This window comes from Micromonospora wenchangensis, from assembly GCF_002210435.1.
GTDB classification, from domain to species: domain Bacteria; phylum Actinomycetota; class Actinomycetes; order Mycobacteriales; family Micromonosporaceae; genus Micromonospora; species Micromonospora wenchangensis.
Genome location: NZ_MZMV01000058.1, coordinates 1 through 42584, shown reverse-complemented (window position 1 = coordinate 42584; position 42584 = coordinate 1). Strand labels below are relative to the sequence as shown.

38 protein-coding genes, 1 tRNA gene and 2 pseudogenes are annotated in these 42584 nt (G+C 73.8%); 18 read left to right on the top strand and 23 right to left on the bottom strand.

All coding sequences use genetic code 11. From position 1 onward, the window contains the following. Positions 1-109: 109 nt before the first annotated feature. Together B5D80_RS26130 and ctaJ are read right to left on the bottom strand one after the other, a co-directional pair. Positions 110-523: a DUF5130 family protein gene (locus B5D80_RS26130; protein WP_088646598.1), complete on the bottom strand. Its 414-nt coding sequence runs from the start codon at positions 521-523 to the stop codon at positions 110-112. Then, positions 510-812, bottom strand: coding sequence for an aa3-type cytochrome oxidase subunit CtaJ (ctaJ, locus tag B5D80_RS26125; RefSeq protein ID WP_431886645.1), 303 nt, complete (start codon positions 810-812; stop codon positions 510-512). Before ctaJ ends, B5D80_RS26130 begins: the two co-directional genes overlap by 14 nt. Positions 813-1200: 388 nt before the next feature. Between ctaJ and B5D80_RS26120 the strand changes: the two genes are divergently transcribed. Further along, complete coding sequence (locus B5D80_RS26120; protein WP_211291654.1) at positions 1201-2139, top strand: poly(ethylene terephthalate) hydrolase family protein; 939 nt, start codon at positions 1201-1203, stop codon at positions 2137-2139. A 64-nt stretch (positions 2140-2203) separates the two neighbouring features. Here the strand turns inward: B5D80_RS26120 and B5D80_RS26115 are convergent, their stop codons facing one another. From B5D80_RS26115 to B5D80_RS26105, 3 genes are read right to left on the bottom strand one after another with little or no spacing between them, the layout of a single operon-like run. After that, positions 2204-2632 carry a PIN domain-containing protein gene (locus B5D80_RS26115; RefSeq protein WP_088646596.1) on the bottom strand — a complete coding sequence of 143 codons (429 nt, stop codon included), beginning with the start codon at positions 2630-2632 and terminating at the stop codon, positions 2204-2206. Next, on the bottom strand, positions 2629-2847 hold the full coding sequence (locus B5D80_RS26110) for a type II toxin-antitoxin system VapB family antitoxin (RefSeq protein ID WP_088646603.1): 219 nt from the start codon (positions 2845-2847) through the stop codon (positions 2629-2631). The genes B5D80_RS26115 and B5D80_RS26110 overlap by 4 nt, the downstream gene beginning before the upstream one ends. 57 nt (positions 2848-2904) lie before the next feature. Further along, the gene (locus B5D80_RS26105) at positions 2905-3807 is read right to left on the bottom strand and encodes a tryptophan 2,3-dioxygenase (protein ID WP_088646595.1); all 903 of its coding nucleotides are present in this window, start codon (positions 3805-3807) and stop codon (positions 2905-2907) included. 147 nt (positions 3808-3954) lie between these two features. Between B5D80_RS26105 and B5D80_RS26100 the strand changes: the two genes are divergently transcribed. The 3 genes from B5D80_RS26100 to B5D80_RS26090 all read left to right on the top strand — a co-directional run bounded on the left by B5D80_RS26100 (position 3955) and on the right by B5D80_RS26090 (position 5901). Next, a complete protein-coding gene (locus B5D80_RS26100; protein WP_088646594.1) occupies positions 3955-4416 on the top strand; it encodes an Lrp/AsnC family transcriptional regulator in 462 nt (153 codons plus the stop codon). 87 nt (positions 4417-4503) lie between these two features. After that, positions 4504-5028 carry a hypothetical protein gene (locus tag B5D80_RS26095; RefSeq protein WP_245854988.1) on the top strand — a complete coding sequence of 175 codons (525 nt, stop codon included), beginning with the start codon at positions 4504-4506 and terminating at the stop codon, positions 5026-5028. Positions 5029-5076: 48 nt separating this feature from the next. Further along, on the top strand, positions 5077-5901 hold the full coding sequence (locus B5D80_RS26090) for a class F sortase (protein WP_425437261.1): 825 nt from the start codon (positions 5077-5079) through the stop codon (positions 5899-5901). A gap of 60 nt (positions 5902-5961) precedes the next feature. Here B5D80_RS26090 and B5D80_RS26085 read toward each other — a convergent pair whose 3' ends face one another. Then, entirely contained in the window at positions 5962-6507 is a 546-nt protein-coding gene (locus B5D80_RS26085; RefSeq protein ID WP_088646592.1) for an HNH endonuclease, read from the bottom strand. Positions 6508-6813: 306 nt separating this feature from the next. On the opposite strand from B5D80_RS26085, the pseudogene B5D80_RS26080 reads away from it, so the two are divergent. From B5D80_RS26080 to B5D80_RS26070, 3 genes and pseudogenes are all read left to right on the top strand, one after another. After that, positions 6814-7857 (top strand): annotated as a pseudogene (locus tag B5D80_RS26080) (mechanosensitive ion channel family protein); the annotation flags it as partial. Between the two features lie 454 nt (positions 7858-8311). Continuing rightward, the gene (locus B5D80_RS26075) at positions 8312-9679 is read left to right on the top strand and encodes an MFS transporter (RefSeq protein WP_088646591.1); all 1368 of its coding nucleotides are present in this window, start codon (positions 8312-8314) and stop codon (positions 9677-9679) included. Positions 9680-9730: 51 nt separating this feature from the next. After that, a complete protein-coding gene (locus B5D80_RS26070) occupies positions 9731-10153 on the top strand; it encodes a globin (RefSeq protein WP_088646590.1) in 423 nt (140 codons plus the stop codon). A 27-nt stretch (positions 10154-10180) separates the two neighbouring features. Here the strand turns inward: B5D80_RS26070 and B5D80_RS26065 are convergent, their stop codons facing one another. The 4 genes from B5D80_RS26065 to ettA form a co-directional block, all read right to left on the bottom strand. Beyond that, the gene (locus tag B5D80_RS26065; protein ID WP_088646589.1) at positions 10181-10762 is read right to left on the bottom strand and encodes a type III secretion system chaperone family protein; all 582 of its coding nucleotides are present in this window, start codon (positions 10760-10762) and stop codon (positions 10181-10183) included. Between the two features lie 131 nt (positions 10763-10893). Next, the gene (locus tag B5D80_RS26060; protein WP_088646588.1) at positions 10894-11589 is read right to left on the bottom strand and encodes a DUF8185 domain-containing protein; all 696 of its coding nucleotides are present in this window, start codon (positions 11587-11589) and stop codon (positions 10894-10896) included. After that, positions 11586-12032, bottom strand: a complete 447-nt coding sequence (locus B5D80_RS26055) for an acyl-CoA thioesterase (protein ID WP_088646587.1) — start codon at positions 12030-12032, stop codon at positions 11586-11588. The genes B5D80_RS26060 and B5D80_RS26055 overlap by 4 nt, the downstream gene beginning before the upstream one ends. A gap of 2 nt (positions 12033-12034) precedes the next feature. After that, entirely contained in the window at positions 12035-13711 is a 1677-nt protein-coding gene (gene ettA, locus B5D80_RS26050; protein ID WP_088646586.1) for an energy-dependent translational throttle protein EttA, read from the bottom strand. A gap of 342 nt (positions 13712-14053) precedes the next feature. On the opposite strand from ettA, the gene B5D80_RS26045 reads away from it, so the two are divergent. Together B5D80_RS26045 and otsB are read left to right on the top strand one after the other, a co-directional pair. Continuing rightward, positions 14054-15454: an alpha,alpha-trehalose-phosphate synthase (UDP-forming) gene (locus B5D80_RS26045; protein ID WP_088646585.1), complete on the top strand. Its 1401-nt coding sequence runs from the start codon at positions 14054-14056 to the stop codon at positions 15452-15454. Between the two features lie 41 nt (positions 15455-15495). Next, positions 15496-18057, top strand: a complete 2562-nt coding sequence (gene otsB, locus B5D80_RS26040) for a trehalose-phosphatase (protein ID WP_088646601.1) — start codon at positions 15496-15498, stop codon at positions 18055-18057. A 116-nt stretch (positions 18058-18173) separates the two neighbouring features. Here otsB and cobA read toward each other — a convergent pair whose 3' ends face one another. Genes cobA through cobC form a run of 3 tightly spaced genes read right to left on the bottom strand, consistent with a single transcriptional unit; the run spans position 18174 to position 21720 of the window. Further along, the gene (gene cobA / locus B5D80_RS26035) at positions 18174-19463 is read right to left on the bottom strand and encodes a uroporphyrinogen-III C-methyltransferase (RefSeq protein ID WP_088646584.1); all 1290 of its coding nucleotides are present in this window, start codon (positions 19461-19463) and stop codon (positions 18174-18176) included. Then, complete coding sequence (gene cobT / locus B5D80_RS26030) at positions 19460-20584, bottom strand: nicotinate-nucleotide--dimethylbenzimidazole phosphoribosyltransferase (RefSeq protein WP_088646583.1); 1125 nt, start codon at positions 20582-20584, stop codon at positions 19460-19462. The genes cobA and cobT overlap by 4 nt, the downstream gene beginning before the upstream one ends. Then, positions 20584-21720: an Rv2231c family histidinol phosphate aminotransferase CobC gene (cobC, locus tag B5D80_RS26025; protein WP_088646582.1), complete on the bottom strand. Its 1137-nt coding sequence runs from the start codon at positions 21718-21720 to the stop codon at positions 20584-20586. Before cobC ends, cobT begins: the two co-directional genes overlap by 1 nt. 166 nt (positions 21721-21886) lie before the next feature. Here cobC and B5D80_RS26020 point away from each other — a divergent pair, with 166 nt between their 5' ends. Next, the gene (locus B5D80_RS26020) at positions 21887-24019 is read left to right on the top strand and encodes a transglycosylase domain-containing protein (RefSeq protein ID WP_088646581.1); all 2133 of its coding nucleotides are present in this window, start codon (positions 21887-21889) and stop codon (positions 24017-24019) included. A 40-nt stretch (positions 24020-24059) separates the two neighbouring features. Here B5D80_RS26020 and B5D80_RS26015 read toward each other — a convergent pair whose 3' ends face one another. Next, a complete protein-coding gene (locus B5D80_RS26015) occupies positions 24060-25436 on the bottom strand; it encodes a cobyrinic acid a,c-diamide synthase CobB (protein ID WP_088646600.1) in 1377 nt (458 codons plus the stop codon). A 183-nt stretch (positions 25437-25619) separates the two neighbouring features. Between B5D80_RS26015 and B5D80_RS26010 the strand changes: the two genes are divergently transcribed. Continuing rightward, positions 25620-26435, top strand: coding sequence for an SURF1 family cytochrome oxidase biogenesis protein (locus B5D80_RS26010; RefSeq protein ID WP_088646580.1), 816 nt, complete (start codon positions 25620-25622; stop codon positions 26433-26435). Between the two features lie 238 nt (positions 26436-26673). Continuing rightward, entirely contained in the window at positions 26674-27507 is an 834-nt protein-coding gene (locus B5D80_RS26005; protein WP_245854987.1) for a hypothetical protein, read from the top strand. Between the two features lie 22 nt (positions 27508-27529). On the opposite strand, the gene B5D80_RS26000 is transcribed toward B5D80_RS26005, so the two are convergent. The 4 genes and pseudogenes from B5D80_RS26000 to B5D80_RS25985 all read right to left on the bottom strand — a co-directional run. Further along, positions 27530-29119: an ATP-dependent DNA ligase gene (locus B5D80_RS26000; RefSeq protein ID WP_245854986.1), complete on the bottom strand. Its 1590-nt coding sequence runs from the start codon at positions 29117-29119 to the stop codon at positions 27530-27532. Positions 29120-29223: 104 nt separating this feature from the next. Then, positions 29224-29430 carry a hypothetical protein gene (locus B5D80_RS25995; RefSeq protein WP_088646578.1) on the bottom strand — a complete coding sequence of 69 codons (207 nt, stop codon included), beginning with the start codon at positions 29428-29430 and terminating at the stop codon, positions 29224-29226. Between the two features lie 113 nt (positions 29431-29543). Continuing rightward, complete coding sequence (locus B5D80_RS25990; RefSeq protein ID WP_169733113.1) at positions 29544-30896, bottom strand: dipeptidase; 1353 nt, start codon at positions 30894-30896, stop codon at positions 29544-29546. 129 nt (positions 30897-31025) lie between these two features. After that, positions 31026-31833, bottom strand: a pseudogene (locus B5D80_RS25985) (uridine kinase family protein); the annotation flags it as partial. On the opposite strand from B5D80_RS25985, the gene B5D80_RS25980 reads away from it, so the two are divergent. After that, complete coding sequence (locus tag B5D80_RS25980) at positions 31768-32169, top strand: rhodanese-like domain-containing protein (protein WP_088646576.1); 402 nt, start codon at positions 31768-31770, stop codon at positions 32167-32169. The pseudogene B5D80_RS25985 and the gene B5D80_RS25980 sit on opposite strands and share 66 nt — an antisense overlap. A 71-nt stretch (positions 32170-32240) precedes the next feature. Here the strand turns inward: B5D80_RS25980 and B5D80_RS25975 are convergent, their stop codons facing one another. The 3 genes from B5D80_RS25975 to ssb all read right to left on the bottom strand — a co-directional run bounded on the left by B5D80_RS25975 (position 32241) and on the right by ssb (position 35824). Continuing rightward, positions 32241-33785, bottom strand: a complete 1545-nt coding sequence (locus B5D80_RS25975) for a cobyric acid synthase (RefSeq protein WP_088646575.1) — start codon at positions 33783-33785, stop codon at positions 32241-32243. Then, positions 33782-34849, bottom strand: a complete 1068-nt coding sequence (locus B5D80_RS25970) for a cobalamin biosynthesis protein (protein WP_088646574.1) — start codon at positions 34847-34849, stop codon at positions 33782-33784. Before B5D80_RS25970 ends, B5D80_RS25975 begins: the two co-directional genes overlap by 4 nt. A 156-nt stretch (positions 34850-35005) precedes the next feature. Further along, complete coding sequence (gene ssb, locus B5D80_RS25965; RefSeq protein WP_088646573.1) at positions 35006-35824, bottom strand: single-stranded DNA-binding protein; 819 nt, start codon at positions 35822-35824, stop codon at positions 35006-35008. 369 nt (positions 35825-36193) lie between these two features. On the opposite strand from ssb, the gene B5D80_RS25960 reads away from it, so the two are divergent. Together B5D80_RS25960 and B5D80_RS25955 are read left to right on the top strand one after the other, a co-directional pair. Next, complete coding sequence (locus B5D80_RS25960) at positions 36194-36616, top strand: HPF/RaiA family ribosome-associated protein (protein ID WP_088646572.1); 423 nt, start codon at positions 36194-36196, stop codon at positions 36614-36616. A gap of 147 nt (positions 36617-36763) precedes the next feature. After that, entirely contained in the window at positions 36764-37831 is a 1068-nt protein-coding gene (locus B5D80_RS25955; protein ID WP_169733111.1) for an alpha/beta hydrolase, read from the top strand. 163 nt (positions 37832-37994) lie between these two features. On the opposite strand, the gene B5D80_RS25950 is transcribed toward B5D80_RS25955, so the two are convergent. Then, entirely contained in the window at positions 37995-38738 is a 744-nt protein-coding gene (locus tag B5D80_RS25950) for a hypothetical protein (protein WP_088646571.1), read from the bottom strand. 151 nt (positions 38739-38889) lie between these two features. On the opposite strand from B5D80_RS25950, the gene B5D80_RS25945 reads away from it, so the two are divergent. Beyond that, positions 38890-38962 (top strand) — tRNA-Arg (locus tag B5D80_RS25945). Between the two features lie 210 nt (positions 38963-39172). Further along, on the top strand, positions 39173-40594 hold the full coding sequence (locus B5D80_RS25940) for a hypothetical protein (protein ID WP_088646570.1): 1422 nt from the start codon (positions 39173-39175) through the stop codon (positions 40592-40594). Positions 40595-40788: 194 nt separating this feature from the next. Here B5D80_RS25940 and B5D80_RS25935 read toward each other — a convergent pair whose 3' ends face one another. Next, a complete protein-coding gene (locus B5D80_RS25935; protein ID WP_088646569.1) occupies positions 40789-41358 on the bottom strand; it encodes a TetR/AcrR family transcriptional regulator in 570 nt (189 codons plus the stop codon). 84 nt (positions 41359-41442) lie between these two features. On the opposite strand from B5D80_RS25935, the gene B5D80_RS25930 reads away from it, so the two are divergent. Then, entirely contained in the window at positions 41443-42390 is a 948-nt protein-coding gene (locus B5D80_RS25930; RefSeq protein WP_088646568.1) for a ketopantoate reductase family protein, read from the top strand. Positions 42391-42584 lie beyond the last annotated feature (194 nt).

The window sequence follows — 42584 nt, the reverse complement described above, 5'->3', positions numbered from 1 at the left end:
CGGCCCGGCGCGGGCGGTGCCGGTGCACGCCGGGAACCCGTGGACGCGACGGAGCCCGGTCCGCGTGGTGCGGGCCGGGCTCCGGACGGGTCGGGACGGGCGGCGGGGCTCAGGCCCGGCCGGCGTGGCTGGCGAGCTGGTCGAGGCCCTGGATGATGCCGCCGGCCAGGTCCCCGCCGCCGAAGGACGCCACCATGGACAGCGCGGCCAGCTTGACGTACGTGTCGGGGATGCGCTTGCGGGCATACCGGCCGGTGACGACCTCCAGCTGGCGCTGGTTGGGCGACACGGCGATCAGCACCGACTTGTCCGGCTCGGCGAGCTGGCGGTGCAGCCGCTCGGCGTGCTCCCGGACGGGTTCGTCGAGGCCGCCGACGTAGACCGAGAAGACCAGGCCGCTGCCCTGGTCGGCCAGGCGCAGCGCCTCGTCGATGCGCAGCAGTTGCCGGGTCGAGAACGGCCCGTCCAGCACCTCGGGCGGGGTGCCCGTGCCGGTCTGGTCGACCTGCTCACCAACGGTCACTTGCGCCTCCGGTTCCACCGGCCGGCGCCTCGATGCCGGCCTGCTGCTGCTTGTGGCTGGTCAGCGCCGGCGCCTGGGCACCGGCGGCCAGGGCGGTGCCGGCCGAGTCGGCCAACTGCTCCGGGCGGCCCAGGAACCAGACCGGCGTGAAGTCGAAGCGTCGGCCCGGCCGGTAGCGCTTGGCGCCGCCGCCGCTGCCGTGGTTGGCGGCGAAGACCAGCCCGACGATCACCAGCACCACCGCCGCCGGGATGCCGACGAAGATCAGCAACGTGTCAGTGACAGACAATCCCAACGCCCCCAGGCGGTAAGAGAGACCAGAGCTTCCGGGTCGGGTGGACGATCGTGACACCGGCTCCCGACTCCGCTGCCATTCACGTTAGCGGAGCCGACGCCCCGCGAGCCTGCGGGGTGCCGATCCCACCTGTCACTCCAGTGTTCCAGCGGCCCCACGGTGGCGACGAGTCGGGTCACCCGGTCCCATCCTGCCGGTTCGGCACCCGATCGCGCCGGGACGACACGACCGGCACGGGTGTGGCGTCCGCCCCATATTCCGCTGACATGACCCGGCCGGGATTGCCGGTCTCGGTGCCGGGACCCGGAGGATGGCCCGTACCGATCGGACGTTTTCGATCGATTCCGGTCCACCCCACCCGCAGGGAGCCCCCGTGCAACCCGTGCCCGCCCTCCACCCCCACCCCACCCGGTCCCGCCGGCCCTGGCCCCGACTGGTCACCCGTCCGCTGCTCGTGCTCGCCCTGGTCGGCGGCAGCACGGTCGCCGCACCCGGCGCGACCGCCGCACCCGCCGGCGGCCGGACGGTCACGGCGGTCGCCGCCAACCCCTACGAGCGGGGCCCCGCCCCGACGACGGCCAGCATCGAGGCCACCCGGGGGCCGTTCGCCATCGCCCAGAGCACCGTCGCGGCGTCCGCCGTGAGCGGTTTCCGGGGTGGCACGATCTACTACCCGACCAGCACCGCCGAGGGCACCTTCGGCGCGGTGGCGGTCTCCCCCGGCTACACCGCCAGCCAGTCCAGCGTCGCCTGGCTCGGCCCCCGGCTGGCCTCGCAGGGCTTCGTGGTGATCACCATCGACACCCTCTCCGTGTACGACCAGCCGGCCTCCCGGGGCACCCAACTGCTCGCCGCCCTGGACTACCTGACCGGCAGCAGCGCGGTGCGGACCCGGATCGACCGCACCCGGCTGGCGGTGATGGGGCACTCGATGGGCGGCGGCGGCAGCCTGTCGGCGGCGAACACCAGGCCCGCGTTGCAGGCCGCCATCCCGCTCACCGGCTGGCACACCGTCAAGAACTGGTCGTCGGTACGGGTTCCCACACTGGTGATCGGCGCGGAGAACGACTCGACCGCCCCGGTGGCGTCGCACTCGGAGCCGTTCTACACCAGCCTGCCGGCGAGCCTGGACAAGGCGTACCTGGAGTTGAACGCGGCCGGCCACTCCGCGCCGACCTCGCCCAACGTCACCGTGGCGAAGTACAGCATCTCCTGGCTGAAGCGGTTCGTCGACGACGACACCCGCTACGAGCAGTTCCTCTGCCCCGCGCCCCGGGGCAGCGCGATCGAGGAGTACCGGGACACCTGCCCGCACTCCTGACCGCGCACCGGCCGGTCCCGTCGCCCCACCCGGCGGCGGGGCCGCACCCATGGGGCACGGCGGATCAGGACAGCGTGCCCGGGGGCGCCACCCACTCCGAGCGCGGACCGCCGACCTCGGCGAGCAGGTCGAAGTCACGGTCGTAGTGGAGCACGGTGGCGGAGTACTCGGCGGCGGCAGCCGCCACCACGACGTCCACCGGGCTGGCCGCCCGGTGGTGCCCACGGGCCGTCAACGCCAGTTGCAGATCACGTGCCCGGGTGGCGACGGCCGGAGTGATCGGCAGATCGATCATCAGTTCCGTCCGGCGGGCCCGCATCGCCATCGCGTCCCGGAAATCGCGGGCGCTCCGTCCGTCTTCGAGGTCGAGCGGCAGACAGGTGGCCGCCAGCCGTTCCACCAGGAGCGCCGCGATGCGCTTGCCGACGGGCGGCTGGCGCAGGCGTCCCCAGGCGGACGTGTCGATCAGGTACAGACCGACCGGTGTGGTCACGCCGCGTCCCGGGTGCCCCGGGGTGTCTTGTCGTCTTCGAGCAGACCCGTCCAGTCGCGGTCGATCGCGAGGAGTTCGCGAACGGCCTCCAGCCGCTCGCTACGCTCCGCCACCAGCCGGAGCGCAGCATGGATGGTGTCCTTCTTGCTCTTGGTGCCCAGTTCGAGGCGGGCCCGTTCGAGCAGTTCATCGTCGAGATCGATGACAGTTTTCATCGGCAGATGATATACCCCCGAGCGGGCCATATATAAGAACTGTCGGTCATCGGCGGGTCACATCGCGGTACGGGCCGACCACAGTTCGGGGAAGACCACCCGGGACATGCTGCGCTGCAACCAGGCCAGCCCCGCCGACCCGCCGCTGCCCACCTTGGCGCCCATGGTGCGCTGCACGGCCTTGACGTGGTTCCACCGCCAGTCGCCGAACTGCTCGGCCACGTCGGCCAGCGCGTCGCCGAGCTGCCGCAGGTGGTTGTCCGGCCCGTCGTCGTCGTAGACCGCCACCCAGGCCGCCTCGACCCTGGGGTGCGGCAGGTGCTCGACGGTGACGTCCCGGTCGCGCAGTTCGGCGGGCAGTTCGTGCCCGTACCGGCCGAGCAGGGCGACCACGTCGTCCCAGAGGCTCGGCGCGGCCAGCACGGCGTGCAGGTCGTCGTACACCCGGGGTTGGCGGCGGAAGGGGCGGATCAGCGCCGGGTCGCGCAGCCCGAGCAGGAACTCCAGTTGCCGGTACATCGCGGACTGGAAGCCGGAACCCTCGCCGAGCAGGTTGCGGAACCGGTTGAAGTCGGCCGGGGTCATCCAGCGCAACCCGCGCCAGGCGGCGTTGAGCCCCTCCAGGTGCAGGGCGGCCCGGCGCAGCGGGGCGAGCGCCGCCCACACCCGGTCGGCCCGCAGGTCACGCTGGGCCTGGCGCAGTTCGTGGCAGGTCAGCCCGAAGTACAGCTCCATGATCTGGCTGACCATCAGGAAGGACATCTCGCCCGGGTCGCTGCTCAGCGGCTGTTGGAGGGTGTGCAGGGTGCTGGCGTGCACGTACGCGTCGTAGGGCGTCCGGTCGGCGAACTCCAGGGTGGGCTCGCCGCCGTTGCGGGCGGCGCGGGCCCGGCGCTGCTGCGGGGTGGCCGGGCGCACCGCCGGGTTCGGGGTGTTCGCCCGCAGGTCCGTCTGTTCCACCGTCTCGCCTCCTCCGGTTCGGCTGTCCCGACATGATCTCCCGGTACGCACGCGTGGTGGAATGCCGCTTCGACGGCGCTGCCCGGCTCTCACTTCACGAACGAAAGGCACTTCGGCGGTACCACCTGCCGAAGATAAGGTCGGTGCGTGGACGAGATGGACTGGGCCCTGCTCCGCGAGTTGCAGGCCGACGCGCGGCTGTCGTACAGCGAACTGTCCCGGCGGGTGCACCTGTCCCCACCGGCGGTCGCCGAACGGGTCCGCCGGCTGGAGGAGTCCGGCGTGGTCACCGGCTACCACGCGCACGTCGACCTGGCCCGCGCCGGCCGGGGGGTGGTGGCGCTGATCCGGATGTCCTGTTACGGCCCGCGGTGCATCCTGCACGACCCGAACGTCGTCGACTGGCCGGAGATCCAGGAGATCCACCGGATCACCGGGGACGCGTGCAGCATGCTCAAGGTCGCCGCCGGCTCGATCGGGCAGTTCGAGGCGGTGATCGACCGACTCGCCCCGTACGGGCAGCCGTCCAGCACGATGGTGCTCTCCAGCCCGTTGCAGTGGCATCCGGTCACGCCACTGCCGCCCGCCGCCGACCCCGGGCGGGCCTGAGTCCGGGTTTGCCCCCGGGCCAGCGGGAATGCAGCCCCGCACACCCGTCGCAGGATTCCGGCGAACCGTCGCCGGGAGGGGGGAATCATGCGGGGGCTCACTCTGCACCGTCGTGCCGTCCACGCCGTGCTGGCGATGCTCACCCTGGTCGGGGTGTTCGTGCTGGCCGCGGCCGCCCCGGCGCGCGCCGGGGAGAACACCTTCGTCGAGGTCACGCCGAACACCGCGCAGGCCGGCACCCGGGTCAACGTCCGGGCGAGTTGCGACAACGCCAACAACCAGCAGGCCACCGTGCACTCGGACGCCTTCGGGCGGGTGGTGCTGCGGCCCGACAACGGCTTCCTCACCGGTGCGGTCACCGTCCCGGGCAACAAGCAGCCCGGGGACTACCCGGTCGACCTGCGGTGCGCCAACGGCAACACCGCCTCGACCATGCTGACCGTGCTGAACATGGCCCAGCCGAGCAAGGGCCCGGCCACCGGCGGCGGCGGGACGGCGGGCGACCGGGGCAGCGGTTCGCTGCTGCTGGTCGGTGGCCTGGCCGTGGTGGCCGTGGCGGCCGGGCTCGGCGTCTTCGGCGGCAACCGCCGACGGACCCGGCCCGGTGCCTGACCACCTGTCGTCATGGCCCGCACCCGTTCCCGGCCGGCCGGCCACCGGTTGCGGGCAGCGGCCCGGCGTACCGTCCGGGTCGCCGCCGGCAGCCGGCACGCCGCCCGCCGGATCGCCGCCCGCACCCGCCACGCCGCCCGGCGTTTCCGCCGGGTCGCCGGCCAGGCGTTCTCCGCCAGCGTGACCACCGCCGACCCGGTCACCCAGGCCCGTCCGGTACGCCCGGTGCCCCGGGGGCCGGCGTTCGGCGGCCGGTTCGCCGGGTCCGGGCCGGGCCTGCCGGTGCTGGCGGTCGCCGCGGTGATGCTGCTGATCGTGGCGATGCTCGGGGTGGAGCGGGTCACCGGGCTCAGCGTCCTGCCGGACCGGTTCGTCGCCGGCCTGCGCCCGCCGCCGAAGCGGTTCCCGGTGTTGTCGGGCAGCCCGCCGACCCAGATCGCCATCTCCCGGATCGACGTACGGGCCCCGGTGCACCAGGTCGGCATCGCCCCGGACGGCAGCATCGACGTCCCGGCCACCGCCCGCGCCCAGGAGGCCGGCTGGTACGACCAGGGCCCCACCCCCGGCCAGTACGGCCCGGCGGTGATCGTCGGGCACGTGGACACCACCACCGGCCCGGCGGTCTTCCACGGGCTGCGGGAACTGCGCGACGGCGACGAGATCGAGGTGACCCGCGCCGATCGCAGGGTCGCCGTGTTCACCGTCGACCAGGTGCAGCGGTACGGCAAGGAACGGTTGCCGGTCGACGAGATCTTCGGCGACTTCAGCCGCCCCAACCTGCGGCTGATCACCTGCGGCGGGCGCTGGGTCGGCGGCGGGACCGGCTACGCCGACAACGTCGTGGTGTACGCCACCCTGGTCCGGGCCCGCTGACCCGCGTCGTCGCGGCCCCGGGCACACCCGACGACGGGCGGCTTCGACTTCGCGCGGCGGTCAGGCGGCTTCGGCCTCGCGCAGCGGTTCCCGCAGGTCGAGCCAGTCCGCCCAGCGTGGGTCGGGCGCGCGGTGGCCGAGCACCCGCCAGGCGGTGCCCTTCGGGGCCGCCGGCAGGCAGTGCAGCCGCCAGCCCAGCTCGGCCGGGGTCTTGTCGCCCTTGGTGTGGTTGCACCGGGCGCACGCCGCGACCACGTTCTCCCAGGCGTGCCGGCCACCCCGGCTGCGCGGGAAGACGTGGTCGATGGTCTCGGCCGGACCCCGGCAGTAGGCGCAGCGGTTGCCGTCGCGGGCGAAGATCGCCCGGCGGGAGAGCCCGACGTGGGTGCGGTAGGGCACCCGGACGAACCGGGTCAGCCGCACCACGGAGGGGACGGGGAGCGCGTCGTGGGCGCTGTGCAGGATGCCGTCGCCGTCGGCGACACAGACGGCCTTGGCGGAGAGCACCAGGATCGCGGCCCGACGCACGGACACGACACACAGCGGCTCGTAGGTGGCGTTGAGGACCAGCGCGCCGGAGCCCACCGTGGGTCGTATGTCAGGCATCGTGCTCACCCTCCCGGTCCAGCCGCTCCCACCGCTGGCAGCGCCGGTCGACCCCCGGGCAGCCGAGGGCCACGACCGGCTCCGGCGGGATCACCGTCGTCCGTTGACGCCAATCGTCCCTGATCGGACCCCGTAATGCACGTACTAATCCGGGGTACCCGCGGAACCCTCCGCACGGTGTAGGAAGATGTCCGGTTCGGCACCGTACGGTCACGGGCCCGGCGGGCGTGGTGGGTCGGCCGTCGGCCGTCCGGCCCCCTGCGGTACGAAGACAGGGTGAGCGTCGTCAGCCTGTCGTCCGTCGTCCTGTCCGCCGCCCCGAGCCCGACCCCGAGCGGCAGCCCGGGTTCCGGGGACAGTTCGGGTGCCGACTGTCTGGGCAGCACCTCCTGCGAGTACCTGTACCGGGTGACCGGGTCGGCCTGGTTCGCCGAGGGCAGCTACTGGATCCTGCTCAAGCCGCTGCGGGTGGTGCTGATCCTGCTGCTGGCGTTCGTGGCCCGCTGGGCGCTGCACCGGACGATCAACCGGCTGGTCCGGACCACCACCGACGGTGCGGTGCCCACCCTGCTGCGTCCGCTGCGCGAGCGGGTGCCCACCGCCACGCTCGACCCGACCGAGTTCGTCCCCGAGCGGCGTCGCCAACGCGCCGAGGCGATCGGTTCGGTGCTGCGCAGCATGGTCACCGCGTTCGTCTTCGGCATCGCGCTGCTGATGATCCTGCGCGAGTTCAGCTTCGACCTGGCCCCGCTGCTGGCCAGCGCCGGCATCGCCGGGGTGGCGCTCGGTTTCGGCGCGCAGAGCCTGGTGAAGGACCTGATCGCCGGGCTGTTCATGCTGATCGAGGACCAGTACGGCGTCGGCGACACGGTCGACCTGGGCGAGGCGACCGGGGTGGTCGAGTCGGTGGGGCTGCGGGTCACCACGGTCCGCGACGGCCGCGGGGTGCTCTGGTACATCCGCAACGGCGAGATCATCCGGGTGGGCAACAAGAGCCAGGGCTGGGCGCTGGTCGTGGTCGACCTGCCGATCGGGTTCGCCGGCACCGAGGAGGCCAACGCGGTGCTGCGGACGGCCGCCGCCTCGGTGGCGGTGGACCCGGAGCTGTCCGCCGACATCGTGGAGCCGCCCGAGGTGCTCGGGGTGGAGCAGATGACCGTCGACGGCGCGGTGATCCGTACGGTGGTCAAGACCACGGCGGACGGCCAGTTCGCGGTCGGCCGGGAGCTGCGCCGCCGGCTCGCCGAGGCGTTGGAGAACTCGGGCATCACCGCGCGGATCGCGGCGGCCCGGCTCTATCCGGGGCTGCCGCCGGTCGGCATGACCACGGGGACCACCGCCGGTGTCCCCGCCGCCTCCGGCCTGTCCGGCCTGACCGCCCCGGCGGCCCCTGCCGCCTCCGGTCCGACGGCCCCGGCGGACGCCGGCACCTCCGCCGTCCCCGGTCCGACCGCCCCGTCGGGTCAGGCAGCCCCGACGGGCACGACCGGTCCGGCGGCCCCGGACGCCCCGGCGGACGCCGGCGGCACGGGTGTCGGGCGGGGTCGGGGGTAGCTGAAACCGCAGCTCATCACCAGCGCGGCCCGGCCCGATGGTCGGGCTCGCGCGCCGGGCGGCCCCTCGGGTATCGTCCGTTCGTTCAGTCGGGGATGCGACGATCAATCCGTTCGCCCTAGTCAGTTGTCAGACGATCGGGCAGAATCCGGTGCACGCGTTCCCGGGAGCGTGATCACGTCATCGCTGATCCGCGAATCTGACGACGGGGCCCCGCCGGGCCATCACAAGTGGCCGGTGCCGGGGCACGATGGAGGCGACGGTGTCCGACCAGCGACCCGCCCCGGACCGGCCGGCCACCTTCCGCGAGGTGTTCGGGCAGGGGGAGTTCCGGGCGGTCTTCGCCGCCAGTGTCCTGTCCTGGGTCGGCGACTACGTCGCCAAGGCCGCCGTCACCGTGCTGGTCTACCAGGAGAGCCGCTCCGTCGCCCTGTCCGCCGCGGCGTTCGCGGTCAGCTACCTGCCGTGGCTGGTCGGCGGTCCGCTGCTCGCCGCGCTCGCCGAGCGGTACCGGCACCGGCCGGTGATGGTGACCTGCGACGTGATCCGGATGCTGCTGACCGTCCTGATCGTGCTGCCCGGCCTGCCGGTCTGGGCGATCCTCGCGTTGCTCTTCGCCGCCACCCTGGCCAACCCGCCGAGCCAGGCGGCCCGCTCGGCGTTGCTGCCGGCGATCCTCACCGGCGACCGGCTGGTGCTCGGGCTGTCGCTCAACGCCAGCGCCAGCCAGGCCGCGCAGGTGGTCGGCTACCTGGCCGGCGCGGCGGTCGCCGCGGTCAGCCCGACGGCGGCGCTGCTGCTCAACGCGGCCACCTTCGGCCTGTCCGCTCTGCTCGTCCGGCTCGGCGTGCACGACCGGGAGCCGACGCTGAGCGCGGCGCACCGGACCCACCTGCTGCGGGAGACCGGCGAGGGGTTCCGGATCGTCTTCGGCACGCCGGTGCTGCGGGCGATCAGCCTGCTGGTGTTCAGCGCCATGCTGTTCTCGATCGTCCCGGAGGGCCTGGCCGCCGCGTGGGCCGGCGAACGCTCCGGCAACGGCCTGGACTCGGGTGCCGCCCAGGCCGTCATCATGGCGGCCAACCCGGTCGGGTACATCGTCGGCGGCCTGCTGGTCGGCCGGCTGGTGACGCCCGCCGGCCGGCTCACCCTGATGCGACCGCTGGCGGTGCTCGCCCCGCTGGCCCTGGTGCCGGCGCTGCTGAACCCGCCTCCGGTGGTGGTCGCCCTGCTCGCGGCGGCCTGCGGCTTCGCGGTCGCCGGCCTGATCCCGACGGCGAACGGTCTGTTCGTGCGGGCCCTGCCCAACGGCTACCGGGCCCGTGCCTTCGGCGTGATGGCCACCGGCATCCAGGTGATCCAGGGTGGTGCGGTGCTGGTCACCGGCATGCTCGCCGACCGGTTCTCGGTGCCGGTGGTGGTCGGCGTGTGGAGCGCCGCCGGGGTGCTGTTGATGCTGTTCACCGCGCTGCGCTGGCCGGACCGGGCGACCGTCGACGCCGCGGTGAAGGCCGCCGATCTGGCCAACGCCGGCACCGGGTCGCCGGTGGGCGACCGGCCCGCGTCGGCGACGCCCCGGCCCGGACAGCGGACCGGTCGGCGGCACGCTGTGATGTGATCGGCCGGTGGGCGGCGGTCGTGGCGTCGCCGTACCTGGCAGGATGGAACTGTGGATTCCGCAGGCGACCCCCGGCCCGTTCCGTCGACGACCTTCTTCGACGCGGTCGGTGGTGAGCCCACCTTCCGGCGGCTGGTCGACCGGTTCTACGCCGGCATCGCCGACGATCCGCTGCTGCGCCCGATGTACCCGGAGGGCGACCTCGGGCCCGCCACGGAGCGGATGACGCTGTTCCTGATGCAGTACTGGGGCGGCCCGAACACCTACTCGGCCCAGCGGGGGCATCCCCGGCTGCGGATGCGGCACGCGCCGTTCCGGATCGGCCCGGCCGAGCGGGACGCGTGGCTGCGCCACATGCGCCGGGCGGTGGACGAGTTGGACCTGCCGCCGGAGCCCGCCGCCACCCTCTGGGACTACCTGGAGCGGTCGGCCTACTTCATGGTCAACGTGATGGAGGACCCGGCCGTCGGCTGATCCGGCCGCCGCGACGGCGCGGGCGGCTCAGAGCAGAGCGCCCTCGTCGTGCAGCCAGTCGACGAAGGTGGTCGCCACGGCCGCGCCGCAGTCGAGCATCTCCACCAGCAGCGCGTCGTGCGCCCCGGCGCCGAGCGGCACCTGCAGCTCGGCGTAGATGGGCAACTGGCCGCGCTCGGTCGGGTCGCCGATGTACGCCTTGCAGAACCGGCGGGTGTGGTTCCACTCGTTGACCACCCGGTAGGCCCGGTCGGCCCAGTCCGGCGGCACGGTGGCGTGCGGGCGGGCCCGCATCACCAGGATCTCGTCCTCGGGGCCTTCGAGGGTCACCAGCACCGCGTGCCGTTCCCACATGGCCAGCAGGTTGCCGTCACCGTCGGCCAGGTAGCGCACGTCGAGCAGGTCGAGCGCGTCGCACACCCGGGCCAGGGTGACCGGGGCCACGGAGGCCGGCCGGTCGGTCACGACGGGCCGATCGGTGCCGGGGCAGTCCTCCGCCGGTTGCCGGGGCGGCGGTGGCCCCACCCGGATGCTGTCCACCGAGACTCCGCTTCGAGTTTCCGGGTCGCCGCCAGCGGCGGGACCAGGGCGCCATGACCACCACGGCATCGCTCGCGCACCTCACTCCCCAGCGGATCCAATCGCCTACGGTGCGTTGGATCCGAGGATGGACGGTACCCGGACAGCCGGGTTGAGACACCCCCCCAACGGCAGCCCCAACCCGGAAGAATGAGCCGGGGTCATACTTTCGGCTGATCCCGCGCCGGACGAATTGCGAGATCCGAAACTTTCCGCGACCAGGCGGCTCCGTATGGTCCCACCAGACCGACCCACCGGCCGGCCACCCGGACCTGGACCTCCCCCGCCGTGGTGACCTCGGCCGGGCCGAGGAACCCCATCCGGACCAGCCCCTGCACCAGCCGTTGGGTGATCTCCACCGGGTCGGCCGGATCGGCGTCGGGAGTGACGGTCACCGCCACGTGGTCGAGCAGCGCGTCCCGCAGCACCCGCTGCCCCACCGCGCGCCCGCGTACCCCCTCGGTGGCGGCGGTGCGCAGGGTGCCCGCCGCGGCCTCGGCGATGCGCCGCAGCTCGGCGGCGGGCAGCACCTCGACCGGGCGGCTCACCACCGGGGGCAGCGGCCACCGCCACCGCTCGTCGCGGCCGGGCGGCAACGCGGTGTCGGCGTCGGCCAACCGGGCCAGCAGCTCGGCCGCGTCCACGGTGACGTCGGCCGGGGCGGTCCCGGCCACCGTCCGGACCACCAGCACGTCCCACGGTAGCCGGGCCCAGAGCGCGGTACGGCCGACGCCGGGCAGCGGGCGTAGCCGGACCACCGTGGCCGGGTCGAGGCGGACCAGCCGGGCCAGGAAGGCCCCCGCGTCGTCCGCCCCGGCCAACCCGTGCCCCGGCCGGACGGTGGCGCCGCCGTTCACGCCGCCCCGTCGGTCAGGGCCCACGACTCCAGGAACGCCCGTTCGTCGTCGCTGATCCGCCGGGGCCGCTTCTCCACCAGGTCGAACGGGACCAGCACCGAGCGGGCGGTGCTGGCCAGCACGTCACCGTCGTACAGCTCGTAGGCGACGGTGAACGAGGCGGCCCGGATGCGCTCCACCCACAGTTCGATCCGGACGGTCGGCGCGGCCTGGGCGGTGGCCCGGCCGAGCGCGTAGTCGACCGGACGCAGGTAGTCGACCTCGTGCCGGCGGATGACGACCCCGTCGGCGAACGAGCCGACCCCCCACGCCTTGCCGCCGGCGAACATCAACGCCACCCGCGCCTCCTCGTACAGGGTGAGGAAGCGCGAGTTGTTGACGTGGCCGTACGCGTCCAGGTCGGACCAGCGCAGGGTGCAGTGGTAGACGAAACGGTCCGCCATGCTCAGTCGCGGGTCAGCTTGCGGTAGGTCACCCGGTGCGGCCGGGCCGCCTCCGCCCCGAGCCGGTCGATCTTGTTCTTCTCGTACGCCTCGAAGTTGCCCTCGAACCAGAACCACTTCGCCGGGTTCTCCTCGTCGCCCTCCCAGGCCAGGATGTGGGTGGCGACCCGGTCGAGGAACATCCGGTCGTGGGAGATGACCACGGCGCAGCCGGGGAACTCCAGCAGGGCGTTCTCCAGGCTGGACAGCGTCTCGACGTCGAGGTCGTTGGTGGGCTCGTCGAGCAGGATCACGTTCCCGCCGATCTTGAGGGTCAGCGCCAGGTTGAGCCGGTTGCGCTCGCCACCGGAGAGCACCTTGGTCGGCTTCTGCTGGTCCGGCCCCTTGAAGCCGAACGCGGCGATGTACGCCCGCGACGGCATCTCGACCTTGCCGACCATGAGGTGGTCCAGCCCGTCGGAGACGACCTCCCAGACCGTCTTGTCGCCGTTGAGGCCCTCCCGGTTCTGGTCGACGTAGGACAGCGAGACGGTGGGGCCCACCCGGACCTCGCCACCGGTCGGCTGCTCCAGCCCGACGATGGTCTTGAACAGGGTGGTCTTGCCGACGCCGTTCGGGCCGATGATGCCGACGATGCCGTTGCGCGGCAGCGAGAACGACAGGTCGTCGATGAGCAGCCGGTCGCCGAAGCCCTTGCTGAGGTGGTTGGCCTCGATCACCGTGCTGCCCAGGCGCGGGCCCGGCGGGATCTGGATCTCCTCGAAGTCCAGCTTGCGGGTCTTCTCCGCCTCGGCGGCCATCTCGTCGTAGCGGTCCAGCCGGGCCTTGGACTTGGTCTGCCGGGCCTTGGCGTTGGAGCGGACCCACTCCAGTTCCTCGGTGAGCCGCTTCTTCATCTTGGCGTCGCGGCGGCCCTCGACGGCCAGCCGGGCGGCCTTCTTCTCCAGGTAGGTGGAGTAGTTGCCCTCGTACGGGTACGTCCGGCCGCGGTCCAGCTCCAGGATCCAGTTGGCCACGTTGTCGAGGAAGTACCGGTCGTGGGTGATCGCCATGACGGTGCCGGCGTACTTGGCCAGGTGCTGCTCCAGCCAGGACACGCTCTCCGCGTCGAGGTGGTTGGTGGGCTCGTCGAGCAGCAGCAGGTCGGGCGCCTCCAGCAGCAGCTTGCACAGCGCCACCCGGCGGCGCTCCCCACCGGAGAGCTGGGTGACGTCGGCGTCCGGCGGCGGGCAGCGCAGCGCGTCCATGGCCAGTTCGAGCTTGGAGTCGATGTCCCAGGCGTCGAGGTGGTCCAGCTCCTCCTGGAGCCGGCCCATCTCCTCCATGAGCTCGTCGGAGTAGTCGGTGGCCATCTGTTCGGCGATGGCGTTGAACCGGTCCAGCTTGGCCTTGGTCTCGGCGACCGCCTCCTCGACGTTGCCGAGCACGGTCTTGGCGTCGTTGAGCGGGGGCTCCTGGGCGAGCATCCCGACGGTGTAGCCGGGCATCAGCCGGGCCTCGCCGTTGCTCGGCTTGTCCAGCCCTGCCATGATCTTGAGGAGGCTGGACTTACCGGCGCCGTTCGGGCCGACCACACCGATCTTGGCCCCCGGCAGGAAGTTCAGCGTCACGTTGTCGAGCACGACCTTGTCGCCGTGCGCCTTGCGCGCCTTTTCCAGGACGTAGATGAACTGGGCCACGGTGCGGGGTACCTCCGTCGGTTACTGTCGCGCGTCGGTTACTGTCGCGGGCTCGCGGGTGCGTCGGCGCGGGCTCCGACCTCCACCCGCCGCCGGCCGGGGGCCGGCCACGCGCACGCCGTCGTCAATCCTGACAGGTACGGCCGGCCGCGCCCACATCACCCCGCCAGGTCCGGTCCGCGCCGGGTCCGCCACCGCTGAGCTGGTGATGTTGACAAGATCACGGTACGGGTTCAGCGGCCGTGGGACGGGTAGGTAAGTCCGGCACGGGGTCCCAGACGCCGCAGCTACGCTCAGTACGCTCATCGCGGTGGACCCGTCAGCACCCGGAGGTGGCCGATCGTGACCGTCCGTAGCTCCTTTGTCGTTGTGGCCAACCGACTGCCGGTCGACGAGGTGAGCACACCCGAGGGACGACAGTGGCGGCGCAGCCCCGGCGGGCTGGTCACCGCGCTGCACCCCGTTCTCGCCGAGCACCGGGGCACCTGGGTCGGCTGGGCCGGTGGCACCGGCGCCGCCCCGGAGCCGTTCGACCTGGAGGGCATCCGCCTACATCCGGTGCCGTTGAGCGCCGAGGAGTTGGAACGTTACTACGAGGGCCAGTCCAACGCGACCATCTGGCCGCTCTACCACGACGCGGTCGAGACACCCGCCTACAAGCGCCGCTGGCGGGAGGCGTACCGGCTGGTCAACGCCCGGTTCGCGGAGGCGGCGGCGGACGTCGCGGCCGAGGGCGCGACGGTCTGGGTGCAGGACTACCAGCTCCAGCTCGTCCCGGCGATGCTGCGCGAGCTGCGGCCGGATCTCAAGATCGGCTTCTTCCTGCACATCCCGTTCCCGCCGATCGAGCTGTTCATGCAGATGCCGTTCCGCACCGAGATCCTGCGCGGTCTGCTCGGCAGCGACCTGGTCGGCTTCCAGCAGCGGCTGGCCGCGCAGAACTTCGTCAGGCTGGCCCGGCACCTGCTCGGGCTGCGCTACGAGGGCCAGATGATCCAGGTCGACGGGCGGCAGGTGAAGGCCGGCGCGTTCCCGATCTCGATCGAGACCAAGGAGATGGAGCGGCTGGCCGAGGACCCGGCGATCCAGGCCCGCGCCAAGCAGATCCGCGAGGAGCTGGGCAACCCGAAGACGATCATCCTGGGCGTCGACCGGCTCGACTACACGAAGGGCATCGAACTCCGCCTCAAGGCCTTCCGGGAACTCCTTGCTGACGGAAAGTTGACAGTTCCGGACGCGGTTATGGTGCAGGTGGCCACCCCCAGCCGGGAGCGCGTGGAGCACTACCAGGCACTTCGGGTCAAGGTGGAACGCGAGGTTGGTCGGATTAACGGCGAATTCGGCAGGGTCGGCGTGCCGGCGGTGCATTATCTGCATCAGTCGTACAGTCGCAGCGAACTGGCCGCGATGTACGTCGCGGCCGACGTGATGATGGTGACCCCGCTGCGAGACGGAATGAACCTGGTGGCCAAGGAGTACGTCGCATCGCGCGCCGACCAGGGCGGTGCGCTCGTGCTCAGTGAGTTCGCCGGCGCCGCCACCGAGTTGCGCCAGGCGTTCCTGTGCAATCCGCACGACCCCGACGCCGTCAAGGACGCCCTCCTGCGGGCTGTACACGTAGAGAAGCCGGAGGCCCGTCGACGCATGCGGATCATGCAACGTCACCTGCGCACCCACGATGTGGGGCACTGGGCGAAGTCCTTTCTGACCGAGTTGGGCGCACCGGGGACGGAGGCCGAGTGAACGCCCCCACCGCCGAGATCATCACCCCCGCCGCCGGGACGATGGACCCGGAACTGCTCGCCGCGATCGGGCGCGTCGCCCGCGTACCACAGCTCCTCGTCGCCTGCGACTACGACGGCACCCTCGCGCCGATCGTGGAGGACCCGAGCAAGGCGGTGCCGCTGCCCGAGTCGGTCGCCGCCGTCCGGGCGCTGGCCTCGCTGCCGCAGACCACCGTCGCGGTGGTCTCCGGGCGGGCGCTGCGCGACCTGGCCGCGCTGTCCCGGCTGCCCAACGAGATCCACCTCGTCGGCAGCCACGGCTCCGAGTTCGACATCGGCTTCGTCGAGCGGCTCTCCCCCGAGTTGGTCGCCGTGCGCACCCGGCTGCGCGACGCGCTGCGCGAGATCGCCCAGGCCCACCCGGGGGTACGGCTGGAGCGCAAGCCGGCGAGCGTCGCGGTGCACACCCGCGGGGTCGAACCGCAGGTCGCCGCCGCCGCCGTCGAGGCCGTCCGCAACGGCCCCGCCAAATGGGACGACGTCACCGTCACCCAGGGCAAGGAGGTCATCGAGCTGTCGGTGGTCGCCACCCACAAGGGCACCGCGGTCGACCAGCTCCGCACCCAGCTCTCGGCCAGCGCGGTGCTGTTCATCGGCGACGACGTCACCGACGAGAACGCCTTCGGCACCCTGCGCGGCCCCGACCTGGGCATCAAGATCGGCCCGGGGGACACCCAGGCGCACTACCGGGTGGCCGAGCCGGTCGAGGCGGCCCGCGCGCTCGGCCTGCTGCTGGAGACCCGCCGGCACTGGCTGTTCGGCGAGCGGGCGGTGCCGATCGAACGGCACTCGATGCTGGCCAACGGCCGTACCGTCGCGCTGCTCACCCCCGAGGCCAAGGTGAGCTGGCTCTGCCACCCCAAGCCCGACTCGGCGGCGATCTTCGCCGACCTGGTCGGCGGCAGCCCGGCCGGGCACTTCACGGTCGGGCCGGAGCGGGGCGGCATCCCGCTGGGCCAGCGCTACCGCAACGGCACGATGACCGTGGAGACCCGCTGGTCGGGGCTCACCGTCACCGACTGGCTGGACCTGCCGGCCCGGGAGACCACCCCGGACGGCCCGGCCGTCGTCACCGGTGACTCCACCCTGGTCCGGGTGCTCACCGGCTCCGGGCGGGCCCGGGTCGAGTTCGCCCCGCGTCCCGAGTTCGGGCAGGTCGCCACCCAGCTCCAGCCGATGGACGACGGCCTGCTGGTGCTCGGCTCCAACGAGCCCGTGGCGCTCTACTCCCCCGGGGTCACCTGGCAGGTCCGCAACGACGGCGGGTACGAGACCGCGCACGCCGTGGTCGACCTCTCCGCCACCGGCGGCCAGGTGGTGCTGGAGCTGCGCTTCGGCACGCACAGCCTGGAGGACCACGCGGTCGGCATCCACGAGCGGCAGGCCAAAGCGGAGCAGCCCTGGAAGGACTGGGTGGCCTCGCTGCGGCTGCCCGCCACCGCCCGGGACCTGGTCGCCCGCAGTGCGCTCACCCTGCGCGGGCTCTGCCACGAGGCGACCGGCTCGATCCTGGCGGCGGCGACCACCTCGCTGCCGGAGGAGCTGGGCGGCGTCCGCAACTGGGACTACCGGTACTGCTGGCTGCGGGACGCGGCGATGACCGCGCGGGCCCTGGTCGACCTCGGCTCGATCGAGGAGGCCGAGGCGCTGCTGCGCTGGGTGGACGGCTGCATCGAGCGCACCGGCGGGCACCCCGAGCGGCTGCACCCGCTCTACACCGTCGACGGCTACGAGCTGGGTGCCGAGGCGGTCATCGACACCCTTCCCGGGTACGCCGGCTCCCGGCCGGTCCGGGTCGGCAACCTCGCCAACCACCAGCTCCAACTGGACGTCTTCGGCCCGATCGCCGACCTGATCGCGGCCGTCGCCGACGCCCGGGGTTCGGTCCGCGACGACGAGTGGCGGGTGCTGGACAACATGGTCGAGGCGGTCCGCCGCCGCTGGCACGAGCCCGACCACGGCATCTGGGAGGCCCGCCTCCCACCCCGGCACCACATCTTCTCCAAGGTGATGTGCTGGATGACCGTCGACCGGGCCCTGCACGTGGTGCGTCAGCACGACGGCGAGGACCGGCCGGAGTGGGTGGAGCTGCGCGACCGGATCGGCGCCAACGTGCTGGAGAACGGCTGGCACGAGGAGGTCGAGGCGTACAGCGTCGCGTACGGCGACGAGGACATGGACGCGTCCTCGCTCTGGATCGGGCTGTCCGGCCTGCTCCCGGGCGACGACCCGCGCTTCCTCTCCACCGTGCTCAAGATCGAGGCGGATCTGCGCAGCGGCCCGGTCGTCTACCGCTACCACTGGGACGACGGGCTGCCGGGCCGGGAGGGTGGCTTCCACATCTGCACGGCGTGGCTGATCGAGGCGTACCTGCGCACCGGTCGGCGTACCGACGCCGAGGAGCTGTTCGCCCAGATGGTCGACACCGCCGGCCCGACCGGGCTGCTCCCCGAGCAGTACGACCCGCTGGCCGAGCGCGGGCTGGGCAACCACCCGCAGGCGTACAGCCACCTCGGCCTGATCCGGTGCGCCCTGCTGCTCGACAACATGCTCAAGCAGTAGCGCCCCACACGATCGACTCAGTTGGGCCGATGTAGCGGTATCCGCGACACGGGATACCGCCACATCGGCCCACAAGGGGTGGATCAAGACGCGGACGGCCGGACGGCCCGGCAGGGTCAGGGCGTCAGGGCGTCGACCACGTCGCCGATCACCACGATGGCCGGGGGGCGCAGGCCCGCCGCGACCACGTCGGCCGCCACCGCGCCGAGCGTCGACCGCAGGCTGCGCTGACCACCAGTGGTGCCCTCCTGGATCACCGCGACCGGGGTCGCCGCGTCCCGGCCGTGCCGGGTCAGGGTGTCGGCGATGGCGGCCAGGTTCTTGAGCCCCATCAGCACCACCAGGGTGCCCCGCAGGCCGGCGAGGGCCTCCCAGCGCACCAGGGAGACCGGCGAGTCCGGGGCGACGTGCCCGGAGACCACCGTGAACTCGTGCGCCACCGCCCGGTGGGTGACCGGGACACCGGCCGCCGCCGGCACGGCCACGGCGCTGGTCACCCCGGGCACCACGGTCACCGGCACGCCGGCCTCCGCACAGGCCAGCAGCTCCTCCCCGCCACGCCCGAAGACGTACGGGTCGCCGCCCTTGAGGCGCACCACGACCTTGCCGGCGAGCGCCCGGTCGACCAGGATGCGGTTGATCTCCTCCTGGGCGCGGGACGGCCCGTAGGGAATCTTCGCGGCGTCGACCAACTCGACGTCGGGACGCAACTCGTCCAGGAGCAGGCCGGGCACCAGCCGGTCGGCGACCACCACGTCCGCCTCGGTGAGCAGCCGCCACCCCTTCACCGTGATCAGCTCCGGGTCGCCCGGCCCCGCGCCGACCAGCGACACCCGGCCGACCGGGCCACCAGGACGGGTCACGGCGTCGCCGGACCCGGCCGGCGTCGGCTCCGGCGGGCCCGCGACGGGCGCGTCCGCCACCGGTTCCCCCGGGTCGACGAGCGGGCCCGTCCGGGCGGCGAGCAGCTCCCGGACTGCGTCCCGGACACCCATCGCCCGGTGCGGGTCTCCCCCGCCCAGCACGGCCACCGTCACCGGCCCGTGCCGGGTCACCGCCGGGGTCCACGCGGTGGCCGCCGTCCGGTCGTCGGCCCGGACGCAGAAGATCCGCCGTTCGTCGGCGACCGCGCTGACCGAGGCGGCGGCGAGCGGGTCGTCCACCGCGACCTGGACCAGCCACGCCCCGTCGAGGTCGTCGGGGGCGAACCGGCGGGGCCGCCAGTGCAGCCGCCCGGCGTCGACGTGCGCGCGCAACGCGGGGGTGACCTCGGGGGCGACCAGCAGCACGTCGGCCCCGGCGTCCAGCAGGGCGGGCACCCGCCGGCTGGCCACGGCGCCGCCGCCCACCACGACCACCCGCCGCCCGGCGAGCCGCAGGCCGAGGGGGTACGGGTTGGTGCTCACTTCTCGGAGACCCCCGCCGCGTCGAAGGTGGCCACCTCGTGCAGCACCCGGACCGCGCCGGTGACCACCGGCAGGGCCAGCAGCGCCCCGGCGCCCTCGCCGAGGCGCAGGCCGAGGTCGACAAGCGGGTCGAGGCCGAGGTGCCGCAGCGCCACGGTGGCACCCGGCTCGACGGAGCGGTGCCCGGCGACCATCGCACCGACCGCGTCGGGGGCGAGGGCGGCGGCGGCCAGCGCGGCGCTGACCGCGATCACCCCGTCGAGCAGCACCGGCACCCGGCGGGCCGCCGCGCCGAGGATCAGGCCGGCCAGCGCCGCGTGCTCCAGGCCACCGACGGCGGCCAGCACCCCCAGCGGATCGGCCGGGTCGGGCCGGTGCCGCTGAAGCGCCGTGCGCACCACGCCGACCTTGCGCCGGTACGTCTCGTCGTCCACCCCGGTGCCCCGGCCGGTGGCCGCCTCCGGGTCGACCCCGGTGAACGCGGCGACCAGCGCGGCGGCCGGCGTGGTGTTGGCGATCCCCATGTCGCCGGTGAGCAGCACCCCCGCCCCGGCGTCGATCAGCCCGCCGGCGACCCGGATGCCGGTCTCGACCGCCGCCCGCGCCTCGTCCCGGGTGAGGGCGGCGGTGACCGTCATGTCCCGGGTGCCGCGTCGCACGTTCGCGTCGAGCAGGCGCGGCGGTGCCGGGGCGGTGCCGGTCGGGCCGGACGCGGCGTCGGCGGGCGCGGCATCAGCGGACGTGGCGTCGGCGGGCGGGAACGGCAACGGCGCGGCCACACCGACGTCGACCACGGTGACCGACGCGCCGGCCTGCCGGGCGAACGCGTTGACGACCGCCCCGCCGGCCAGGAAGTTCCCGATCATCTGGGCGGTGACCTCCTGCGGCCACGGGGTGACCCGCTGGGCGTGCACGCCGTGGTCCCCGGCGAAGATCGCCACCGCCGCCGGTTCGGGCAGCGGCGGCGGGCAGACCCCGGCCAGGCCGGCCAGGCGTACGGACAGCTCCTCCAGCACGCCGAGCGAGCCGGCCGGCTTGGTCAGGCGGGCCTGGAGGTCCCGGGCGGCCGTCATCGCCACCGGGTCGGGCGGACCGATCTCCGCGATCGTCGTCTCCAACATCATGCCTCCAGGATCTCCGCCAGTACCTCGATGAACGCATCCGTGGTGGCCGGGTCGCGGACGGCGATCCGCAGCCAGTCCGGACCCAGCCCGGGGAAGGTGTCGCCACGTCGTACCGCCCAGCCCCGGTCGCGCAACGCCTGGCGTACCCGGTCGGCCCCGGGCCGGTGGACCAGGACGAAGGCGCTGGCCGGGCGGCCCGCGACGCGTACCCCCGGTAGGGCCGACAGGCGGCGCACCAGGTGCTCGCGGTCGGCGGCGAGCCGGGCGGCGATGGCGCGCTCGGCGGCGACACCGGCCGGGGACGCGACGGCGGTGGCGGCGGCCAGCGCCGGGGTGGACACGGCCCACAGCGGCTGGGCGGCGGCCAGCCGCTCCAGCAGGGCGGCCTCGCCGAGCAGGTAGCCGATCCGCAGCCCGGCCAGGCCCCAGGTCTTGGTGAGGCTGCGCACCACGACCAGGCCGGGCAGGTCCCGGCGGGCCGCGAGCGACTCGGGTTCGCCGTCGACGCCGGGGACACCGGTGGTGTCGGCGAACGCCTCGTCGACGACGAGCACCCGGCCGGGCCGGGCCAGGGCGGCCAGGTCGGTGGCGGGGTGCAGCACCGAGGTCGGGTTGGTCGGGTTGCCGATCATGACCAGGTCGGCGTCGGCCGGCACCCGCGCGGGGTCGAGCCGGAAGTCGTCGTCCGGGTCGAGCAGGAGCCGTTCGACCCGGTGGCCGGCGGCCCGCAGCGCGGCCTCCGGCTCGGTGAACTGCGGGTGCACCACCACCGGGCGGCGCACCCCGACCAGGGCGCGGGCGAGCAGCACGAAGCCCTCGGCGGCACCGGCGGTGAGCAGCACCTCCGCCGGTGGGCGGCCGTGCCGGGCGGCGACGGCGGCGCGGGCCGGCCGGGGGTCGGGGTAGCCGGCCAGGTCGGCGAGGGCGGCGGTGACCGGGTCGGCCAGCCAGTCCGGCATCGGGTCGCGGCGGACGTTGACGGCCAGGTCGACCAGGCCGGGGGTGGCCTCGGCGTCCCCGTGGTGGGCGAGGTCCGGTTCGGCGTCGACGGTCGCCCCGGGCGCGGTCGCCGGGCCGGCACCGGCGGCTTCCGGGCCGGTCGACGGCTCGACGCCGGTGAGTTGCCCATGCATGTCCGCGATCCTGCCGGGAAGCCGGCGCAGGGGACAGCCGATCCCGGGGTGGTCCACATCACGGCACACCGGACCCTTCACCCACGGCTGCCGTCCCGGCCGGGGAACGCCCGAGCGTTCATGAATTCTTCTCATGGACGAATCGGAAATGTCATAACTTGACCAGGTGAGCAATCGACCCCTTGCTGCCGCTGGTCGTTCCGTTCCTCTCCTGCGTGCCGGGCTGATCGCCGGCATCGTGCTCGCCGCCGTGGCGTACCCGCTGGCCGCCGTGACCGGCCTGGGCGCCAAGGCCACCGCGCACGCCGTGGAGCACAAGACGAACATCCTGCGGACCGCCCTGCCCGCCGAGACGTCCTACCTCTACGCGCCAGACGGCACGACGATCCTGACGATGTTCTACGAGGAGTACCGGCAGTACACCAAGTTGTCGGACATGTCGCCGAACATCCAGCAGGCCATCGTCGCCGCCGAAGACAACCGCTTCTACCAGCACCGGGGCGTCGACCCGAAGGGCGTCGCGCGCGCCTTCGTGGCCAACACCCGCTCCAGCGGCGTCTCCCAGGGCGCCTCCACCCTGACCATGCAGTACGTCCGGATGGCGCTGCGGGACAGTGCGCAGACGCCGCAGGAGGTCCAGGAGGCCATCCAGCAGACCAGCCTGCGCAAGGTCAAGGAGATGCGGATGGCGCTGGACATCGAGAAGGAGCTGACCAAGGACCAGATCCTGGAGCGCTACCTCAACTCGGCGTACTTCGGTCACCGGGCGTACGGCATCTACGCCGCGGCGCAGATCTTCTTCTCCAAGACCCCGGCCACGCTCACCCCGGTCGAGGCGGCCACCCTCGCCGGCCTGGTCAAGTCCCCCTCCGAGTACGACCCGCTCAGCTCGGACCAGAAGGAGGCCACCGGCCGGCGCAACTACGTGCTCGACAAGATGACCCAGCTCGGCTACCTGTCCCCGGACGCCGCCGCGGTGGCCAAGAGCGAACCCATCCGGACCCGGCCCACCACCCCCGCCAACGACTGCGCCGCGATCCCCGACAAGTACAACACCTGGGGCTTCGCCTGCGACTACGTGAAGAACTGGTGGAGCGCGCAGCCCGCGTTCGGGGAGAACCGGCTGGAACGGATGGACAAGCTGCGCCGGGGCGGCTACCGGATCGTGCTGAGCCTCGACCCCAAGGTGCAGGCCGCCGCCGAGACGAACGTCGGCGCGAAGGACCGCGTCGACAGCCCCTTCGCCAACGGGATCGTGGTCGCCGAACCGGGCACCGGACGGATCAAGGCGATGGCGGTGAACCGCACGTACTCCCTGGACGTCAGCGAGAACGGACCCAGCTCGAACCCCGAGGCCGACCCGAAGATGAAGGCGAACTACCCGAACACGGTCGCCCCGCTGCTCGGCGGCGGCACCCTCCCGGGCTACCAGGCCGGCTCGACGTTCAAGATGTTCCCGATGCTGGCCGCCCTGGACGCCGGGATGCCGCTGTCCACCGCGTTCGACTCGCCCTACCGGTACAAGTCGGCCGTCTACGACGGGTGGGCCCCGTCCAACGCCAGCGCCGCGATGACCGGCCGGCAGACCATGTGGTCCGGGTTCGGCAAGTCGGTGAACACCTACTTCGTCCAGCTGGAGGAGAAGATCGGCGCGGACCGGGGGGTGCACCTCGCCGAGCAGCTCGGCCTGCGCTGGCGTACCGACGTCGACAAGGAGCAGGCGTCGCCGACCAAGGCGAAGAAGTGGGGCGCGTTCACCCTGGGCGTCTCCGACGCCACCCCGCTGGAGATGGCCAACGCGTACGCCGCGATCGCCGCCGACGGGCGCTACTGCGAGGCGATGCCTGTCAACTCGATCACCAACCGGGACGGCACCCCGGCCACCTACAAGACCGCCGGCGGCATCGAACGGGAGGTCGCCAAGCCGCGCTGCCGGCAGGTGGTGAACGCCGACGCCGCCCGTGCCGCCACCGACGCGGCCCGCTGCCCCACCGGCGACACCCCGGCCAAGGGAACCTGCGGCGGCTGGTCGACGGCGGACAGCGTCCGGGGCACGGTGGGCCGCCCGGTGGCCGGCAAGACCGGCACCACGGACAGCACCCGGTCGGCCTGGTTCGTCGGCTACACCCCGGAACTGGCGGCGGCGAGCTTCATCGCCGACCCGGACAACCCGTTCAACGCCGTCGGTGACGGGCAGTCCCAGGTCCCGGTCAACGCGGTCGCCCAGACCCTGCGCGACGGCCTCAAGGGCACCCCGACCCGCCAGTTCACCCCACCATCGGACGCCATCGTCGGCTGAGGCGGGGCCGGTGGGCGCTGGCCGGTCCAGCCGGGGCCGGTCAGGCCGGCGCGGCGACGCCCTCGACCGGCGAGGGCAGCGCCGCCGCCGTCACCAGCCGGGTCGCGATCTCGGGGTACGCCGCCCAGTGCAGGCCGAGCTGGGAGGCGTGCACACCCCGCCAGACGAAGCCCTCGGGCGTGCCGCCCTCCCAACCCCAGGCGGCCCGCTGCCCGGCCCGGGGGGTGAGCACCGCGCCGTGCTGCTTGTAACCCACCACCGTCGCACCGGTACGGGCGACCGCGCTGTCGGACAGTGCGGTCGCCTCCCGGTAGCCGACCACCAGGCCGTCCCGGCTCGCGCCGATCGCGTCCAGCACCCCGCACATCGGCAGCCCGTCCAGTTCCCGGGCCAGCCACAGCAGGCCGGTGCCCTCGGCGATCACCGGACGGCCGGTGCGGGCCAGTTCGGCCACCGCGATGCACAGCCGCCGGTTGGCCGACAGGTCCCGCGCGTACGACTCGGGCAGCGCGCCCCCGACGACCAGCGCGCGGGTGCCGGGGGGCAGCGCCTCGTCGCGCAGCGGGTCGACGGTGACCACCTGGGCACCGGCGGCCCGCAGCAGCTCGGCGGTCTCCGGGAGGCTGTAGCTGCCGCCGGGGCCGCCGGCGAGCGCCACCACCGGCGCGTCGGACACCGGGGCGTCGGACACCGGCGACCAGGCCGGGACGGAGAGCGCCGGGGCGGAACGGGCCAACCCGAGCAGGCGTTCCAGGTCGACCGTCCCGGCGACCGCCTCGCCGAGCCGGCGCACCGCCCGGGACGCCTCGGCGTCGCGGCCGAGGACCGGCACCACGCCGTGCCGGCGGGCGGGCAGCACCGGGGGCAGTTCGTGCCGGCGCAGCGCGCCGTAGACGGGCATCCCGACGTCGTCGAGCGCCTCCCGGAGCATGGCCTCGTGCCGGCCGGAGGCGACCTGGGTGAGGATCACCCCACCCAACCAGAGCTGCTCGTCGTACGAGCGGAAGCCGTGCACCAGGGCGGCCACCGACTGCCCCATCGCCGCCACGTCGATCACCAGCACGACGGGGCTGCGCAGCGCGGTCGCCACGGCGGCCGTGGACTCCGCCTCGGGGCGGCCCGCGACCGAGTCGTACAGCCCCATGGTGCCCTGGACCAGGGCCAACGCGGCACCCTGCGCGCCGTACGCGAAGAGGGGCCCGAGCCGGTCGCCGCCGGTCAGCCGGGGGTCGAGGGTACGGCCGGGACGGCCGGCGGCCAGGCCGAGGTAGGCGGCGTCGACGTGGTCCGGGCCGACCTTGAACCCGGCGACGTCGAGCCCCCGGTCGGCGAGGGCGGCGAGCAGACCGACGGACAGCGCGTTGGTGCCGTGGCCGGAGGACGGCGCGCTGAACACGAGGCGCGGCACGGAGGTCATCGTCGACTCCTCGGTGGCGACGGGCGGTGGCTCGCGGACGGCCGGGAGGAACACCGGCGGTGATCCGCAGGCGTGACCATACCCGCCCCCGGCGACAGGTGGAGACCGCCGATGCGCACACCGTACGGGCCGGTGCCGGGCCGTCGCGCAGGGTGGCGTCGGTCATACGGGTAGCCTCGTGCTGTGTACCGGTTCCTGCTGACCCCACGCTGGCTGGGCATCCTCGCGCTGACCCTGGCCGCCGCCGCCGTCATGGTGCTGCTGGGCAACTGGCAACTGGACCGCTACCGGGAACGTACCGCCGTCAACGAACGGATCGACGCCGGCACCGCCGGCACCCCCGCGCCGCTGCGGTCGACGCTGCCGGCCCCCACCGGCGGCGCGGGCACCGTCGGCGCGGCCCCCGCCGCGCAGGCCGAGTGGAGCAGGGTCACCGCCACCGGCCGGTACGACGCCGCGAACGTCATCCTGGTCCGGGGCCGGACGGTGGAGAGCCGGGTCGGCTTCGAGGTGCTCGCCCCGCTGGTGCTCGACGACGGTACGGCCGTGCTGGTCGACCGGGGCTGGGTTCCCCCGGCACCCGGCGGCGCGCTGGCCATGCCCGAGGTGCCGGCGCTGCCGACCGGTCAGGTGACCGTCGTCGGCCGGGTGCACCCCACCGAGACCGGCGGCAACGGCGTGGACCGGCGCGACGGCCGGTTGGAGACCCGCCGGGTGACCGTGGACAAGCTGGCCCGGGAACTGCCGTACCCGCTGCACGGGGCGTACCTGCTGCTCGACGAGCAGACCCCGGCGAACGACCCGGCGTTCCGGGCGGTGCCGATCGGGCACACGAACAACTGGCAGAACTTCGGCTACGTCGTCCAGTGGTGGTTGTTCGCCGTGATGACGCTCTTCGGCTACGGCTGGGTGGCCCGGCGGGAGGCCCGACGGGCCGCCGGCCTGGACGCGCCGAAGCCTCCGGTGGACCGGGCCGCCGAACCGGCCCCCTCCGCCTGACCGCCCGGCCCCGGCACCAGTCGGGCGGTGCCCCATCGTGGGTGCGTGTCCTTTCGAGCTGATGACGTCATGCCATCAACCGGTCGAGTGCCGGAGCCACCCGGCCGGGGCGACTGGCGGTGGCCGCACCGGGCCCTCGGCGGGCCGCCGTACCCCCGCGTCGGAACCGCGCCGGGACGCGCGGCGACGCCTGACGCTGTATGGTCCGCAGGATGTTCAACGCGCGTGAGGTGTCGCGGTGACCTCCGACCCCGCCCCGTCGTACCCGTCCGATCCGCCCGCCCCGTCCGGTCCGCCCACGCAGGCGAGCCCCGCCTACGATCCCTGGGCTCCGTCGCCGGACGTGCCCCAGCCCCCGGCGGCGTTCCCCGCGCCCCCGGCGGCCTTCCCGGCGGCACCGGCGCAGCAGACACCTCCCACCGCGCCGTTACCGGCCACGCCTCCCCCGGCGGCACCGGCCGACCCCTCCACCCCGTCGGCGGCCGGGCAGTACCCGACGCCACCGGCACCGTTCTCCGGCCCACCGGCCCAGTTCTCGGCACCGCCCGCCCAGTTCTCGGCACCACCGGCCCAGTTCTCGGCCCCGCCCGCCCAGTTCTCCACGCCGCCGGCACCGTTCCCGGCACCGGCCGGGGTAGACCCGTACGCCGCGCCGGTGGGCCAGCCGGGGCCGTACCCGCCGCAGTTCACCCCGCCGTTGCCGGGGGCGGCGGGTGGTCAGCAGCCGGCGGCGGTGCAGATCGGCGAGATCATGGTGAATCCGCCCATGATCCACACCCCGGCCGGGGTGCTGCCCCTGGCCGGTGCCACCTGGTACGTGACCGACCACTGGCAGCGGGAGGAGAAGATCGCCAGTTGGGCGATCGTCTGCGCCATCCTCGGCTTCTTCTGCCTCACCATCTTCAGCCTGCTCTTCCTGCTGATCAAGGAGACCCGCTACCACGGCACCGTGCAGGTGACGGTGACCAGCGGCGGCCACCAGTACGTGGCCCGCATCCCGGTGGTCGACCAGGGGCAGGTGCAGCAGATCAACAACCAGGTCAACTACGCCCGTTCGCTGTCCGTGGTCTGACCGGCCGTTCCGCCGGGGTGGCTCAGTCGGTGGGTCGTCCGGCGTGCAACGCCCGGACCGTGTCGATGGTGTCCGCCTCGGCGGCCGACTTGTCGTCGCGGTAGCGCAGCACCCGGGCGAACCGGAGCGCCACCCCGCCCGGGTAGCGGGTGCTGGCGAGCACCCCGTCGAAGGCGATCTCGACCACCTGCTCGGGGCGGACCCGCACCACCCAGTCGCCGCGCTCCACGGCCAGCCCGAGGAAGCGTTCGGTCTGCCAGCGCAGCAGGTCGTCGGTGAGGCCCTTGAAGGTCTTGCCGAGCATCACGAACTCGCCGGTGCGCGGGTCGCGGGCACCGAGGTGGAGGTTGGACAGCCACCCCTCCCGCCGGCCGCTGCCCCACTCGACCGCCAGCACGACCAGGTCGAGGGTGTGCCGGGGCTTGACCTTGACCCAGGCGGTGCCCCGTCGACCGGCGTCGTAGGGCGCGTCCGGCGACTTGACCACCACCCCCTCCTGACCGGCGTCGATCGCGGCGGCGAACACCGCACCGGCCTGCTCGGGGTCCTCCACCTCGGCCCGGCCGACCAGCAACGACCCGTCGACCACGTCGGCGAGCCGGGCCCACCGCTGCCGGCCCGGCAGATCGATCAGGTCGTCGCCGTCGAGGTGCAGCAGGTCGAAGAAGTACGGCGTGAGCGCGGTCGCCTCGGCCAGCGGGGCCACGTCGGCCGCACCGCTGGCGGAGGTGACCCCGGTCGCGGCGGTGGTGGCCCGGCGGGCCGCCCGGCTGGAGGTCTGCGGGAACGGCAGCGGACGGCCGGCGGTGTCCAACCCGATCGCCTCGCCGTCGAGCACCACGTCACGGACCGGCAGGGCGCGTACGGCGGCGACCACCCCGGGCAGCCGGGCGGTGATCTCGTCGAGGCTGCGGGTGAAGACCGCGACGTCGTCGCCGGAGCGGTGTACCTGGATGCGGATGCCGTCGAGTTTGACGTCGACCACCGCCGGCACCCCGGTGGCCTGGAGCGCGGCGTCGACCGAGGGGGCGCTCTGGGCCAGCATCGGCGCGAGCGGGCGGCCCACCCGGAGCCCGAACCCGGCCAGCGCGGCGGCCCCGCCGGTGCGGGCGGCGAGCGCGACGGCCCGCAGGTCACCGGCGAGCAGCAGGGCGCGACGGACCGCCGTCACCGGGACCTCGGCGGCCTTGGCGACGGCGTCGGCGAGCAGGCCCGCCTGGGCACCCTGGCGCAGCTCGCCACGGAAGAGGTCGACCAGCAGCCGCTGCTCGTCGGCGGTGGCGGCACCGAGGAGGGCGGCGAGCAGGTGCCGGCGGCGGGCCTGGGAACCCGGGCCGTGCACGGCGGCGATTTCGTCGATCGCCGCGTCGACGGCGGTCACCGTCAGGGTCGGCTCGGCGGCCGGCGGCGGCAGGTCACGCAGGCTGGCCCAGCCCACGCCGGTCTGCCGCTGGCGCAGCTCACCGGCGAGGTAGCCGGAGCCGACCGACACCTCGGACAGGTCGAGCGCCCGCAGCGCGTCGGCCAGCAGCTCCACCTTGGCCCGCCGGCCGGTGGTGGCCGCGACGGCCGCGGAGGTGGCTGCCAGGTCGAGGAACCGCACGCACCTCATCCTGCCAGCCACCCCCGACATCGCCCGGGTATTGCCGTACCCGGGCCGTCCCGATCCGGCCGTCCTCCCCAGTGGTGCCGGGTGTGACCACCCGGTGCCACGGCTCAGACCGAGACGGGCTCCTCGATGCGCAGCCCACGGGCGCGGACGCCGTCGGCGACCCGGGACAGCACGCCGTCCAGGGCGACCAGCACGGCCGAGAGCTCGCCGAGCTGTTCCTTGAGCGTGTCCTCGGGCCACGCGGAGACGTCGACGTCCCCCAGAGCGCTCACGGCGGCTTCCAGCCGCGTCATCACGTCGTTCGTACGCATGTTCGAAAGGCTATACCAGGCGAGCGTACGACACGCCGCAAACCCCGACATCGACCCCGACGTTATGGTTCCGCGACCTAACCGGCCCGTCGCCCCTAACCGGTCCGTCGCCCCTAACCCGCCTGTCGTCCCTGCCCGGCCACGTTCGCCAGCAGCAACGCCTCGGCCAGGCAGACCCGGGCGAACTCGCCGAGGTGCAGGCTCTCGTTGGGGCCGTGCGCCCGCGCATGCGGGTCCTCCACCCCGGTCACCAGGATCGCCGCCTGCGGGAACATCTCCTGGAAGGTGGCGATGAACGGGATCGAACCCCCGACGCCGATGTCCACCGGCTCGGTGCCGTCCCAGGCGGCCCGGAAGGCGGCGCGGGCGGCGTCGAACATCGGCCCCGACGCGTCGATGACACACGGGTCGCCGTCGTGCTCCAGGGTCACCGTCACCCGGGCACCCCACGGCGCGTGCCGCTCCAGGTGGGTACGCACCGCGTCGTACGCCCGCTTGGGATCGTCGCCCGGCGCCAGCCGTACGCTCAGCTTGGCCTTCGCCGCCGGAACCAGCGCGTTGGGCGCCTCGCCGGTGGCCGGGGCGTCGATGCCGAGCACCGCCACCGCCGGTCGGGTCCACAGGCGCTCGGTGATCCGGCCGGTGCCGATCAGCGCGACCCCCTCGACCAGCCCGGCCTCGGCCCGGAACCGGTCCTCCGGGTAGTCGACTTCGGCCCCCGCCCGGCCGGTCAGGCCCTCGACGGCCACGTCCCCGGCGTCGTCGTGCAGGGTCGCCAGCAGGCGGACCAGCGCGGTCAACGCGTCCGGCACGGCACCGCCGAACATGCCGCTGTGCACCGCGTGGTCCAGGGTGCGCAGCTCGACGAACAGGTTGACCACGCCGCGCAGCGAGGTGGTCAGGGCCGGCACGCCCACGTCCCAGTTGGTGGAGTCGGCGATCACGATGACGTCCGAGGCGATCTCCTCGCGGTGCTCGGTGAGCAGCCGCTCCAGCGAGTCCGAGCCGTACTCCTCCTCGCCCTCGATGAACAGCACCACGCCGACCGGGAGCTGGTCGCCGAAGGCGCGCAGGGCGGCGACGTGCGCCATGATGCCGGCCTTGTCGTCGGCCGCGCCGCGCCCGTAGAGGCGGCCGTCCCGCTCGACCGGCTCGAACGGCTCGGACTCCCACAGCGACAGGTCGCCGACGGGCTGCACGTCGTGGTGGGCGTACATGAGCACGGTGGGTGCGCCGGGCGGGGCGGGCTTCGTCCCGATCACGGCGGGCTGCCCGCCCGACCGCACGATCCGCACGTCGAGACCGCAGCCGCGCAGCAACTCGGCGACCGCCTCGGCGGAGCGCTCGACGTGCGAGTGGTCGAACCCCTCGAACGCGATGCCGGGGATGCGGACGAGACGTTCCAGGTCGGCACGGACCCCGGGCAGTTCCCGCGCGACGGCGGCCCGTACCTCGGACTCGGACATGATCGGTGAGGTCATGACCGGCATCGTATGCCGGCCTTACCGTGAGCCACCCGGCGAGCCGGAACCCGCGGTCGGGCCGGACCGGCGACCGGCCGTAGCCGCCGGCCCGACGGCCGGGCCGGGAGCACCGGCGGGTGCCGGGCGGCGGACGTAGTAGTGGTCCCGGTCGTGCGGCAGGGTCGGTGCCCCGTCGATCACCAGGTCGACCGCGTCGGCGGTCCGGTCGGCGGCGAAGTGGGCCGCCTCACCCGCGTGCCAGCGCCGCAGTTCCGCCAGCAGGTGCGCGCCGTCGCGGTCCAGCGCGCGTCGCAACCGCACCGGCTCCGGCGCGGTGACCTGCACCGACAGGGTCAGCTCCGGGCGGATCGCCGCCCGCGCGGCGCTCACCCCCTCCAGCAGCAGCACCGGCGCGACCGGCACCGGCACCTCACGGGGCAGGAATGCCCGGCGCACCCAGCTGTACCGCCGGTAGGAACCCGGTCGTCCGTCCCGCAGCGGGGTGAGCACCCGTTCCTCCAGCCGGGTCCAGAAGGTGAACTGGTCGTCCCAGCCGTCGAGCAGGTCGTCGGTGTGCACCACCGGTGGCCGTCCGCCGTCGGGCAGGCCGGCCAGGGCGTCCGCGAGGCGCGCGGTGAAGGCGCTCTTGCCCGCGCCGCTGGGCCCGTCGACGGCCACCAGTCGGGTACGCCCCAACCGCGCCGGCCCGGCGAGCACCCGCCGGGCCAGCGTCGCGTACGCCTCGACCAGGGCCACCGTCACACCGGTGACGCTAGTGGGTGTCCCCCGTGAGCCTGGTTCCGCCGTGGGGAGTCCGGTTCGTCGGGCGGCTCGGTGGGTGCCGGGGCATGATCTGGACGTGCTCAATGACGTGATGAGTCCCGGTGTGGACGCCCTGCTGGAACAGGCCCGGGCCGGGCTGCGCCGGTTGAGTCCTCACCAGACGGTCGAGGCGGTACGGGCGGGTGCGCTGCTGGTCGACACGCGTACCGAGGGGCAACGCCGGGAACAGGGGGAACTGCCCGGCGCGATCGTCATCGACCGGACGGTGCTGGAGTGGCGGCTGGACCCGGCCAGCGAGTGGCGCATCCCCGAGGCGACCGGCTACGACCGGGAGATCGTGGTGGCCTGCCGGCACGGTTACAGCTCCAGTCTGGCGGCGGCGAGCCTGCAGGCGTTGGGCCTGCGCAACGCCACCGACATGACCGGCGGCGTGCAGGGGTGGCTGGAGGCCGGGTTGCCGCTGTCCGACCAGCCCGCCGACGTGCGCCGCTGACGACCGGCCCGACGACGGCCCGATCGACCCGCCTGGCCCGGAACCGGGCCGGGGCCGGGCTGGCCGGATGGTCAGGTCGTGGGTGGTGCGCCGGGTGGGATGAACGGCAGGTCGGCGGGGGCACCGGTCTCGATGAGCCGCCACAGCGCGGCGGTGTCGAGGTGCTCCTCGACCAGGTCGCCGAGCAGGTCGAGGGAGCGTTCGCGGGCGGCGTCGAAACTGGTGCCCGGTGCGACGGTGAAGCCGTGTCGACCGGCCGACCGGGCCACCTCGGTCAGGAACCGGCGGCGGAACTCGTCGGATTCGAACGCGCCGTGCCAGTGGGTGCCGTGCACCGCGCCGAGCCGCGCACCCTCGGGCCGGCCGTCGGCGTGGTGCAGCAGCGGCGGCAGGTCCGCGTCGGCGGTGGAGACGTACCCGTGGTGGATCTCGTAGCCGCGTACCGGGACGTCCGGCACGGCGGTGCCGACGGCGGGACGGACGGTCTTGACCGGGTCGAAGGTGATCTCGATGGGGAGCAGGCCCAGCCCGGGGACGCTGCCCCGGCGGCTCTCCACCGGGTCGTGGATGGCCGTCGCCAGCATCTGGAAGCCGCCGCAGATGCCCAGCAGTGGCCGGCCGGCGGCGGCGTGCGCGGTGACCGCGTCGGCGAGCCCGGTCTCCCGCAGCCAGGCCAGGTCGGCGACGGTGGACTTCGAGCCGGGCAGGACGACCAGGTCGGCGGCGGCCAGCTCGGCGGGCTCGACGGTGAGCCGGACCCGCACACCCGGTTCGGTGGCGAGGGCCTCCACGTCGGTGGCGTTGCTGATCCGGGGCAGTCGGACCACGGCGATGTCGAGCCAGTCGGTGCCGTGCGGGGCGGCGGGCCGGCCGAGCACCCGGCCGTAGGCGAGCGAGTCTTCCGCGTCGAGCCACAGGTCGAGGTGCCAGGGCAGCACCCCGTAGGTGGGCCGGCCGGTCACCCGGTGCAGCATGTCGAGCCCGGGGCGGAGCAGCCCGAGATCACCCCGGAACTTGTTGATCACGAAGCCGGCGACCAGCGCCTGGTCGGCGGGGTCGAGCAGGGCCACCGTGCCGAACATCGAGGCGAACACGCCGCCCCGGTCGATGTCGCCGACCACGATCGTGGGGAGACCGGCGTGCCGGGCGAGCCCCATGTTGACGTAGTCGCCGGCCCGCAGGTTGATCTCGGCGGGGCTGCCCGCGCCCTCGCAGATCACCACGTCGTACGTCGTCCGCAGCTCGGCCAGGGCCGCGTACGCCGTCTCGGCGAGCTTCGGACGCAGGGCCCGGAAGTTGCCGGCGGTGACCGTGTCGACGGCCTCGCCGAGCAGCACCACCTGACTGGCCAGGTCGCTGCCGGGCTTGAGCAGCACCGGGTTGAACCGCAGGTCGGGGACGAGACCGCAGGCGGCGGCCTGCATCGCCTGGGCGCGCCCGATCTCGCCGCCCCGCCCGTCCGGGCCGACCACCACGGCGGAGTTGTTGGACATGTTCTGCGCCTTGAACGGGGCCACGGCGACGCCGGCCCGGTGCAGCCACCGGCAGATGCCGGCGGTAAGCACGCTCTTGCCCGCGTCGGAGGTGGTCCCCGCGACGAGCAGCCCGCCGCTCACCGGCCACGCCCCCGGTCACCGACCCCGGCGGCCCGGCCACGCCCGGCCGCCGCTACCGACCATCCGGTGAGCCGACGCAGCGGGCGACCGCACAGCGCGCCACCGGCGGCGGCGACCAGCCGACCCCCGGTCGTCGGCCAGGTCGCAGCCAGCGCGAGGGCGGCCAGCCCGACCGTGCCGGAGAGCCGGGCGGCCCGCTTGAGGTGCCGCGCCTCGGGGCGTGGGCCGTCGCCGAGGAACGGTCGCACCTCGGACCGCCCGAAGTAGACGTTGCGGCCGCCGAGCCGCACGCCCAGCGCACCGGCCATGGCCGCCTCGCACTGCCCGGCGTTGGGGCTGGGGTGGTCGTTGCGGTCCCGACGCCAGACCTGCCAGGCCCGCTCCCGGTCGCCGTGCACGGTGGGCGCGGCGGCCACGGTGAGCAGCCCGGTCAGTCGGGCCGGCAGCAGGTTGAGCAGGTCGTCGAGCCGGGCGGCCGGGGTGCCGAACCGGGCGTAGCGCGGTGAACGGTGGCCGACCATCGCGTCGAGGGTGTTGGCCGCCCGGTAGCCGAGCAGGCCGGGCAGCCCGGCCAGAGCACCCCAGACCAGCGGCGCGACGACCGCGTCGGAGGTGTTCTCGGCGACCGACTCGACGGTGGCGCGGGCCAACTCGCCCTCGTCGAGCCGGGACGGGTCCCGACCGCAGAGGTGCCCGAGCCGGTGCCGGGCCGCCGGCAGGTCACCGGCGCGCAGGGCCGAGCCCATCACCGTCGCCTCGTGGCGCAGGGTCCGCCCGCCGAGCACCGTCCAGGTGCCGGCAGCCACGGCCAGGGCGCGGGCCACCGGGTGCCGCCGGGTGGCCCGGCTGACCGCCGCCCCGAGCAGCACCGGCCCGCCCACCGCGACGGCGGTGAACAACGCTCCCGCCCGCCGGTCGGCGCGGTAGACCCGCCGTTCCAGGGCACCTGCGGCCCGGCCGAAGCCGGCCACCGGATGCCAACGCCGAGGATCGCCGAGGAGGCTGTCCAGCGCGTACCCGGCCACCAGCCCGACCGTGTCCGCCGTCGCTGTGCGTCGCCCCACCCGTCACCACCTCCGGCCGGCCAGCCTAGTCGTACGGCGGGGTGACCACGTCGCCGTCGCCACCCCGCCCCCGTCCGTACGAACCGGCACCCGTGTCCCTTCCCCGGCACGGGTTCCGGGCGCGCCCACACCCGGTGCGGGCACCCATGGGCGATCTCAGGCCGGCACCGGCACCCGCCCCCGGCCACGCCGGCTCCGGCCCGCCGGACCGAGCGCCACCTCGCCCGGGGTCGGGACGACACCGCCCTCCGCGCCGGCCGCCCCCTCGTCGCCCGGAGCGTCCTCCTCCGCCGCCCGGTTCCCGCCGCCCGGACCGCCCTCGTCGCCCGGCCGGTCCCCGCTGCCCGACGGCATCGCCGGGTGGTCGTCGGGCAGCGGGACCGGGTCGTCGTCGGGTTCGTCGTCGAACGGGTCGGCCGGCGGGACGTACCCGCTGCCGGACAGGTCATGGCCGGCGCGCGGGAGACCGAAGCCGGACAGGTCGAAGTCGTCGTCGAGCGGACGGTCGTCCGGCCCGGCGGGCACCTGGTCGGCCGGCACCGGCTCGGTCGGCTCGCCGTGCACCCGCTGGGCCGCCGCCGCGTCCTCCACCGCGCTGGTGGCCATGCTCGGCCGGTTGCGCAGGAAGCGGGAGCGGCCCCGGGACAGGTCGTGCCCGACCGCGACCGCCTCCAACTCGTAGAGCACCCGGTGGTTGCCGGCGTCGTCGGTCCAGTCACGGGTGTAGAGCCGTCCCGCGACCACCACCGGGTCGCCGACCATGACCGAGGCGGCCACTCCCTCGGCCAGCTTGCGCCAGCAGTTGACCCGGACGCGCAGACTGTTGCCGTCCACCCACCGGCCGCTGTCCCGGTTGAGGCGGCGGGCGGTCGAGGCCACCTTGAAGTTGGCGACCAGGGTGTTGCTCTGCGCCGTACGACGCCACTCCGGCGCGGTCAGCACGTTGCCGACGATCGTGACGTAGGTATCGAACATCGTCCCCTCCCAGGGGCCTGTGGATGTGATGGCGAGTCGACTCGGGACCGAGCCTGGCCGGCACGGCACGGCGACGCGAGGCCCCGACCCTCGTCCTGTGGACAACCGGAGCGCCTGTGGACGACCACCTGATCAAGGTCCCGGTGTGCTAGGCCATCAGGCCCTGGGTGGCCCGACCGGCCGGGGTGAGGATCAGGGGGCAGGGCCGACCCCACCCCTCGGGACCCGGAGTGAGGTCGACCCCGGCTGGGTAAAGAGTTGATCACCCAGGCACCACCAGGCACGACGTCCGACGAGAAAGGCAACGCTGATGATTCGGACCCCGTTGCGTACGACCGGCTCCGTCCGCACCGAGCGGGAGGTGCGGCGATGAGCGCGGTGGCGAACCCGGCGACCGTGGCCGAGTGCCTGCGGATGGGCGCGGGCTTCTCCCAGGGCGACCGGAACTGGATCGTCGAGCAGTTCGGCACCCTGGACGCCCGGCTGGCCGCCTTCCATGCCGACGCCACCGAGCTGGAGGTGTCGGTCAAGGACCGGGAGGCGCGCGGGCAGAAGGTCACCCTGGAGTGCTGGATCGCTGGCCGGCAGAAGATCGTCACCACGTCGAGCGAGGAGGACCTGCGGGCCGCCCTCAACGACGCCCGGGACGACCTGCGCCGCAAGCTCAACGACGCCAAGACCAAGCAGGAGCCCCGGCACAACAAGCACATCCGGGAGATGGCCCAGCCCACCCCCGCGCCGGAGCTCGACGCCGACGGCAACCTCGACCGGGTGGACGCCGAGACCGCCTGACCGGCCACCGGGCCGTTCCCTTCCCACCGGAGGGAACGGCCCGGCGCGGGGCTGCCCGCCACCGAACGGCCCGCGCCGACGCCGTCCACCACGCCGGCCACCCCGGGGGGCTACCGCCCGGTAGCCTGCGGGCGTAGCGTCGCGGTCGTGGAACAGGACGTGCTGGGGCCGCCGTACGAGCGGCAGACGATCGACCTGGGCACCGACGACGAGGGTCCGGTGGTCGCGACGCTGGTCCGGCGGCGCGCCGACCGCCCCACCGGCCGGGCGGTGCTCTACGTGCACGGCTTCGTCGACTACTTCTTCCAGACCCACCTGGCCGACTTCTACGTCGAGCGTGGCTGGGACTTCTACGCCCTCGACCTGCGCAAGTACGGCCGCAGCCTGCTACCCCACCAGACCCCGAACTTCTGCCGCGACCTGAGCGACTACTTCCCGGAGCTGGACGCCGCCGCGAAGATCATCCAAGACGAGGACGGGCACGACACCCTGCTCGCCATGGGCCACTCCACCGGCGGCCTGATCATCTCGCTGTGGGCACACGCCCGCCGCGACGCCGCAGCGGTCGACGGGCTCGTCCTGAACAGCCCCTTCTTCGACCTCAACGCCCCATGGCTGGTCCGTCGACCCCTCGCGGCCGCCGTCTCCCGGCTGGGCCGCCGCGCGCCGCACCGCATCCTCCCCTTCGGCCTGGGCACCGTGTACGGCGAGAGCCTGCACGCCGACCATCGCGGCGAGTGGACGTACGACCTGGCCTGGAAGCCGCTCGCCGGGTTCCCCGTCCGGGCGGGCTGGCTGGCCGCGATCCGCACCGCCCAGCGGCAACTCCGCGCCGGCCTGGACATTCCCGTCCCCGTGCTGGTGGCCTGCTCGACGAGGAGTTTCCGGGGCACCCGCTGGCAGGACTCGGCGGCCCTGGCCGACGCGGTGCTGGACGTGGAGCACATGGTCCGATGGGCGCCCCGGCTCGGCCGGCACGTGACCGTGGCCCGCTTCGACGGCGGCAAGCACGACCTGGTCCTCTCCGGCCCCGCCGTACGCGAGCGGGTCTTCACCGAGGTCGGCCGGTGGGCCGAAGCGTTCCTCGGTGCCGGCCCGACGCCTCCCGCCTCCCCCGGGCCGCCCCATCCCGCCTCCTCCACTCCGGCCCCTCCCGCCTCCTCCACTCCGACGGCCGGGACCGTGCCCCAGCCCCGCCCCGCCCACTCCCCATGATCGACTCACCTGAGCCGACGTAGCGGCATTCGACTTCGGGCTCGACCCATCTGAGCCGATGTAGCGGTAATCGGCAGGCGGGGACACCGCCACATCGCCACCCTTGAGTCGATCAAGCCGCCTGGGCAGGCAGGGCGGCGGTGATCGGGAGGCGGAGGGACCGTCAGGAGGCGGGCAGGACGGCGAGCACGCGGTCGAGCGTCGCCACCGGGTGTCCGCCTCCGGACACGTCGTTGCTGGGCGCGTCGTGGTTGGGCGTGTCGTGGTTGGGCGCTTCGTCGCTGGGCGCGTCGTCGGCGGGCAGGAGCACGCCGAGGCAGCGCAGGCCGACCTCCCCGGCGGCGTCGGGACGTACCCCGAAGACGGGAGCTCCGACGTAGCCGGCGGGGAGCGCGGCGGCGATCCGCAGCCGGTCGCCGTCGCGGACGGCCCGCTCGACGGCGACCTCCAACGGTCGGCTGCCGTCGTCGCCGACGCCGAGCGCCAGCACGATCGCGGTGACCGGCCCGGCACCCAACGCGTCGAGATCGTCCGCCGTCACGGCGACCGCGGCGGGCACCGGCTGCACCCGCCACCGCCAGCCCCGCCCGGCGGCGTACCCGTGCAGCTCGCCGGTGGGCAGGGCCGCCACGCCGAGCCGCGCGTCCCGACTCCAGCCCGCCGGAAGATCCGCCAGCGGCAGCGACGCACCCGCCACACCGGCCGGCTCGGTGACACTGGGCCGCAGGCCGAGCCGCTGCGCCCGCCCGGCGACCACGTCAGCGGTGAGCAGGAACTCGCCTGCCGGATGGCCGAGGAAGAAGGCGGTGCCCGGGTCGCCGGCCGTGTCGACCGGCAGGATGGCCCGGCCCAGGAGCTGGCACAGCTCGTAGGCGACCTCGTCTTCGGCGTCGGGTTCCAGCAGCACGGACCCGAGGGTACGGCCCGCCGCGCCGGACGGAAGAGGGGTGCCCGGATCGGGGGTGCCGTGGGACGCTGATCACGCGTGTCCGGATGCGACCCGTTCCGCCGTACGACGGGGGGTCGGCGGTACCCTCTTGGCGCGACACGTACGCCGCGCGCCCGTAGCTCAGCGGATAGAGCAGGGGACTTCTAATCCCAAGGCCGCAGGTTCGAATCCTGCCGGGCGCACCCACGCCGACCACCACACCGGTCCACCAACCCATCCCACCAAACGTGACGGATCGCTCACGGCAGGTTACCGGCGGGTGGGCAAGCGTATATCCAGGACCTGGGAATGACCTTCTTCACCGTCCATCAACATTGATCCATGTCACGCAGCTCGTTTGGATGGACACGCACCGTCAACCGACGGTGTCCACCACCAACCGAGGAGCATCCTTGCCCCGGTCCCCGTTCCGGACCCGACGGCCGCGCACCCTGACCGCCGTCGCCGCCGCCACCCTGGCCACCGCCCTAGCGGTGCTCTCCGCCCCGACCGCCGCCCTGGCCTGGGGCCCCGGCACCGAGCCGGCCCAGCCGTACGCGCAGCCGAGCATGCCCACGGTGCCCAAGCGCGGCTGCCAGTCCACCGTCGCCAACCCGGCCGCACCGACCGGCGCCACCCCCGCCGTCCAGGTGATCTACGCCTGGCACGACGGCGTCGGCAACAACTACGAGGCCAACGTCGAGTACATCGCCAAGGTGGTGGACCGGATCGACTGGGCGCTCGACGAGTCGACCAACTACGACCAGCACTACAACTTCAGCTGCCGTACGGGCTACGACACCAGCACGTACGCCGGCTACGCCCGCGCCCTGGTCGTGCCGGAGAAGATCGACGCCGGGGCGAACCCGAACACCCCCGCCAGCACGGTCCGCAGTGACCTGGTTTCCGCCGGATACCAGGACAGCAACCGGATCTACCTGGTGTTCACCGATTTCGCGTCGAACTCCGACGCCTACCAGTGTCCGTCCGGCGGTAACTCCAGCGGCGTGCACTGCTCGGCGGTGACCGAGTCGTGGACGACAGGCGTCGCCGGCCACGAGTTGCTGCACGTGCTCGGCGCGGGGCACGCCTGGATGGCCGAGACGGGGGCCTCCTACGTGCCGGACATCATGTACGGCTGGTGGGACAACTGGAACACCGATCCGGGGTTCCGCAGCTACTACGACCCGAGTGAGCTGTCGGCCAGCTTCTACATCGACCCGAGCCCGTCGACGGCGAAGGTGAACGTGGCGAACCACCCGATGCTGACCGCCCCGGTCTGCTGCGACGTGGGCGCGAACAACGACCTGCTCACCGCCGAGCAGCGTACGGTCGAGGCCGCCACCCCGGGCAGCAGCACGTCGACGTTCACCACGTCGGGCGGCTGGCACCAGGTGACGCCCGCCTGTGGCATCTCGACGAACTCCTGCACCTACTTCGACGGTCGCCGGTCGGTCCAGCTCAACACCTACACCGGGCCGTCCAACACGTCGTCGATCTCGCTGACGAACCGGGCAACGGTCACCGCCGGCCGGACGTACAAGCTGTTCACCCGGTTGCGCAGTGGCACGGCGGTGAACACGCAGCTCCAGCTCGCCTGGTACAACTCGGGTGGCACCCTGTTGTCGACTAGCACCGGAGCGACCGACACGCTCGCCAGCAACTGGCTGGAGTACCGGACGACGGCCACCGCACCGGCGAACGCGGCCAGCGTGCGGATCACCGTGAACGTGCCGGCGCAGTCCACCACCGGCAACCAGGCCATCAACCTGGACAGCCTCCAGCTCAACGACTGCACGGCGAACACCGCCGGCACCTGCCGCTACGACACCTGAGCCACCGGCGTGGTGCGGGCGGACGAGGACCGCCCGCACCACGCCCGGCCCGCCCGCTCCCCCTCCGGCCGGCCAACGAGCCCCGATGGCCCGCCGACGACACAGGACCGACACCCGACGGTCCGGCCGGCCGGCCACGTAACCCGACGACAGGCCGACGCCACCCGCCGGGGCGGCACACCGGCGCGGGCCGTTCACCGCTGCGGCAGACGCAGGCCGGCGAGGACGAGGGTGATCACACCGTCCGCGTCGGGCCGGTAGGCCGGGTGGCCGTAGGCCGCGCAGATGCCCTGGAGGGCCATCATGACCGCGCCGGCCCCCACGTCGTCGCGGATCTTCCCGGCCCGGACGGCGGCGGCCAGCAGGTCGGTGACGGCCCGGCCGAGGGCTTCGGCGCCTTCGGCGAGCGCGCCGGAGCGGGCGGCCATCAGCGTGGACAGGGTCCGGGCGAGGCCCTCGTGGTCGTGCAGGTGGGCCACGAATCCCCGCAGGAACGACTCCAGCGCCTCGTCGGCGGACAGGGTGGTCTGCGCCTCGCGGGCCCGGTCGCACATGGCGGCGAGTTCTTCCCGGTAGACCGCCTCGGCCAGGGCTTCCCGGGTGGGGAAGTGCCGGTAGAGCGTGCCGGTGCCGACCCCGGCCAGCTTGGCGAAGTCGTCGAAGCGCAGGTCGTAGCGACCCTCGGCGAACAGTTCGCGGGCCTTGGCGAGCAGGGCGTCGCGGTTGCGGCGGGCGTCGGCGCGCAGCGGCTTGGCGTCGGTCATGTGGGGGCCTCGCGTTGACAAGTGGAGACTGTCTCCATATTTTGAAAGTGGAGATGGTCTCCAATTGTAGCTCCCGAGGTGCGCGTGAAGATCTTGATGTTCGGCCGTGGCGTGATCAGCGCGACGTACGGGTGGGCCCTGGAACGGGCGGGCCACCACGTGGAGTTCTACGTCCGCCCGGGGCGGGCGGCGGCGTACGGGGAGGCGATCGACCTCGACCTGCTCGACGCCCGGCGGCGGCCGTGGGGTCGGCGGGTCGCCGGGACCTGGCCGGTGCGCTACCGCGAATCGTTGGAGCCGGACCACGACTTCGACCTGATCGTGCTGAGCGTGCAGCACTACAACTTCGCCGAGGCGGCCGCCTTCCTCGGTCCCCGGGTGGGCGGGGCCACGGTGCTCGTCTTCAACAACCTGTGGGTGGAGCCGCTGACCGCGACCGCCGACCTCCCGGCCGACCAGCTGGCCTGGGGCTTCCCCGGGGCCGGCGGCGGTTTCGGCGACGACGGCGTGCTGCGCGCGTCCCTGCTGCCCGTGGTCTTCCTCGGCACGCTCGACCGGCCGCCGACCGGGCGCGAACAGGCCGTGCGCGAGGTGTTCCGGGCGGCCGGGTTCCGGGTCCGGGAGAACGACGACTTCCGGGGCTGGCTGTCGGTCCACTTCGCCCAGAACGCCGGCCTGCACACCCAGAGCCTGCGGCGGGGCACACTGTCCGCCCTGACCACCGGTGACCTCCGCGAGGCGATCCTCGCCACCCGCGAGCTGCTACCGCTGGTCGAGGCGCGCGGCGTCGACCTGCGGCGGCACCGCGCCGAGCTGTTCCCCTTCACCGCACCCGTCTGGCTGGCGGCACCGGCGATGTCCCTGCTGCTCAACCGCTTCCCACCGATGCGCCGGGTGACGGCAGCCCACGCCAACCCCGAGGAGCTGCGCGCGGTCTGCCGCGACACCCTGGCCGAGGCACGCCGGCTGGGCATCCGGGTCCCCCGGCTGGAGGCGGCCGAACCCTACTTCGCCGCCACCACGACGCCCTGACTCCCGTCACCCGCCGCCGGCCGCACCCCGTCCGCCCGCCGGCCGGCGCTCGGGCGACGCACCCGCCGCACCCCGCTCACCGCCCGCCGGCCGACGCGCAGGCGACGCACCCGCCGCACCCCGTCCACCGGCCGCCGGCGGCACCCCCGCGGGCCGGGGCACCCGCCGCATGTTCGGCGTCGCCCCCGCCCGGC

Coding starts and splice junctions, on each gene's coding strand:
- B5D80_RS25960 (WP_088646572.1), top strand. CDS start 36,194: ATGAGCGCGGTGGCGAACCCGGCGACCGTGGCCGAGTGCCTGCGGATG.
- B5D80_RS26085 (WP_088646592.1), bottom strand. CDS start 6,507: ATGCCTGACATACGACCCACGGTGGGCTCCGGCGCGCTGGTCCTCAAC.
- B5D80_RS26095 (WP_245854988.1), top strand. CDS start 4,504: ATGCGGGGGCTCACTCTGCACCGTCGTGCCGTCCACGCCGTGCTGGCG.
- ssb (WP_088646573.1), bottom strand. CDS start 35,824: ATGTTCGATACCTACGTCACGATCGTCGGCAACGTGCTGACCGCGCCG.
- cobC (WP_088646582.1), bottom strand. CDS start 21,720: ATGCATGGGCAACTCACCGGCGTCGAGCCGTCGACCGGCCCGGAAGCC.
- B5D80_RS25935 (WP_088646569.1), bottom strand. CDS start 41,358: ATGACCGACGCCAAGCCGCTGCGCGCCGACGCCCGCCGCAACCGCGAC.
- B5D80_RS25990 (WP_169733113.1), bottom strand. CDS start 30,896: ATGTCCGAGTCCGAGGTACGGGCCGCCGTCGCGCGGGAACTGCCCGGG.
- B5D80_RS25980 (WP_088646576.1), top strand. CDS start 31,768: ATGAGTCCCGGTGTGGACGCCCTGCTGGAACAGGCCCGGGCCGGGCTG.
- B5D80_RS26055 (WP_088646587.1), bottom strand. CDS start 12,032: ATGGCGGACCGTTTCGTCTACCACTGCACCCTGCGCTGGTCCGACCTG.
- B5D80_RS26015 (WP_088646600.1), bottom strand. CDS start 25,436: ATGACCTCCGTGCCGCGCCTCGTGTTCAGCGCGCCGTCCTCCGGCCAC.
- otsB (WP_088646601.1), top strand. CDS start 15,496: ATGGACCCGGAACTGCTCGCCGCGATCGGGCGCGTCGCCCGCGTACCA.
- B5D80_RS25995 (WP_088646578.1), bottom strand. CDS start 29,430: ATGCGTACGAACGACGTGATGACGCGGCTGGAAGCCGCCGTGAGCGCT.
- B5D80_RS26000 (WP_245854986.1), bottom strand. CDS start 29,119: ATGAGGTGCGTGCGGTTCCTCGACCTGGCAGCCACCTCCGCGGCCGTC.
- cobT (WP_088646583.1), bottom strand. CDS start 20,584: ATGTTGGAGACGACGATCGCGGAGATCGGTCCGCCCGACCCGGTGGCG.
- B5D80_RS26065 (WP_088646589.1), bottom strand. CDS start 10,762: ATGCCGTGGTGGTCATGGCGCCCTGGTCCCGCCGCTGGCGGCGACCCG.
- B5D80_RS26075 (WP_088646591.1), top strand. CDS start 8,312: ATGGAGGCGACGGTGTCCGACCAGCGACCCGCCCCGGACCGGCCGGCC.
- B5D80_RS26110 (WP_088646603.1), bottom strand. CDS start 2,847: ATGAAAACTGTCATCGATCTCGACGATGAACTGCTCGAACGGGCCCGC.